General features: G+C 44.6%; 55 protein-coding genes (2 of these 55 cut by a window edge). 19 read left to right on the forward strand and 36 right to left on the reverse strand.

Annotated features, from left to right (window positions below; genetic code table 11):
• A protein-coding gene (locus BGK61_RS01650) for a translocation/assembly module TamB domain-containing protein (RefSeq protein ID WP_076011997.1) crosses the window boundary here: on the forward strand, nucleotides 1-3,323 show its 3' portion. Its footprint begins 580 nt before the window's first position; 3,323 of the gene's 3,903 nt are visible here — the last part of the coding sequence; its start codon lies beyond the left edge, outside the window; it ends in the stop codon at nucleotides 3,321-3,323.
• 42 nt (nucleotides 3,324-3,365) lie between these two features.
• Here the strand turns inward: BGK61_RS01650 and BGK61_RS01655 are convergent, their stop codons facing one another.
• Nucleotides 3,366-3,986 (reverse strand): hypothetical protein, encoded by a 621-nt coding sequence (locus BGK61_RS01655; protein ID WP_015000107.1) that lies wholly within the window; start codon nucleotides 3,984-3,986, stop codon nucleotides 3,366-3,368.
• A complete protein-coding gene (locus BGK61_RS01660; protein ID WP_015000108.1) occupies nucleotides 3,979-4,485 on the reverse strand; it encodes an RNA polymerase sigma factor in 507 nt (168 codons plus the stop codon). Before BGK61_RS01660 ends, BGK61_RS01655 begins: the two co-directional genes overlap by 8 nt.
• Nucleotides 4,486-4,695: 210 nt before the next feature.
• On the opposite strand from BGK61_RS01660, the gene BGK61_RS01665 reads away from it, so the two are divergent.
• Complete coding sequence (locus tag BGK61_RS01665; protein WP_015000109.1) at nucleotides 4,696-4,971, forward strand: hypothetical protein; 276 nt, start codon at nucleotides 4,696-4,698, stop codon at nucleotides 4,969-4,971.
• Between the two features lie 16 nt (nucleotides 4,972-4,987).
• Here BGK61_RS01665 and BGK61_RS01670 read toward each other — a convergent pair whose 3' ends face one another.
• From BGK61_RS01670 to proB, 4 genes are all read right to left on the reverse strand, one after another.
• Nucleotides 4,988-5,890 carry a DMT family transporter gene (locus BGK61_RS01670; protein ID WP_015000110.1) on the reverse strand — a complete coding sequence of 301 codons (903 nt, stop codon included), beginning with the start codon at nucleotides 5,888-5,890 and terminating at the stop codon, nucleotides 4,988-4,990.
• Between the two features lie 9 nt (nucleotides 5,891-5,899).
• Nucleotides 5,900-6,907, reverse strand: coding sequence for a D-2-hydroxyacid dehydrogenase (locus tag BGK61_RS01675; protein WP_015000111.1), 1,008 nt, complete (start codon nucleotides 6,905-6,907; stop codon nucleotides 5,900-5,902).
• A gap of 12 nt (nucleotides 6,908-6,919) precedes the next feature.
• Nucleotides 6,920-7,357 (reverse strand): acyl-CoA thioesterase, encoded by a 438-nt coding sequence (locus tag BGK61_RS01680; RefSeq protein ID WP_015000112.1) that lies wholly within the window; start codon nucleotides 7,355-7,357, stop codon nucleotides 6,920-6,922.
• A gap of 122 nt (nucleotides 7,358-7,479) precedes the next feature.
• A complete protein-coding gene (gene proB, locus BGK61_RS01685; protein ID WP_015000113.1) occupies nucleotides 7,480-8,580 on the reverse strand; it encodes a glutamate 5-kinase in 1,101 nt (366 codons plus the stop codon).
• 193 nt (nucleotides 8,581-8,773) lie between these two features.
• On the opposite strand from proB, the gene BGK61_RS01690 reads away from it, so the two are divergent.
• The 4 genes from BGK61_RS01690 (at nucleotide 8,774) to BGK61_RS01705 (ending at nucleotide 14,130) form a co-directional block, all read left to right on the forward strand.
• Nucleotides 8,774-11,236 (forward strand): M1 family metallopeptidase, encoded by a 2,463-nt coding sequence (locus tag BGK61_RS01690; protein ID WP_015000114.1) that lies wholly within the window; start codon nucleotides 8,774-8,776, stop codon nucleotides 11,234-11,236.
• Complete coding sequence (locus BGK61_RS01695) at nucleotides 11,226-11,810, forward strand: DUF6702 family protein (protein WP_015000115.1); 585 nt, start codon at nucleotides 11,226-11,228, stop codon at nucleotides 11,808-11,810. The genes BGK61_RS01690 and BGK61_RS01695 overlap by 11 nt, the downstream gene beginning before the upstream one ends.
• 176 nt (nucleotides 11,811-11,986) lie before the next feature.
• A complete protein-coding gene (locus BGK61_RS01700; RefSeq protein ID WP_015000116.1) occupies nucleotides 11,987-12,406 on the forward strand; it encodes a hypothetical protein in 420 nt (139 codons plus the stop codon).
• 356 nt (nucleotides 12,407-12,762) lie between these two features.
• Nucleotides 12,763-14,130 (forward strand): ABC1 kinase family protein, encoded by a 1,368-nt coding sequence (locus BGK61_RS01705; protein ID WP_015000117.1) that lies wholly within the window; start codon nucleotides 12,763-12,765, stop codon nucleotides 14,128-14,130.
• Nucleotides 14,131-14,158: 28 nt separating this feature from the next.
• Here BGK61_RS01705 and BGK61_RS01710 read toward each other — a convergent pair whose 3' ends face one another.
• Both BGK61_RS01710 and BGK61_RS01715 read right to left on the reverse strand, forming a co-directional pair.
• On the reverse strand, nucleotides 14,159-14,467 hold the full coding sequence (locus tag BGK61_RS01710; protein WP_015000118.1) for a DUF6482 family protein: 309 nt from the start codon (nucleotides 14,465-14,467) through the stop codon (nucleotides 14,159-14,161).
• An 85-nt stretch (nucleotides 14,468-14,552) separates the two neighbouring features.
• Nucleotides 14,553-14,945, reverse strand: a complete 393-nt coding sequence (locus BGK61_RS01715) for a hypothetical protein (protein WP_015000119.1) — start codon at nucleotides 14,943-14,945, stop codon at nucleotides 14,553-14,555.
• Nucleotides 14,946-15,328: 383 nt separating this feature from the next.
• Between BGK61_RS01715 and BGK61_RS01720 the strand changes: the two genes are divergently transcribed.
• The 7 genes from BGK61_RS01720 (at nucleotide 15,329) to BGK61_RS01750 (ending at nucleotide 20,580) form a co-directional block, all read left to right on the forward strand.
• Nucleotides 15,329-16,189: a DUF3014 domain-containing protein gene (locus tag BGK61_RS01720; RefSeq protein ID WP_015000120.1), complete on the forward strand. Its 861-nt coding sequence runs from the start codon at nucleotides 15,329-15,331 to the stop codon at nucleotides 16,187-16,189.
• Complete coding sequence (locus BGK61_RS01725; protein ID WP_015000121.1) at nucleotides 16,176-16,769, forward strand: DUF1285 domain-containing protein; 594 nt, start codon at nucleotides 16,176-16,178, stop codon at nucleotides 16,767-16,769. The genes BGK61_RS01720 and BGK61_RS01725 overlap by 14 nt, the downstream gene beginning before the upstream one ends.
• Nucleotides 16,770-16,919: 150 nt before the next feature.
• Complete coding sequence (locus BGK61_RS01730; protein WP_015000122.1) at nucleotides 16,920-18,212, forward strand: amidohydrolase family protein; 1,293 nt, start codon at nucleotides 16,920-16,922, stop codon at nucleotides 18,210-18,212.
• Nucleotides 18,213-18,236: 24 nt separating this feature from the next.
• Complete coding sequence (locus tag BGK61_RS01735) at nucleotides 18,237-18,827, forward strand: YqaA family protein (RefSeq protein WP_015000123.1); 591 nt, start codon at nucleotides 18,237-18,239, stop codon at nucleotides 18,825-18,827.
• 161 nt (nucleotides 18,828-18,988) lie between these two features.
• Nucleotides 18,989-19,450 (forward strand): hypothetical protein, encoded by a 462-nt coding sequence (locus BGK61_RS01740; protein ID WP_015000124.1) that lies wholly within the window; start codon nucleotides 18,989-18,991, stop codon nucleotides 19,448-19,450.
• A 27-nt stretch (nucleotides 19,451-19,477) separates the two neighbouring features.
• A complete protein-coding gene (locus BGK61_RS01745; protein WP_232298237.1) occupies nucleotides 19,478-19,660 on the forward strand; it encodes a hypothetical protein in 183 nt (60 codons plus the stop codon).
• Nucleotides 19,661-19,776: 116 nt separating this feature from the next.
• The gene (locus BGK61_RS01750) at nucleotides 19,777-20,580 is read left to right on the forward strand and encodes a DUF1206 domain-containing protein (protein ID WP_076011996.1); all 804 of its coding nucleotides are present in this window, start codon (nucleotides 19,777-19,779) and stop codon (nucleotides 20,578-20,580) included.
• Between the two features lie 51 nt (nucleotides 20,581-20,631).
• Here the strand turns inward: BGK61_RS01750 and tusA are convergent, their stop codons facing one another.
• Genes tusA through rph form a run of 3 tightly spaced genes read right to left on the reverse strand, consistent with a single transcriptional unit; the run spans nucleotide 20,632 to nucleotide 22,294 of the window.
• Nucleotides 20,632-20,892 (reverse strand): sulfurtransferase TusA, encoded by a 261-nt coding sequence (gene tusA, locus BGK61_RS01755; RefSeq protein WP_015000125.1) that lies wholly within the window; start codon nucleotides 20,890-20,892, stop codon nucleotides 20,632-20,634.
• A complete protein-coding gene (gene pyrE, locus BGK61_RS01760; RefSeq protein ID WP_015000126.1) occupies nucleotides 20,882-21,523 on the reverse strand; it encodes an orotate phosphoribosyltransferase in 642 nt (213 codons plus the stop codon). Before pyrE ends, tusA begins: the two co-directional genes overlap by 11 nt.
• A gap of 57 nt (nucleotides 21,524-21,580) precedes the next feature.
• The gene (gene rph, locus BGK61_RS01765) at nucleotides 21,581-22,294 is read right to left on the reverse strand and encodes a ribonuclease PH (RefSeq protein ID WP_014951432.1); all 714 of its coding nucleotides are present in this window, start codon (nucleotides 22,292-22,294) and stop codon (nucleotides 21,581-21,583) included.
• 300 nt (nucleotides 22,295-22,594) lie between these two features.
• Here rph and BGK61_RS01770 point away from each other — a divergent pair, with 300 nt between their 5' ends.
• Nucleotides 22,595-23,458, forward strand: coding sequence for a YicC/YloC family endoribonuclease (locus BGK61_RS01770; protein ID WP_076025995.1), 864 nt, complete (start codon nucleotides 22,595-22,597; stop codon nucleotides 23,456-23,458).
• Nucleotides 23,459-23,617: 159 nt separating this feature from the next.
• Here the strand turns inward: BGK61_RS01770 and BGK61_RS01775 are convergent, their stop codons facing one another.
• The 4 genes from BGK61_RS01775 to BGK61_RS01790 all read right to left on the reverse strand — a co-directional run bounded on the left by BGK61_RS01775 (nucleotide 23,618) and on the right by BGK61_RS01790 (nucleotide 31,637).
• Complete coding sequence (locus BGK61_RS01775; protein ID WP_083648666.1) at nucleotides 23,618-25,120, reverse strand: OprD family outer membrane porin; 1,503 nt, start codon at nucleotides 25,118-25,120, stop codon at nucleotides 23,618-23,620.
• A gap of 263 nt (nucleotides 25,121-25,383) precedes the next feature.
• Nucleotides 25,384-26,889, reverse strand: a complete 1,506-nt coding sequence (locus BGK61_RS01780; RefSeq protein WP_076011400.1) for a tryptophan halogenase family protein — start codon at nucleotides 26,887-26,889, stop codon at nucleotides 25,384-25,386.
• Entirely contained in the window at nucleotides 26,867-28,564 is a 1,698-nt protein-coding gene (locus BGK61_RS01785) for a tryptophan halogenase family protein (RefSeq protein WP_076011399.1), read from the reverse strand. Before BGK61_RS01785 ends, BGK61_RS01780 begins: the two co-directional genes overlap by 23 nt.
• 142 nt (nucleotides 28,565-28,706) lie before the next feature.
• Complete coding sequence (locus BGK61_RS01790; RefSeq protein ID WP_015000130.1) at nucleotides 28,707-31,637, reverse strand: TonB-dependent receptor; 2,931 nt, start codon at nucleotides 31,635-31,637, stop codon at nucleotides 28,707-28,709.
• Nucleotides 31,638-32,162: 525 nt separating this feature from the next.
• On the opposite strand from BGK61_RS01790, the gene BGK61_RS01795 reads away from it, so the two are divergent.
• From BGK61_RS01795 to BGK61_RS01805, 3 genes are read left to right on the forward strand one after another with little or no spacing between them, the layout of a single operon-like run.
• Entirely contained in the window at nucleotides 32,163-33,500 is a 1,338-nt protein-coding gene (locus BGK61_RS01795) for a GH1 family beta-glucosidase (protein ID WP_076011398.1), read from the forward strand.
• A gap of 17 nt (nucleotides 33,501-33,517) precedes the next feature.
• Nucleotides 33,518-35,125, forward strand: a complete 1,608-nt coding sequence (locus tag BGK61_RS01800; protein WP_015000132.1) for an MFS transporter — start codon at nucleotides 33,518-33,520, stop codon at nucleotides 35,123-35,125.
• A gap of 45 nt (nucleotides 35,126-35,170) precedes the next feature.
• Entirely contained in the window at nucleotides 35,171-36,172 is a 1,002-nt protein-coding gene (locus tag BGK61_RS01805; RefSeq protein WP_015000133.1) for a LacI family DNA-binding transcriptional regulator, read from the forward strand.
• Nucleotides 36,173-36,284: 112 nt separating this feature from the next.
• On the opposite strand, the gene BGK61_RS01810 is transcribed toward BGK61_RS01805, so the two are convergent.
• On the reverse strand, nucleotides 36,285-37,445 hold the full coding sequence (locus BGK61_RS01810; RefSeq protein ID WP_044556873.1) for an acetyltransferase domain-containing protein: 1,161 nt from the start codon (nucleotides 37,443-37,445) through the stop codon (nucleotides 36,285-36,287).
• Nucleotides 37,446-37,652: 207 nt separating this feature from the next.
• On the opposite strand from BGK61_RS01810, the gene BGK61_RS01815 reads away from it, so the two are divergent.
• Nucleotides 37,653-38,120, forward strand: a complete 468-nt coding sequence (locus tag BGK61_RS01815) for a nuclear transport factor 2 family protein (RefSeq protein ID WP_015000135.1) — start codon at nucleotides 37,653-37,655, stop codon at nucleotides 38,118-38,120.
• Between the two features lie 51 nt (nucleotides 38,121-38,171).
• Here the strand turns inward: BGK61_RS01815 and BGK61_RS01820 are convergent, their stop codons facing one another.
• From BGK61_RS01820 to BGK61_RS01830, 3 genes are all read right to left on the reverse strand, one after another.
• Nucleotides 38,172-38,813, reverse strand: coding sequence for a YiaD family glycine zipper/OmpA-like lipoprotein (locus tag BGK61_RS01820; protein WP_015000136.1), 642 nt, complete (start codon nucleotides 38,811-38,813; stop codon nucleotides 38,172-38,174).
• Nucleotides 38,814-39,170: 357 nt separating this feature from the next.
• Nucleotides 39,171-40,370 (reverse strand): cyclic di-GMP phosphodiesterase, encoded by a 1,200-nt coding sequence (locus BGK61_RS01825; RefSeq protein WP_015000137.1) that lies wholly within the window; start codon nucleotides 40,368-40,370, stop codon nucleotides 39,171-39,173.
• A 69-nt stretch (nucleotides 40,371-40,439) separates the two neighbouring features.
• Complete coding sequence (locus BGK61_RS01830) at nucleotides 40,440-40,778, reverse strand: MGMT family protein (protein ID WP_015000138.1); 339 nt, start codon at nucleotides 40,776-40,778, stop codon at nucleotides 40,440-40,442.
• 80 nt (nucleotides 40,779-40,858) lie between these two features.
• Here BGK61_RS01830 and BGK61_RS01835 point away from each other — a divergent pair, with 80 nt between their 5' ends.
• The gene (locus BGK61_RS01835; RefSeq protein WP_044556874.1) at nucleotides 40,859-41,440 is read left to right on the forward strand and encodes a tRNA-uridine aminocarboxypropyltransferase; all 582 of its coding nucleotides are present in this window, start codon (nucleotides 40,859-40,861) and stop codon (nucleotides 41,438-41,440) included.
• A gap of 23 nt (nucleotides 41,441-41,463) precedes the next feature.
• Here BGK61_RS01835 and BGK61_RS01840 read toward each other — a convergent pair whose 3' ends face one another.
• From BGK61_RS01840 to BGK61_RS01920, 17 genes are all read right to left on the reverse strand, one after another.
• Nucleotides 41,464-42,063, reverse strand: a complete 600-nt coding sequence (locus BGK61_RS01840; RefSeq protein WP_015000140.1) for a glutathione S-transferase family protein — start codon at nucleotides 42,061-42,063, stop codon at nucleotides 41,464-41,466.
• Between the two features lie 97 nt (nucleotides 42,064-42,160).
• Nucleotides 42,161-43,015 carry a hypothetical protein gene (locus tag BGK61_RS01845; protein ID WP_015000141.1) on the reverse strand — a complete coding sequence of 285 codons (855 nt, stop codon included), beginning with the start codon at nucleotides 43,013-43,015 and terminating at the stop codon, nucleotides 42,161-42,163.
• Between the two features lie 41 nt (nucleotides 43,016-43,056).
• Nucleotides 43,057-43,989: a hypothetical protein gene (locus tag BGK61_RS01850; RefSeq protein WP_015000142.1), complete on the reverse strand. Its 933-nt coding sequence runs from the start codon at nucleotides 43,987-43,989 to the stop codon at nucleotides 43,057-43,059.
• 214 nt (nucleotides 43,990-44,203) lie between these two features.
• On the reverse strand, nucleotides 44,204-44,617 hold the full coding sequence (locus BGK61_RS01855) for a F0F1 ATP synthase subunit epsilon (RefSeq protein ID WP_015000143.1): 414 nt from the start codon (nucleotides 44,615-44,617) through the stop codon (nucleotides 44,204-44,206).
• Between the two features lie 60 nt (nucleotides 44,618-44,677).
• On the reverse strand, nucleotides 44,678-46,063 hold the full coding sequence (gene atpD, locus BGK61_RS01860; RefSeq protein ID WP_076011396.1) for a F0F1 ATP synthase subunit beta: 1,386 nt from the start codon (nucleotides 46,061-46,063) through the stop codon (nucleotides 44,678-44,680).
• A 33-nt stretch (nucleotides 46,064-46,096) separates the two neighbouring features.
• Entirely contained in the window at nucleotides 46,097-46,957 is an 861-nt protein-coding gene (gene atpG, locus BGK61_RS01865) for a F0F1 ATP synthase subunit gamma (protein WP_012520217.1), read from the reverse strand.
• Nucleotides 46,958-47,015: 58 nt separating this feature from the next.
• The gene (gene atpA, locus BGK61_RS01870; protein WP_014951450.1) at nucleotides 47,016-48,557 is read right to left on the reverse strand and encodes a F0F1 ATP synthase subunit alpha; all 1,542 of its coding nucleotides are present in this window, start codon (nucleotides 48,555-48,557) and stop codon (nucleotides 47,016-47,018) included.
• Nucleotides 48,558-48,570: 13 nt separating this feature from the next.
• On the reverse strand, nucleotides 48,571-49,104 hold the full coding sequence (gene atpH, locus BGK61_RS01875; protein WP_015000145.1) for a F0F1 ATP synthase subunit delta: 534 nt from the start codon (nucleotides 49,102-49,104) through the stop codon (nucleotides 48,571-48,573).
• Nucleotides 49,105-49,118: 14 nt separating this feature from the next.
• A complete protein-coding gene (atpF, locus tag BGK61_RS01880; RefSeq protein ID WP_076011395.1) occupies nucleotides 49,119-49,589 on the reverse strand; it encodes a F0F1 ATP synthase subunit B in 471 nt (156 codons plus the stop codon).
• A gap of 45 nt (nucleotides 49,590-49,634) precedes the next feature.
• Nucleotides 49,635-49,856 (reverse strand): F0F1 ATP synthase subunit C, encoded by a 222-nt coding sequence (gene atpE / locus BGK61_RS01885; RefSeq protein ID WP_012520222.1) that lies wholly within the window; start codon nucleotides 49,854-49,856, stop codon nucleotides 49,635-49,637.
• A 99-nt stretch (nucleotides 49,857-49,955) separates the two neighbouring features.
• A complete protein-coding gene (gene atpB / locus BGK61_RS01890; protein ID WP_012520223.1) occupies nucleotides 49,956-50,789 on the reverse strand; it encodes a F0F1 ATP synthase subunit A in 834 nt (277 codons plus the stop codon).
• 101 nt (nucleotides 50,790-50,890) lie between these two features.
• Nucleotides 50,891-51,277, reverse strand: a complete 387-nt coding sequence (locus tag BGK61_RS01895; RefSeq protein WP_076011402.1) for an ATP synthase subunit I — start codon at nucleotides 51,275-51,277, stop codon at nucleotides 50,891-50,893.
• A gap of 206 nt (nucleotides 51,278-51,483) precedes the next feature.
• A complete protein-coding gene (locus tag BGK61_RS01900) occupies nucleotides 51,484-52,362 on the reverse strand; it encodes a ParB/RepB/Spo0J family partition protein (RefSeq protein WP_015000147.1) in 879 nt (292 codons plus the stop codon).
• 45 nt (nucleotides 52,363-52,407) lie between these two features.
• Nucleotides 52,408-53,202: a ParA family protein gene (locus BGK61_RS01905; protein ID WP_014951455.1), complete on the reverse strand. Its 795-nt coding sequence runs from the start codon at nucleotides 53,200-53,202 to the stop codon at nucleotides 52,408-52,410.
• 35 nt (nucleotides 53,203-53,237) lie between these two features.
• A complete protein-coding gene (rsmG, locus tag BGK61_RS01910; RefSeq protein WP_015000148.1) occupies nucleotides 53,238-53,873 on the reverse strand; it encodes a 16S rRNA (guanine(527)-N(7))-methyltransferase RsmG in 636 nt (211 codons plus the stop codon).
• 317 nt (nucleotides 53,874-54,190) lie between these two features.
• A complete protein-coding gene (gene mnmG / locus BGK61_RS01915) occupies nucleotides 54,191-56,092 on the reverse strand; it encodes a tRNA uridine-5-carboxymethylaminomethyl(34) synthesis enzyme MnmG (protein WP_076011394.1) in 1,902 nt (633 codons plus the stop codon).
• 898 nt (nucleotides 56,093-56,990) lie between these two features.
• Nucleotides 56,991-57,671, reverse strand: the 3' portion of a protein-coding gene (locus BGK61_RS01920) for an ATP-binding protein (protein ID WP_014951458.1). The gene runs 147 nt beyond the window's last position; 681 of the gene's 828 nt are visible here — the last part of the coding sequence; its start codon lies beyond the right edge, outside the window; it ends in the stop codon at nucleotides 56,991-56,993.

Consider the following 57,671-nt stretch of genomic DNA (forward strand, 5'->3'; position numbering starts at 1 on the left):
AATCAGACCAAGAGCTATCAGGAAACGACCCAGAACAGGAAACAGAACAAGCCGTAGAAAAAGAGACGCCAAAATCTGATCGCGCATTACCTACATCGTACTCACTCAGTTACGACGTACCTGAACTTCCTACGATCACTGCGCCTATTCCATTCTCCCTTGGTACCCTGTTAATAGAAGATTTACAGATAATTCAGGGGAACACTAAACAACGTTTTTCGCTCATTTCACTATTGGAAACTCAATTTAAAGGCAGCAATGTCGCGATTGAGGAGATGGCCATTGTGCATGAACAAGGTGAGGTGCAGGGAAAGGCAAGCGCTACGCTTGACGGTAACTTTCCGCTAAATGTGGTTATTAACGCCAAAACAATGTTTAGCGACGCACAACAAGAAGTGAACCTAACGGCTTCAGGGGCGCTGGACGAACTTACAATGTCAGTCACAGCTAAAGGTGCTGTGAGCGCAAACGCCAATCTAAATGCCGACATTTTAGATAGTAATCTTCCCATACAGTTCACAGCACACTGGCAAGACCAAGCCATACCCACTATGGACAATGCCACCCTTAAAGAAGGTCAGTTAACGCTTAACGGCACCATGGGTGACTACATACTTAAAGGGGCTGGCGCCGCGACATTACCTGATATTGGCAACGTGCCGGTATCTCTTGATGTGGTATTAAAAAAGAACAACATTTTTGTGAACCAAGCCAACATTAAAGCCTTGGAAGGTAGCTTAACCAACACGGGTACACTTTATCTCAATGAAAGCATTGCCTGGGAAGGAAAAACAAAGCTTAAGAGCGTGTCAGGAAAGCAATTCAGTATTTATGCGCCTGAAAAGATTTCGGGGGAAATCGACAGTATTTTGCAATACTCTGAACGCGGCGGATTACATATGAGCCTTAGAGACATGTCAGTCTCTGGCGTGCTTCAAAACAAACCGTTTCAAATAAAAGGGAACGCGGTTTACGCCGGCCCCAGTGATTTATTCGTGACTAACGTCAATATTATTCAAGAGCACGAGCAGGAGAAAAACACTATTCGTGCTATCGCTCAAGTGCTAAATAAGCGCCATTTAAACGCAAACATTGCAATTAACGTTAATGCTATTTCTAGCTTGTATCCAGAAGTAATGGGGGCGGTGAGCGGAAACATCACCGCAACTGGCCCTTGGCAAAATCCGAGCGCTAACGGCACAATTACTCTGTCTGATATCGTTGTATCACCGAATTTAAATGCGTCTGCCGCACAGCAAGGACCATTGAACGGCGAGATAAAAGTTAACGGTACCTATCGCGATCACACCGCAGATATCGACCTCAATGTGCCCAACAACAATATTGCACTGTCGCTAAAAGGCGCATGGACAAACAATCACTGGGTGGGCGAAATTAGCGATACCGCATTAAAGCTTGCCAATATGCAGTGGTCACTATCCAGCCCATTTAGCGTAGACATCGGTACTGAACCTGTCACGGCTAGAATAGGGCAACATTGTTGGACCTCCAGAAAAGAGGGTGAACTGTGTATATCAAACGTAAACTATCAAGGAGATAAAGCGAGCTGGGATATCAGCGCCACAGCGTTGCCCATTGGTTTATGGGCAAATGAACTTGCGCCTATCGCTATTTCGAGTCCCTCAGACGCCACGTTAACGGTCAAGACGAAAGGGAGCTACTCACCCAAAGACCCTATCGATGCCACTTTTACCGCTTCGGTAAGCGCTGCGCCATGGCAGCTTGGGGAAACAAGACCGCTAACACTCACTATCAATTCCATTGAAACTAATGGAACCATTAAACAAGGGCAGCTAACGTCAACCTCAGTCATTTCAAGCCAAGATGTGGGAGATGCAACGCTGACATTGAGTACTCGTCCCTTTGATGAACGTATTCCGCTTGATGGAAAGCTGGTAATGCAAGGACTTAACGTTGCCCCCTTTAAACCGCTTTCCCCAGCTATAAGAACACTTACCGGCATGCTAAACGGCGATGTGTCGTTAAGTGGTTATGTAGATGACCCTGCACTTAACGGCGAACTGAGTATTTCCAACGGCGCTATCGATATACAGGATACGCCTGTTACGCTTGCCGACTGGAATCAAAAAGTCATGCTTAATGGTCAAACTGCCGCGTTAGACGGCACCTTTGTATTAGGCGGTGGGAAAGGCGCACTTAAAGGCGAGCTTGACTGGTCATCTAACCCCAGCGCTACTTTCAATTTAAAAGGAAATGGTTTCGAAATTCGTCAGCCTAATATCCGACTCAAGGTGTCGCCCAATATCGATATAGCCGCCACAAAAGAAAAAGTGGATGTAAATGGTGAGGTGAATATTCCGTGGGCGCGCATCGAAATAGAATCGCTTCCTGAGAGCGCAGTTTCTCCATCGAAAGACGTACACCTTCGAGGCGAACCCGATAGAGAAGAGCCTTTAGATATTATTCATGCCTCAGTACTGGTTAACATCGACAAAAACAAAACCCAAGAGGTGAAGCTGGAAGCGTTTGGTCTTACCGCCAGTCTTTATGGCGGTATCCGTGTGAACACCCAACCTGCACTCGTGGGTTATGGTGACCTCCAAATTTTAAATGGGCGCTACAGTGCTTACGGACAACAGTTAATTATCCAAACCGGTGAGGTGCAGTTCAACGGCCCTATCGACCAGCCATTGTTACTGGTTGAAGCCATCCGCGACCCGGCTAAAACCGATGACGACGTAATTGCGGGTATTCGCATTGACGGGGCAGCCGATTCACCGAGCATCAATCTGTTTTCAGAGCCTGCAATGGATCAGCAGGGCGTGCTGTCGTACTTGCTCACTGGTTCAGGTCCGAACTCGGGAACACAAGATCCAAACTATGCTTCACTGTTATTAGGCTTTGGCTTGTCAAATACCAAGACCTTAACAGGGCAGGTGGGAAGCGCGCTGGGAATAGATGATTTTAGTTTAAGCACTAACGAAGACTTACTGTCAGTAACAGGGCAAATTAACGAACGACTATCTGTGGAATACAACGTAGATGTTGGATTAAGGCAAAACGATGCCAGTAGTACACTAAGACGCAGACAACTACCGCCTGACTTAGCGGTAAAATATCAGCTTTTACCAAGTTTATATTTAGAGGCCATTCAAACTACGCTTGAAGACCAGTCGGAGTTTGCGTTAGATCTTTATTACGAATTCTTCTTGGGCGATAACAGAACCCGTAAAGATAGTGATGAAGATGAAGACGACGGTGAATCTAACGACAGTAGTGAAAGCTCACCAAAAGCGCGGAATGATAATGTGGGCGCTTCTGACACTTCTAGTAAAAACTAAGCGCCCAAACTCAAAACGTCGCATTGGTGCACCCTTGCTTCCTTAGCGCTGCTGCGCCATCTTCTGAAGCGTTTCGAGTTGACGCTCAAAGCGCTTTTGTCTTTTGCTCGCCCATACATACCACACCAGCATCACAATGCTTATGGAAGTCATGACTATGGCCATTTTCACAATTTTCTCTGGCGTAAGCTCTCCATAGAAATAGCGTTCCAACAAAAAACCACACCCAAATAACACTGCAGTCCATGTCGAGTGTTTAGTGATAACCGCAATCTTTACGTTATTCTTAATTTGCTTTGTAAGCTGCATCAGATGGTCAGCGGTTTGAGTGTCTTTTGAGAACGCAGCCACTCTTCTTAGCCATAGCTGGTACACAAGCAGGGGAAGAGCAGTAATCAGCATAAAGATAAACATTGCCTGAGCGACAAAAGTGAATTCTTCCCAGGTAATAACTAGTACGTAGACCGCTGGGATAAACGCTAAAGAGTCTACTAACATATACCAGCGTTGCTTTGTCCGCTCACTGCTTAAACTGGCTTTTACTTCTTCAAGGTTAATAGTCGTAACTGGCTGAGCTTGCCATAGTGCAGATAGGGCATCGTTTTGCTCATCGTCTACTGATACGGGCGGGTTCGTTTGATTCTCTTTATCTGAGTTATGCATGCGGTTGCTCCTGCATGATACTTTGCTTGGCGCGTTTTAATATCACGCCAACATGGTTTTTAGTCAGACCACATACGTCTGCAATTTCATCGTAACTTAAGCCTTCAAGAGAAAGTGTAAGCACTTGTCTTGATTGAAGTGGTAGCGCCCGTACCGCGCATAATAGGCGCTCTAGCGATTGGTGCTGACTAGACATTTCTTCTGGTGAGTGGGTATTACTCGCGAACCCGTCAGAACCAAGATCATCGTGGTCATATTGATGGGTATCGAGACGCTTCACTTGACTTGCTACGTGAGTAACTGCGCGGTTGTGAGCTATCTTCAAAATATAGGTTTTCACGCTGCTATCGCCCTTAAAGCGAGACAGTCCCTGCCAGACGGCAATAGCAATTTCTTGCAATAATTCTTGCTGCATCGCCTCGTTTGCTTCATAGCTGTTGGCTACACGGCTTAGTATTGCCCCGTATTGCGCAAAAACATCTTCAAAACCCTGCCCCAACGTCACATCCCTAATCACAAAAACTATTGTTATTTTATTGTGTTACTTCTATCAGTCTGCCCATAGAAATTTTTATTACAAACTTTTTTCATCAATGCTGTAATTTTTTTAAGCAACAAATGACTAGTGAAAACAGTAAGTGCAGTAACGTGCGTTTAGGGCATTTTCCCTAAAAGCCTTCAACCTTGAAATTTGGATTAGGAAAACACTATGTCTACATTAAGTTTAGTTTTGTTAATTGGCAGCCTTACGTCGCTTGTGCTTTTGGCAAGCTACCTAGACGCAAAATTTCAGTGGCGATTAAACGACTGGATGAACGGCGAGTGCAGCAACCCTTTCGTTAAAAGCGTGACCGACAAACAGCAGCAGCGTTTAGAGGAAAAAGATGCGCAGATTAAAACTTTGATGGCGCGAATCGAAACCCTTGAAACCATTGTTACCGAGCCTGCTTATGAACTGAATAAGAAAATCAACGCGCTCAAATAAACGGTTTGACCAGACCCTAGCTCGACACCGGTGGGCGACGCATAAAGCGGGGAACTTTCCCCATTGCAATAGCGTTGCCTACCAGCACAATCACCACCCCAACTACAGATAGCACGCTCCAAGTATAGCCTTCAAAAAACGTGGAAATAACCAGTGCAACCATGGGGTATACCAAGACCACATACGCAGCCTTGTCAGCCCCCATTTGCTTTATCAGTTTCATGTACGCGCCAAACGCGAACACAGAGCCAAAGATAGCCAGATAAAGCAGCGACAGGTAGAACTCGGTGTGAGTAGGAATGACCAACTTACCCGGCATTGCCAGTGAAGTGATGAAAAGCAGCACCATGGCGTAGCTCATGGCATAGAAATTCATTTGGATAACAGGCGTACCCGAGGTCAATATACGCTCGGAGATAACGTTACCTGTTGAGGCGCAAAAAAAGCTGACAAACGCAATGGCGAGGCCGGTGGCAAGCGCCGCATCCATGGATACTTTGGAAAACTCAGGTACAAACAAACACACAATGCCCAGCAAGCCAAACGTCGCGCCTATAACCACTTCTTTTCTTATCGGCTCTTTCAGCCACCAGCGCCGAAGCACAACGTTAATGTAGATAATACAAGAGCTCATGAGGGCTAGCAGCGCACTAATAATGTGCGCTTGCGCCATATACAGCAGCGTGTAATTTAAGCTATATAAAAAGAGGCCGACTGCGGCCATTTTCACATGAACATGTACTGGTAGCTTAAGCGGCAAACGTCTAATAATACAATAAGCCCCCAAGCAAGCCGACGCCAATAAATAACGTAGCGCAATGGCAAAGGTTTCAGAGGTATGCCCTATTTGATAAGTGATCGCTATCCAGGTTGAGCCCCAAATCAAGCAGCACAGGGCAAATAAGGTCGCGTTATTCATACCGGCGCTCTAACCCTGAGGATCTGATGAACAAGAAGATAAGTGGGCAGATAAATGGGCGATAGCGCTATTGAGCAATTTTTGCCTAGCGCCATTACCAATCCACGCATTATGCGGCGTAACCAGCAAGTTAGGTAACGCCTCTTTAAGCAATATATGGTCAACAGGCGGGGGCTCGACACTTAGAACATCTAATCCCGCGCCACCAATTTGGTTGTTTTTAAGCGCATGATAGAGTGCCTCCTCATCAATCAATCCGCCGCGAGCCGTATTAATTAGAAAAGCACTTGGCTTCATCAACGACAATGTATCGGCGTTAATAAGTTTATCGGTGGCTTCAGTAAGCGGGCAATGAAGACTTATCAAATCAGCATCAGGTAATAGCGCTTCAAGGCTTGGACGAGGGTCGTCTTGTTTACCTGGGCGAGCAGCGATACTCACCTGCATACCCATAGCCTTAAACAATGCCTCTACACGCTTTCCAAGCTCTCCATGACCTACAATCACGGCATGTTTGCCCGCCAATTCCACCACGGGGTGATTGAGTAAGCAGAAATGAGAAGAAGCAGACCATGCCTGATTGCTCACATCGCGCTGATACGCCACGAAATTGGTGGCCAAATTTAGTGCCAAGGTCAAGGTATGTTGAGCGACGCTGTCTGTGCCGTAGCCCTCCACATTTTGAACGATAATACCGGCTTGTTCGCAGTAATCACGGTCGATATTGTTCATGCCGGTCGCAGTTACGCCAATATAGCGAAGCTGACTGGCCTGCTGTAAATCTTTGGCTTGTAGCACGACTTTGTTAACCAACACAGCATCGGCATTTTTAATGCGCTCGGCAACGTCTTCGGCTTGAGTTTGTTGATGAAGCGTAATCTCGGCGTCAAAATTAGTTCGTAAGTCATCTAGTGACGAGGTATCAAGACTGGGCAAATCCATGGTTTCGGCGTCTAGAAAGACAACCTGCTTTTGTTTGCCGTTGCTCATCGCTTGTGATGCATTGTGTTTTGTCATTTTTGCCACGCCCTACATCACTTCCACAATCGATTCTAACGCCGTTTTGATGTTGACTGGAATGGGAATAGCCTTGTCCGTTTTCCTATCTACAAACACATGCACAAACTGACCATGAGCCACGCGTCGCTTGTTCTCTCCGGCATAAACCGACAACCCATAAGTTACCGAGCTTCGACCTATTTTGATAACGCGTAAGCCCACAAAAATGTCTTCAGGGTAAGCCGCTGGTGCGATGTACTGACACTGACTGCTCACCACATACGCCACGGTTTGTCCGTTGTGTATATCCAGTCCACCTTCTTCAATTAAAAAGCGATTCACCGCGGTATCAAAGAAACCGTAGTACACAACATTGTTGATATGTCCGTACGCATCATTGTCTTGCCAACGGGTGGCGATAGTGACTTTGTAAGGGTAATCGGCAAGTGTCGGGGTAATATCAGTCATGATCATTCCTTGGCTTATCTAAATTCGACGGTGTAGCTAACGCAAAAAAAGTATCGATAAACGAATACTCACATAAGTGCGGCAAAGCCGTTAGTGAGTTGCAGTTCTAGTCGCCACTGCGCCTATGAATAAAGCACCATATCGTCTCGGTGAACAGCAACGTCAGTGGTTTCATAACCTAACACATTGGCTATCTCTTTCGACTTTTTCCCTTTTATAAGGCGTAAGTCTTTTGCGTTATACAAGCAAAGCCCCTTGGCAATAATTTCCCCTTGGCACACCACTTCAACAGCGTCACCTTGTTCAAACAAACCGGTAACATCAACAATACCCGAAGGCAGTAATGACGCGCCTTTTCGCACTAAGGCGTCTTTTGCACCGCTATCAACTTCTATTTGTCCGGCAGTTTTAAGCGTATGGGTAAGCCACAATCTGCGCGCACTGGCGGGAGTGCTACTTGCATTGAATAATGTTCCCGGCACTTTACCTTCAAGTAAGGTATCGAAGGTTTCGCCTTTGCGTCCGTTTACAATAAGGGTTTGAATACCGCTGCTGGTGCACTTATCTGCCGCTTCAATTTTTGTGCGCATACCCCCAGTTCCTACCGCAGTTCCCGCGCCACCTGCAAGGTTGTAAATGGTGCTGTCTATTTTATCCACCTGTGGAATGAGTGTGGCGTTGGCATCTTTTCTTGGGTCAGCGGTAAACAAGCCGTCGATATCAGAACAAATAATCAAGGTATCAGCTTGGGCAACTAATGCCGTATAGGCGCCTAAGTTGTCATTGTCTCCGACTTTAAGTTCATTAACGGCTACCGTGTCATTTTCATTCACAATAGGCAAAGCCTGATGATTCAATATTTCACGTAAGGTATTTTTGATATTTACGTAGCGGGTTCTATCACGCAAATCATCCGCGGTCAGTAAAACTTGCGCACAGGGAAAGTCGAAAAAGCGCTGCCAGTTGGCCATCATTAGATTTTGGCCAATTGCAGCCATGGCCTGCTTCTCGGCAATAGACGCATTGTGGCGCACCTTTACCTTGCTGCGGCCTGCAGCAACACTGCCTGATGAGACAAGAATAATTTCTTTTCCAGCGTCGCGGCTTGCAGTGATAAATCGTGCAAGAGACAACAGATAGCGGCCACTACATTCATTGCCTTCAGGAGCAATAAGCGCACTGCCAACTTTTATAACGGCACGTTGCCAATTAAAACGGTTCATAGGGGGAAGAAAAAAGAAAACAAGAGCTTAAGAATACGACAGTTGAGGCACGAAACAAAACGATCTGTTACAGTTTTTTTGCGTTAAAACATGGCTAGTTTACGGTCAAAAAATTGGATTGTGACAGCCATACTTATATACTAGGCGGTGTTATCTTATAACAATACTAACTTACAAGTTGCAAGGAAACTGCATGAGCACCGCAAAACGACACTTTTTCTGGCTAGCGCCAGTGTTGTCTATGCTGATTTCTCTTCCTAGTGCCGCCGCTATTAAACAAACTAAAGGCGATTTCGAAGATAAATTCCGTCAGCTGGACGAAGTTCTTCCTACTCCAAACGTTTACCGCAACGCCGCCGGTGAGCCGGGTCATCAATACTGGCAACAGCAAGTAGATTACGACATTGACGTAAAACTACTTGAAGACAAGCGCCGCATTGAAGCAAGCGAAACAATTACCTACCACAACAATTCGCCAGATACGCTTAAGTACTTGTGGATCCAGCTAGACCAAAACAAATTCCGCGACGACTCAATGTCAGCCCTTACAACTACGTTTGGCGGTATCGGTAACCGTGGGCCAGGTACGCAAGCCGCTAGCGGAGACTCTCCTGCTAAGCTAAGCATGGGTGCATTGCGCCGTCAGCAGTTTGTTGATGACAACGAACTGGGCTATACAATCTCTCGCGTTGAAGATAAAGCAGGTAATGACCTACGTCACACAGTGGTCGGTACCTTAATGCGAGTTGACTTAGCAAAGCCGTTAAAGCCGGGTAGCAAAGTTACATTCGATATCGATTTTGCATTCAATATTGTAGAAGAAGACGCCGTTTCAGCACGTGCAGGTTACGAGCACTTCCCAGATGATGAGCGTGAAGGTGGTAACGACATCTTCTTGCTAGCACAGTGGTTCCCACGTCTGGCTGCCTACACTGACTACGAAGCATGGACCAATAAAGAGTTTATTGGCCGTGGCGAGTTCACACTAGAGTTCGGTAACTACGAAGTAGATATTACCGTTCCTGCTGACCACATCGTATCGTCTACAGGTGTGCTTCAAAACCCGAAAGACGTGTTAACTAAGACACAGCGCGACCGCCTGAAGAAGGCAGAAAAAGCTGACCGCATCGTGTTCATCGTTTCACCAGAAGAAGCCATTGAGAACGAAAAAGAAGGTACCACTGAACTTAAGACCTGGACCTTTAAAGCTGATAACGTTCGTGATTTTGCTTGGGCATCTTCACGTAAGTTCGCGTGGGACGCACGTGGTTATCAGCAAGGCGGTGACACCCAGCCATTAGTTATGGCTATGTCTTTCTACCCGAAAGAAGGTGGTGAGCTTTGGCAGAAGTATTCAACAGAATCAATCATCCACACCATGGATGTTTACAGCCGCTTTAGCTTCGATTACCCCTACCCGGTAGCCCAATCAGTAAATGGCCCGGTTGGCGGCATGGAATATCCCATGATCACCTTCAACGGCCCGCGCACAGAACTTCGTGACGATGGTTCGCGCACGTACTCGCTTGCTGAAAAACGCTTCCTTATTGGCGTGGTTATTCACGAAGTAGGTCATATCTATTTCCCAATGACGGTTAACTCTGACGAGCGTCAGTGGACGTGGATGGATGAAGGTCTTAACAGCTTCCTAGATGGTGTTGCTGGCCGCGAGTGGGATCCAACGATTCCATGGGGCGTAGAGCCACGTGATATCACAGGCTATATGAAGTCTCAGACACAGGTGCCAATTATGACGCAGTCTGACTCTGTACTTCGCCTTGGCCCAAATGCTTACACTAAGCCAGCAGTAGCACTGAATATTCTTCGCGAAACTATCCTTGGACGCGAGCTTTTTGACTTCGCATTTAAAGAATACGCGCAGCGTTGGATGTTTAAGCGTCCTACACCATCAGATTTCTTCCGCACTATGGAAGAAGCGTCGGGCGTTGATCTAGACTGGTTCTGGCGTGGTTGGTTTTACACTACAGACCATGTAGACATTAGTCTGGACAGCGTATACAAGCTGCGTTTAGACACTGAAGATCCAGATATCGATTTTGCTCGCGAACGCGAAGCAGAAATGGAAAAACCAAAGTCACTTACCGATATTCGAAACAAAGAAGAAGGTAAAAAACTTTGGGTAGATCGCTTTGAAGATATCAGTGACTTCTACGACGAAAACGATCGTTACACCGTAACTAACAAAGAGCGTAACAAGTACAAGAAATTCTTGAAAGATCTTGAGCCTTGGGAGCGTAAAGCGTTCGAACGCGCGGTGAAAGAAGATAAAAACTACTACGTGCTAGATTTCAGCAACAAGGGTGGTTTGGTAATGCCGATCATTCTTGAGCTAACGTTTGAAGACGGCACAAAAGAAGAAATGCGCATTCCTGCGGAAATCTGGCGTCGTACACCTAAAGCCGTAAGCAAGCTTATTGTTACCGACAAAGACAAAGAGTTGGTAAGCGTAACGGTTGACCCGCATTGGGAAACTGCAGACGTAGATGTGGAAAATAACCACTACCCACGTCGTATCATTCCTTCGCGTATTGAAGCGTATAAGAATAAACCGCGTAACACTTACGAGTACCGCGACCTTATGCACGACTCAAAGACCGAGCTAAAAACCGACGATGAGGAAAAAGATGACGAATAAGTTATCTTTGACCCGCTTGCAGCAGAGCGCCCACGCTCTGCTTGCCAGCGTAAGTGCATTCGCTATTACGGCTGCGCTACTAGTTAGCGCAATGTCGTACAGCACTGCCGCACAGGCACATCAAATAAAAGCCGCAATTACTACAGTGCTGTTCAACCCTAGAACAGAAAATATTGAAGTGATGCACCGCTTTAATTTGCACGATGCTGAACACGCGGTTAAGGCGTTGTTCGACAAGCACGCAGATATTATGGACGACGTAGAAACGCAGCAACAATTCGCTGATTACGTCGCCCATCACTTTGCGATTTTAAATGCGGCAGGCGAGCCGCTAGAGCTTGCTGATGTAGGTTTTGAAGTTGAAGGTAAACACTTTTGGGTTTATCAGGAAACTGCAGAACCGCCTGTGCTTGAAGGCATTAAAATTCGCCACGATGCATTGCGTGACTTGTGGCCGAAACAGGTGAATACGCTAAATGTAGAAGGCAAGGGTGATATCAAAACCCTGACCTTTGCTGATAGCGTAAATTTGCTGGAAGTAAGCTTCAAAAGCCAAAATAGCGACCATCACTAATACCTAACGGTATAAGTTTATGAAAGCCCACCCGCATTCCTTGTCAAACGGCAGTGATTGCGGGTGGGCTTTTTTGCTCGTGGTGTGAGACCGAAGTCTTATAGTCATTTTTGCATGCATGCACTACTTTAACTGTGGATAGAAACGTTACTGAAAACCAGTTAATGAGGTACATCATGACCAATAGCGCTGCAACACCGTTGCCATCAAAGGTCAATAAATCACAATCAAGAAGCGAGCGTAGCGAACAAAAGATACGTGCAAGAAACGCAGCTCAGAGCGCTGAGCAAGCGGAGAATGCAGAACAATCGCAAAACGCCGATGCACCGAACATCAAGCCAAACAATGCGTTCGCTGATAAGAAGAACATCATGTGGGTGCTCTTAAGTGGCGCTATGGCTCTGACCTTTGTTGTTATGCTGTTTTTGCCAGATACAGGAATGGGCAGCGGACTTATATCCACCTACTCTGCCATGCTTTGGTGTGGATTCTTTGGTGCTGCGCTTTGGCGTTACAGAGCGGCAAGTGGTTGGGCAGGGTTTGCTTATGGAAGCGTAGTTGGGCTAGTGATTCAATTTATTTCACAACTAATATAGATTGAGCCGACTATTTTACCCAGTTAAGTTGCATAGACGGCTTAACAACAACTTGTTTAAAAATCGGTAAAGAAAGCGCCAAGATCCCTGGGATTTAACCATTTCTTTCCAGTGTTCGTAAATTACAGCCTCACCCCCCTCTTAAATCAGATCTTGTCAAGTAAGGGTCTGATTTATGGCGCTTTCTTTAGATAAATATTCCTAATGAAAAACAAGTTACTTTGCATATGCAGCCGATCCAGATGCGCTGCCTGAAAGTATAACTAGCAAAACACCAAATACTTTTTTAGGTTATTGTTTAAGCGCTAGACAACAAAGCATTGCCCCCTCGGTCGTCAATAAAACAGAGTGAGTCTATGGCAGATAAGCCCAACAAGTCAGCTGAATCACCACAGCGTTCTAGTAAAGCGGTGCCGTCATCACGCTTATCACGTATAGGGCGCTTAGGCTCCTTGGCGGGCAAAATTGCAGGAAATGTAGTGTCGCAAGGTGCGGGGCAACTGCTAAAAGGTGAAAAGCCCGTATTGTCCTCTTTGCTTTTAACACCAAAGAACATCACCAATATTGCAGATCAACTTGCCAGTATGCGTGGCGCAGCCATGAAACTTGGACAGCTTATTTCAATGGATGCGGGAGATTTTCTCCCCGAAGAGCTTGCTGCAATTTTGGGGCGCTTACGGGATGACGCAGACCCTATGCCTAAAGATCAGTTAATAGCCACGCTGAATCAGTCTTGGGGTGAAAAATGGCAAGACGATTTGCTCTACTTTTCCTTCGCGCCAATTGCCGCAGCTTCTATTGGTCAAGTACACAAAGTCATTACTATGGACGGGAGGATGTTAGCAGTCAAAGTACAATATCCCGGTGTGAAGAAAAGTATTGATAGTGATGTGGATAATGTAGGGACGCTTATCAAGATAACCGGTCTAGTACCTAAGTCATTAGCCATTGATCCGCTTTTACAGGAAGCGAAAGCGCAGCTTCACCAAGAAGCCGATTATGTCCGCGAAGCTGACATGCTTAATCGCTATCACGCATTGGTTGAAGGTACTGATATTCAATTTGAAGGGCACTCTGCATTCGTTATTCCGCAAACCTATGCGCCGCTTACCACCAGCACAGTGCTAGCGATGGACTTCATTGAAGCACAAAATTTAGATGTATTGTTGGACGAGCCTCAAGAAGTCAGAGACGCCGTGATGAGCGCGTTAATGGCCCTATTTTTCAATGAGGTTTTTAACTTCAAACTGCTGCAAAGCGATCCGAACTTAGCCAACTACAAATTCAAACCCGATACGAAAGAAATTGTACTATTAGATTTTGGTGCAACACGGGAAATACCTGACACCATTGCAACGCAGTACCAAGCGTTATTGAACAGCGCAGCAACCCGCAATAAAGAGATGATGCAACAGGCGGCATTGAAAATTGGGCTAATTGATGAAAGCCACTCTGAAATGCAAATTGAAATGGTCGTGGATATTGGTATGGAAGCCTGTGAAGCCATTCGCTGCAACGGTGCTTATGACTTTGGAGAGAGTGATCTTATTGCAAGGCTTCACGAGAAAGGGATGGCGCTTACAATGGAGCACAACTTCTGGCATACGCCGCCAGTTGATGCCTTATTTATACACAGGAAGCTAGGGGGATTGTTTCTTTTAGCAAAACGACTGAAAGCCAAAGTAGATATGCGAAAAGCAGCCGCCCCGTGGCTTACACGCTAAAAAGCTGACACTACCCACACTAGTGCCCTTAATAAGGCAAATCCATGCTAAAAGGTAACGCCATTTGCTCTTTGCTTTTCGGTGGGTTTCCAATCATTTCATCGTAAGGCGTATCGTGCTTCATCACCGCCCGGCTCACGTTACAATGTGCAAACGCCTCTCGAATATGTCCCGCACTGAAAAAGCGCATGGGCTTGTCTTTGTTATCGTAGAGCATTCCACTGTGATTACCGACGGTGAGATAAACTAAATAGACATTCATCTCGTAAGACTGAACTTCTAAGTAATCAATCGTTGTAGGCTTATCTTCAATATCCCGAAAATAAAACTTTTGCATCTTCTACCTCATGAACCTGCATACATTTCACGCCCCGCAATTTTCTTATAAACAGTAGGAGGGGCGAGAAAGTAGAATGTATACGCTAGGCGAGGTTTTCAGGTTCATTAGTTAGGGCAAGAGGCGGGCGATGATTTTTGTGTCTCACTGCATTGGCAAGAACAAACAAAGACGCAAAAGAGAAGGCGCTGTAAAAAAATGCTGCCGTACCCATGCCAGATGCTATCCAAAGTAAAGGAAATACAAGCAACCTAGGGCCTTCAACCGCAAGGGCTACTTTCGCTTTAGAAAGTATAAAACCATTTTGTATACTCATAACAACCACAGTCGCCACAGCAATGAGCTGGTGCTGGGTTGATAGAACATTAATATTTAAAAGTAGATAAAGTATTACACCTAGCATTATTGCGTGCTGCATAATGCTGTAGCGTTTAACCGCTTTGTGCAATTTGGGATGGTATTGTCTAAATTTGCTCACGCTAACTATCCTGTAAGGGTACATTCAACGAAAAGACTCGTTTGTGAAGCCCGATTTTTTTCTAATTTTTATAAATAACAACGAGCTAGTTTGTTTTTTCTGAGTCGTTGATCAACACATTAGTACACAAACCTCTAATTGTTAAACAATTGTTTATTATTATTTTTAGAATTCATGATAACTGATGGAGTGATAGTGGAAAAATAAGGGTTTTCCACTAAATTTTGGATAAAAAGAAATCGAAAAGTGGCCTTTTATCGTTAAAAAGGTGTTTTAAATAAGGAATTTACACTCAAAGGGAACATTTCTCTTGATTGATTTTCTAATATTGGGTGTTATCTCTGGTAGTATTATCTTATGGATATTTTTGTAGCGGAGTCATTATGAGCGAATCGTCGGAAAAGAAATCGTTAGGCCCACACTTCATTATTGTAGGCATTCTTCTTGTTGTTATTCTGGCTGTAGTGTTTTGGCCCAGCGACGAAGAACCCGAGCCTGTAGTTAATCCCGAAGCCGAAGTGACAGAACCAGAAGTAACGGCGCCAGAAGAACCTGAAGTATTTGAGCCTACGCAACCCGCACCGACTGTAGAGCTTGAAGAGAAGGACGATGTAGAACCGCTTCCAGAGCAAGTTGAGCCTGATCCGGAGCTACTTGATACTAGTGACCCAGCTGTAAAAGCCTCACTTATTGAAAGCTCGTCTGCAGGCGAAGAAACCGTAAACCGAATGCTGGTAGATGAAGGCCTTATCCAACGTTTTGTGGTTTCAGTTACTAATCTAGCGAATGACGAGATGGCACCTAACCATCAGTTACTTACGCCTCCAGAGCAGAGTTTCCGCGTATACTCTCAAGCGGGTAAACAGTGGATAGATGCTGCAAGTTATAAGCGCTATACACCGTATGTGGATATGCTGGAATCATTCAATAATGAAGCGCTACTTAACATCTACGGTATTTATAAAGGCGACATTCAAGCTAAATATGCAGAGATTGGAAATCCAGACCAAGACTTCAACAGCGTTTTGTTAGAAGCTATTGATCAGCTTCTTGATACACCTGAAGTACCAGTTCCTGTTGAAGTGTACACCGACTCTGTAGCGTATAAATATGCTGATGATCGTTTGGAAAACCTTAGTGAGCCACAAAAACAATTGCTTCGCACAGGTCCAGACAATATGCGCCGCATTAAAGCGAAACTTCGCGAACTAAAAGTATTGGTTGAAGAGCGTGGATCTAACTAGATTCCAACAACAGCTAAAGGGCACGTCGTCAAAAACGCGCCCTTTGCCTCCGGTTGATAAGTGGAACCCTGATTTTTGCGGCGACATAAATCTAACCATAGCTCTCGATGGCAGATGGTTTTACGAAGGTAGTCCTATTGGACGCGCAAGCCTTGTTCAGCTATTTGCCTCTGTGTTGAAGCGTGAAGACGACAAGTACTTCTTAGTCACCCCCGTTGAAAAAGTGGGAATAACTGTCGAAGACACGCCATTTATTGTTACCCAATGGCGAAAAGAAAAAGACGACACGGCGAGCGGTGATACCTATATATTCACCACCCAAACAGACGACATCGTACGATTAGAACATTCGGATCAGCTTGAGCTTCGCGTTCCCCCCAAAGCAATCCAAGATCCTCAGGCCACCGCCATTCCCTATCTACGCGTTCGCACAAACCTGTGGGCGAGGCTGCATCAAAACGCCTACTATCAACTACTTGAACAAGCCGAAGAGCAACCAAGTAAATCAGGTACGCAATTTACCATTCAATCAAACGGCGTAACGTTTGTACTAGGGGAAGTTGATCACCAGTCCAACTAGGGCTCTTTCCTTTATATTTTTAAGTATTCGGCGAATAAATGTTATTCATCACTAATAATTTGCCGTTGACGGCGCTTTATTTTGCGTTCTGTGACTGACTGCATTACATTCGATATAGTCTATAAAACAACCAACAAGAAGACCTATATCATGAACAAGCCGTTGATTACGCTGGCTATTGCCAGTGCCTTACTTTCATCACCCTTTTCTACTAAAGCCGACACGCTTATACATGCCGGGAAAGTGTTTACTGGTACATCAAAAAACCTACAGGAAAATGTCACCATTGTGGTGGAAGACAATAAAATCAAGGCGGTTAAAAAAGGGTTTGCTGAAGCCCAAGAAGGCGACACTGTCATCGATTTAAGGTCGTCAACCGTTATGCCTGGACTGATGGACATGCACGTTCATTTATCGTCGCAGCACGGTGGGCCACAAACGTATCTGGAGCGCTTTTCACTTAATGAAGCCGACTATGCATTACGTGCGGCGAACTACGCTAAGATTACGCTGGATTCAGGTTTCACCACGGTTCGTAATTTAGGGGATGGTTACAACGAAACGGTTGCGCTAAGGAATGCTATTAGTAAAGGCTATGCTACAGGTCCGCGAATCTATACCGTTGCCAAATCTATTGCCACTACAGGCGGACACGCCGATCCAAGTAATGGCTTATCTCATTTACTTCGCCCAGACGTAGGCCCTAAGCAAGGTGTGGTTAATGGCGAAGCTGAAGCCCGTGAAGCAGTAAGAACTCGCTACCAAGATGGTGCGGACTTAATCAAGATCACCGCAACCGGCGGCGTATTGAGCGTTGCTAAAAGCGGCCAAAACCCACAATTCATGACCGATGAATTAGAAGCAATTGTTGAAACTGCAAAAGACTACGGTATGACAGTGGCGGTGCACGCGCATGGGAAAGAGGGCATGAAGCGGGCTATTGAAGCCGGTGTAGATTCTATCGAACACGGTACTTATATGGATGACGAAATCCGCAAATTAATGAAGAAGCACGGCACCTACTATGTACCAACGATACTGGCAGGAAAGTTCGTAGCAGACAAAGCCAAAATTGATGGCTTCTTTCCGGAATTGGTGCGCCCGAAAGCTGCAGCCATTGGCCCGCTTATCCAAAATACCTTTGAACAAGCACATAAAGCAGGCGTAAAAATTGCTTTTGGTACAGACAGTGGTGTATCAGCCCACGGCGACAATGCGCAAGAGTTCTCATTAATGGTTGAAGCCGGTATGAAGCCTGCCGACGCGCTGCTAAGTGCCACCGTGAATAGCGCGAATTTACTAGGTATCAGCGATATTCTTGGCACGCTGGAAGAGGGTAAGTTGGCTGATATTGTCGCGGTTCAAGGCAATCCGCTTGACGATATATCGCTTATGGAAAGCGTGTCTTTTGTGATGAAAGACGGAGTCGTTTACAAGCAGTAGAGAAAATAAAGTGGTAGGGATTACATGGAACTAGGTAAAAAGGTTAAGCACAAAACCAAAAAACTTGTCGATTCTAAGCATATGTTAAAGGGCATCACTCTTGCCTCATTTTTAGAATCAACCATTGTTCCCATACCACTAGAAGCCGTAATGGTGCCACTAATGCAAGCAAGACGAGAGTCGCTTTGGCAAATTGCATTGATGGCCACCATAGGCTGCGTGATTGGCGCAGTCTTCGGCTATGCTCTTGGCTATTATCTTTTCGATATGGTTGGTCAGTGGCTTATAGATACTTTTTTCAGCCAGGAACAATTTGATAATGTTAAACAGCAAATGCAAAACCAAGGATTTTGGTTTGTAATGACTCTAGGTATTGCCCCAATTCCGTTTCAGGTTGCTATGCTTGCAGCAGGGGCTACCCAATATTCACTCCCGCTTTTTCTTTTAGCCACTGTCATCGCACGTTCAATTCGCTATTTTGGCCTTGCAGTTGTGGTCTATTACACAGGAGACAAGGCAGAACAGTTAATTAAACGCTACAAAATGAGAGCGGTTATCGCTATCACAGCTGCGGTGCTTCTAATATGGTGGCTGTCAAATTTACTCAGCCAGTAAACCTAAATTCCCTTGCTTTATATACGCTTACCAATGGGGTAGGCGGCAATTCATAATAAATGGAACCCAAATTTTAAATTAACATGATAGATTTTTTGAACTTTACATTTGATAATGATTCTTATTTGCACTAGTGTTATAAAAAAACAGGAGGTGCTTATATGAATGTTCAGCGACTGTGCCCGGTTTACAGAAAGTGGCTACAGCTAAACCCTTCAAATGCGAGACAGCATCGCTATGCTATGCAAGCGCAGACGCAGCAGGCCCATCAACAGGGTAAATTGGATTACGCTAGAGAATTAGGTTATCAGACCTTTGAAGCGGCGAAGGTTATCCTTAACGCGCTGCAGCCCACATCATCGCAAAAGGTTAGCGTGGTACAAGAGGACGTACTCGCGTTTGGCACTATGGGCATGTACTTATCTTCTTTGCTAGCTCAAGAGCACAAAAAACAAGAGTCTCATGCAATTTTGCAGGAGTGCCAACAGCAGTTAATTGCCATATTACCTTTGCATGCCACTAATCCGTCTGTATGTAAGCTGATAGCCGCCATTCAGCACACGGTTGAGCAAACCTATGAACCTCAAAATAGCAGGCAGCTCGCGTCTGCTGCCCTGCATTAAATCAAACAGTTGAAGGAGCGAATGATGATGTCGAAACAAATCTCAAACGAAGACGGCTTTGTCTCTTTAAGCGTAAGAGCATCTGTACTTCAAGAAATGCTTAAAGGTGAAGTTCTCCACATGACAGACGTTCACTGCAATTGTGCGCATAGCAAACGTACGCTTCAAAGCTTGCTTTTACAAGCCGTTGCAGACAGTTCAGAACGTTAATCTGAAACGCTAGCTTGTAAGCGCAGAATACAGACAGGCGCAAAACGGAACATAACTTGATACAGGATAAGTCACTATATCGTTTTTGTTTTGCAATTAAGCTATGAGAGGGCACCGTGGAACTTTCGTCTAAATGGAAAGAGATAACCGCTAGAGCGGGATATAGCGCCAAAACAGTCATGTACGTTATGCTTGGTGTCTTCATTCTTACATCTGTATTTACAGCGCTAAACCGTGAAAAAGCCTCTCAGTCCAATGTCTTTATTACACTTAAAGAGCAACCACTCGGGCAAATTTTTCTAGGAGTTCTTGTTTTCGGCCTAGTGTGTTATGCCTGCTGGCGTTGGCTACAGATTTTTATTGCCGACAAATCAGACGACGACAGTTTGTTCATTCACATTATAAATAAGCTGTTCTTCTTGATATCAGGCGCGTTCTATTTTGTTGCTGCTTACGCAGGGGGTAAAACCTTATTAGAAGTACAAAGTAGCTCTTCATCCCAAGGTAGTGGAAAGAAGGTGAGTGAATTTCTAATGCAATACGAATGGGGGCTATTGCTTGTGGCCGCAATCGGGCTTTGCATCATTATATTTGCCGTTGTCCAGTTCAAACATGCTTACACTGCAGACTTTTTACAGAAGTTTTCACTACACGCTTTAAATCAGCGTATTAGCAAGAGTGTGAAAATAACTGGTCGCCTGGGGTATACCGCAAGAGGGGTCGTTTATTTCTTAGTAGGTGGTTTTTTTATTCTTGCTGCCATATTAAGTAACCCATCGCAAGCAGGTGGATTACAAAAAGCACTAGAAACTCTAATGGAGCAGCCCTTCGGCCCTTATCTCATTGCCGCCGTAGGCGCAGGCTTTGTTATGTTCGGTCTTTATTGTGCGCTAGAAGCGAAATACAGAAACGTAGAGTAGAAACTTAAATGAAAGGCGCTAACAGCCTAAATTTGAAAGATAAAAAGGCGCTTAAGCGCGCCCTTTCTTAATAACGTATTGGTAAGGCATAGTCTCAGTTTGAGACGCAACCAGCGTATGCTCCATAAAGCGGCAAAAGCTAGGAATATCTCTGGCCGTGGAAGGGTCATCGGCTGTCACCGACAGAGTCTCTCCATCGGCCAGCTTTCGAATATTCAGACGCACCATCATTACAGGCTCAGGGCAACGAAGTCCTAGTGCATCTAAATGCTGACTGGCTGCGCTGAATACGCTCTCAAAATCAGATGCCATAGTTTTCACGGTAGGTGTTAATGGCGCCAATTTCGCTTTCAAAACCGCCTTTCTCAGTCAGATAAGCTACCACATCGGCAAGCGATACAATAGAGATAACCTGAGTGCCAAAATCGCGCTCCACTTCTTGAATGGCTGACAGTTCGCCATTACCGCGCTCTTGTCTGTCTAGCGCAATCAGTACGCCAGACAAGCTAGCCTGCTGCTGCTCGATTAAGGTCATCGACTCGCGAATTGCCGTACCCGCCGTGATCACGTCATCCACCAGCATAACCTTACCTTCTAGCGGGCTGCCAACCAGATTGCCGCCTTCTCCGTGGGTTTTCGCTTCTTTGCGATTGAAGCAATAAGGCACGTCTAGGTTGTGGCTATCGGCAAGCGCTACAGCGGTAGTTGTAGCAATAGGAATGCCCTTATAAGCTGGACCGAAAAGTACATCGAACTCGACGCCTGCGTCCATTAGCGCGTCAGCGTAAAAACGCCCTAACTTAGCCAAATCGCCGCCGCGATTAAACAAGCCTGCATTGAAAAAGTACGGGCTAACGCGGCCTGACTTTAAAGTAAATTCGCCAAATTTCAGTACGCCACGCTCAATGGCAAACTCGATAAAATCACGCTGAAACGCTTTCATGATGACCTCTTAATTTCTAATTTACGCGTTGCTTCTAATTACGTTTCGATGACTCGCTTACGCTAGCGCCGCTTTTTGAATGTCGAACAATTCACGTAAGCCGTGCTTACCAATTTTAAGCATTTCGTCGAGCTCTTCAAACGAGAACGGTTCGCCCTCTGCAGTACCTTGAACTTCAATCAGCTTACCGGTTTCGGTCATTACGATGTTCATGTCTGTTTCTGCCTCAGAGTCTTCGGTGTACTCAAGGTCAGCGATTGGCGTACCTTCGTAAATACCCACAGATAGGGCAGCAATCATATGCTTAAGCGGGTTAGTTTTGATAATGCCTTTTGCACGCATATAAGTAAGTGCATCAACAAGAGCCACACACGCACCGGTGATTGACGCTGTGCGCGTACCGCCATCAGCCTGAATTACGTCGCAGTCTAACGTAATGGTGTTTTCACCTAGTAGCTTCAAATCGACCGCCGCGCGTAGTGAACGAGCAATTAGACGCTGAATTTCCAGCGTGCGGCCGCCTTGTTTACCGCGCGCGGCTTCACGGCCGCTTCGCGTATGAGTAGCACGTGGCAACATGCTGTACTCAGCCGTAATCCAGCCCTTACCTTGTCCCTTCATAAAACGAGGCACACCCTCTTCTACCGTCGCATTGCATAACACCTTAGTGTTACCGAACTCTACAAGAACAGAGCCTTCTGCGTGACAAGTATATTGGCGAGTAATAGTAACAGGGCGAATTTGACTGGCGGTTCTGCCGCTTGGACGCATAGTGTTCTCCACAACGTAAGTGCTTAAAAAAGAGTAGCGTTTACAGGTTTTTCTGGCGATGTGTGAGCAAATAGCCCAATACGCTGTGAAAACCTATCGATTCGATGAAGCTACGAAATTGCGCCTAAGTATAACGCAATACCCGTAGCCGTTAAAAACGAACTTTACATGTTTGCTTATCGAATTACGTAAATGTGCGCTAATATACAAATTACAAGAAATCCTGCCGGGGATATTAACGTATACAACACGACGTTCGGGTTGTTTTTGCAGGCTTTCAGTTAAATTTAAAGGATATGTATGATTTACAGCATGACAGCGTTTGCACGCGTAGAAACGAAAAAAGAGTGGGGCTCAGCCGTATGGGAAATACGCTCGGTCAACCAACGATTTTTAGAAACCTACTTTCGCCTTCCGGAACAATTCCGGTCATTGGAACCAGTTTTACGTGAACGTTTCCGCAAGAAGCTGGCGCGAGGCAAGGTGGAATGTGCGCTACGTTTTACCGCGAACGATGCTGCTGTAACCAAGCTAAGCTTAAACGAAGAGTTGGCGAAACAAGTGCTTCACGCCGCTGACTGGGTACAATCCCATGGCCAATCCACGGGTGTAAACCCACTAGACGTTTTGCGCTGGCCTGGCGTAATTGCCGCTGAAGAAGCCGACATGGATACTATTCACGGTGATGTTATGGCGGCGTTCGACCAAGCATTAAACGACTTTATCAGTGCCCGTGCTACCGAGGGTGAAGCTCTTAAAGGTATGATTACGCAGCGCCTTGATGCCATTGAAGTTGAAGCAGAAAAAGTAGCCGCGCGTATGCCTGAAATTATGGTGTGGCAGCGAGAAAAAGTGCAGGCGCGCTTTGAAGAAGCAAAAGTAGAGCTAGATCCGGGTCGCTTCGAACAAGAAATGATCATGCTTGCGCAAAAAGTCGATGTTGCCGAAGAATTAGATCGCCTAAATGCTCACGTAAAAGAAACCCGCAACATACTTAAAAAGGGTGGGGCTGTAGGTCGTCGCTTAGACTTTATGATGCAGGAGTTCAATCGTGAGTCGAACACCTTAGGCTCAAAATCTATTAATACGGACATCACCCAATCAGCCGTTGAACTTAAGGTGTTGATTGAGCAAATGCGCGAACAAATTCAGAATATTGAATAAGTTAGCCTTTAACAGTTTTTTATCTACCTAAAAGGCTGGTGCCTTCAAATGTTGCGTGCAGCTTTTGAGAGGTAGCAAAATAGCCCCTAAGTGGTGACTGCTGTCACCACTTACTTCCTGCTTTATTCAAACCTATTTTTTGCGAATTGTTTGAAATGCTTAAAATAAGTAATTTAGCTCGAAACGATACTCGTTGTACGAGCCGTCGTACTTAACTCCACCTAAGTTCGCGCGTTGAATGTCACCTTGTGCATCAACGAATCCAAATCTAAATCGCGCGTGAAGCTTTTCAGTTAGTTGTTTTACTAAATCAATATGAATGACGTCACTGTCGGCAGGAACATAGTCTTTACTATCATCAAAGTCTTGGATTGCGTAACGCGCCAATACTTTCACATTGTTTAATGGCCCTGGTGTCGTAAACTGATAGTCAATTCTTACCATAAACGTTTTGGTGTTAGCCCACCAGTTGACCTGCCCCATAGCACGGCTGTATCCACCGGTAGGAAACCCTCTAAATGGTGCGATAATATCTGCTTCGTCTGCCACTTTAGAGAATCCCAAACGCAGTTTAAAAGCGCTTTTCTTAAAATCTACCCGTGCGTTAAACAAACCGCTGTCCAGACTAGCAGGGTTCTGGTATCCGAATCCACCAGCTCGACCTTCGCCGCTTAGGCTAGCTACGTCCATGTTGGTATTCAAATCATCATATTGATTGATATAGCGAACACCCGGAATAATCGACCATTTATTCGCAAGTTTGAAAGTATAGTTCGCCTCAGCGCCAATGGTATAAAACACATCCGGTACTGCGGTGTAGTTTAAGCGTAAATTCCAATTATCGAATGAACGGTTATCGACCTCAGCAACAATTAACTCGTTATCTGTACCCACCAAGTCTGAAGTCAAACTTCGGTTGGCGCCGGAGTCGTCGTTTTGCTTAAAGCCATCCCACGCTATAACATCATGACTGCTTGTGTGATCACGCAGTGACTGACGAGTAAAATATCCTAGCTTGAGCGTTGTATCGCTAATTCCCCAATGGGTGATACTAATGCCATCAAAAACATTAGGGATCATTTTTGTATCATTTGATGCAGTCAGCATACTCTCAAATAACTGCCTACCTGCTGAAATTGACGTGTCTGCGACATCATACTGCAAATAAGCTTCCCCAATTTTACTTATCCCGAAATCCCCCCCACCAATGACTTTGTTGCGATCGAAAGTATCCTTTCCCGCTCGAACCAAGGTTACATCATCCCTATCTTCTCTGAACAAATCAGGACTCTGAGTTGTGTAAAGACCAAGCGTTGCACTCAAGCCATTGAACGGTGCGGTCTTAAAAATAACGCTACCTCCAAAGCCATTAGCGCGGTTGTCTTGTCGAGATGCCGTCTCGTTTTTTTGGTCCCAATAAAATGTGTTCGACCGCAAACGACCATAAGCTACCCCGTTAGTGAATACTTCAGAGAAATTAGTCGCTGGTTTCGGGTTAACATGCCAATTCAACGTCATATCGCCATTTAGCGTTCGTTTTACCGGCGAGTTACTTTCAGCGTCGGCCTTAACATTTGCACTGGCGAGAACAAGAAAAAGGCATAAACTTCCTTTGCTAAGGATGAAAGGTTTGTGAACATAACTGCTATTTAGATTATCCATCGGGTAAACCTGTTTTAAATGGTCGCTTAGTGTGCAAATTAGGGGTTAGTAGTGTCGATTCTCCTTCCGAGCTTATTAATACCGGAATAACTATCTCAATTGCGCAGAGATACCAGCTTTTTATGTCAGATTCACATAAATCAAAAACACATAATACAGATAAAAATATATTAATTTGCGTGAAACCGAAAAGAAAACAGGGAAATAAGAGCTGCCAGACAAAACGTTTAAACAACAGTTTTGTATAGCAACGTCTTATGTCATTACCTTAAATACTGCGTTAAGAATGACTGGTGTGGAGGGAGATTAGCTACGTGGTTATCCACTTGTTGCTTGAGTCCTGCCATAAACTGCCTAAGAGACTGTTCACTCATTTCGTCGGCAACGCGATGATACTGTTTTGGTGTCATACCTTGACCCATTAGCACCTGGGTCCAAGAATCGACGCGAAAAATATCTCCGTCATCTAAAAATACACGGCCAGATTCAGCAAACAAATCCAGTTTATGCTTAAGAGAAGACGGGATGTCCATGCGTTGACACTGCTGCCAAAAAGGGCTGTCCTCACGCTGTGTCACTTTGTAATGCATAACAATGAAGTCGAGTATCGCCGACATTTCGCTATCAAACTTATTATTGTATTCGTCGATTGCGCTTTGGGTTATGCCATCGAAAGGGAATAGGCGCATTAAGCGTATAAGGCCTGTCATGATAAGATGAATACTGGTCGACTCTAAAGGCTCAATAAAACCACTGGATAGCCCTAGCGCCACGCAGTTTTTATTCCAACCGCGCCTGCGTTTTCCAGGAGTAAAACGAATCACTCTAGGCTCATTAATGGGGGCGCCTGTCACCTGCGATTTAAGCGTATCTATGGCGTCTTCATCGCTCATAAATCGGCTACAAAATACCAATCCATTTCCCATTCTTTCTTGAAGAGGTATTTGCCAGCGCCAACCGGCCTGATGTACCACACTTTTGGTGTATGGCACGGGCGGAGCAGTAAGCTCAGTTTGCATGGCTACAGCCCTATCGCAAAATAGATAGTGTTGCCAATCGTCGTATCCGGTGTGAAGGGCTTGCTCAATAAGCAGACCTTTAAAGCCGGTACAGTCTATAAAGAAATCACCATCTATGGCTTCACCGCTTGCTAGTTGAAGACTCTGGATATTGCCTGTTTGCGGGCAAACAACCACATTTTCTATGTCACCTTCCCTATGCATTACGCCAGCGTCGCACGCCAAAGACTTTAAAAATCGTCCATAGGCGACGGCATCAAAGTGATAGGCAAAGTTAAGCGGCATGGATTCTGATGTAGCGAACTTGCTCTGCTTAGCGGCAATAAGTTCAGGGCAATAGTCACCGAATTCACCACCAAACCCGTACTCTTTTGCCCTTAGCCAAAAATGGTGAAACTCTCCTGCCCAGCATTCTCTTCCGGTAATTCCAAAGGAATGGATATAGCTATGACCTTGTTCGCGCCAATTCTCAAACTCAATGCCAAGTTTAAACGTAGCTTGTGTAGCGCGCATAAATGCTTTTTCGTCGATGCCCAGTAACTTGTGAAATGTTCTTATAGGGGGAATAGTCGCTTCGCCTACGCCTACAATTCCAATATCTTTTGACTCGACTAGCGTAACGTTTATTGATTTACCCAGAAGTCGTGACAGCGCCGTAGCCGCCATCCACCCTGCAGTACCGCCACCAGCAATGACTACGTTTTTAACGGGCGTTTGACTATTACTGCTATCTAAACCCGATACGGTCATAAGAAGCGTCCTTTTTTTGTGAAGTGCTGTTTTTACTTACCTCGGAATCATTATTAGTTGAGGAAGATACAGGTTGATCAGTCTGGCTTTCAGAGGGCGAATGTGGATGATGTTTATGCTGATTGGTTAACTCGTTGTAACGTCTTGCAATATCGTTGAGCAATGCGTTGTTGGACGGTAGGCCGTGTAAATATTGTTGCTTTGTTTGCTGTAGCGATTCGCGAATGTGCAAGACTTTACGCTTATCTTCTTCGCTTAGGCGAAGTGCCGATGACGAAGTAGAAAAGCCCATACCGTATAGCACAAATTGATAACTGGCAGAGGGGAAAATCTCCTCATTCTCAATGAGATCTAGCCGAGAAGGGCTTTGATACTTCCACAGTTCAAGCAGCTCAGAAAGGGAGTCAGGAATTGAAGCCTCGTTTCTTTGCGCTAACCAATACGCCTCTTCCCTATCGCTTAGTACATAGTGCAGTTTTAAAAAGTCGATAACTCGCTGCCAGCGATATTCAAAGCGCTTGTTGTAGCGTTTACTGACTATTTCCATATGTGCTTTATTTTGCGGATAGGCTTCACACAGCATGCGTAAGCCAAGTTCGACCATCGCAATAGCTGATGCTTCTAGCGGCTCAACGAACCCCGAAGACATGCCTAAGCTTAAACAGTTTCTAACCCAAAACTGTGCTCTGTAGCCAGGATCAAAAGAGAGTGTACGGCATGAAAACTGTGCATCTCGTGCGCCAGGATAGCGTTCACTAACATAGTCGATAAGCGTCTGTTTTGCCTGCTCTTCACTTGCATATTCAGACGAGTAAACTAACCCAACACCACGTCGATGCTGTAACGCAATATCCCAAGTCCATCCGCAGGTTTGCGCAGTAGCCACTGTGGTGCTTTTTATTACACTGTCATTATCTGAATACGGCACCTGCAGCGCAACCGCGCGATCATTGAGCATAGTCTGCTTAACCGGTACCCAGGGAATATTAAAGTGTTCCTTGATAAGCAAGCCGCTGCTGCCAGAGCAGTCGATAAATAGGTCGCCAACTACTTTTTGCCCGTCTTCAGTTAAAACGCTCTCAATGTCGCCATTAGGGTGTGGATTAACACGGGCAATATGGCCAACAAGGTAAGCAACATTTAACTTGCTTACACAATGTTTTTTCAACAATTCGGCAAGCTTTGTAGCGTCGAAGTGATATCCGTAATTGAGCACATGAGCGTAGTCGGGCGTTGCTACTTGTTTTGGCGCTTTATCCGCTCTACACATCACAGCTTGTAATGAAAACGCATCTTCGTATGACGTATTGGGCGCGAGTTCTTGCCAACAAGTATGAGTATCAAGTTCGTTGTACCCTGTTGGAACGGTAAATGGATGGTGATAGCAGTGCCCGCCTTTACGCCAATTAACAAAGCTGGAGCCTTGCTTGAACGCGCCCTGACAAAGGGTTAAGAATTCAGTTTCACTAATGCCGATATCAAGAAGGGTGTCGCGCAGTGATGGCCAAGAGCCTTCACCAACACCTATGGAGGGAATATTAGGAGATTCGATAAGGGTAATGGTGTGTTTCGCGCTTAGTTTTGCGGCTAGCACTCCAGCTGCAAGCCATCCTGCGGTGCCGCCACCGACAATGACAACCCTGTGCATATTGCCATGACTGTCTTTATCACTCATACGCTAAAACCACGATAATTTCCAAAGCACTACCACTAAATTATTTAATCTGATTACTGTTTACTATTCACACAGCACTATGACAAAAAAACCCGCTAAAGCGCAACCCTAAGCGCTTTAGCGGGTAAACACACCCCAATCTTTAGAATGTATATCTGGCGCTTAACGCATATCTTGCGCCATATTCATCTAAGTTCCACAGCATAGCGCTGGTTCTTCCATGTCGGCGAATATTCTCTTCCGTGATATTGATACCTTCAAAGGCCACCGTTAAGTCTTCGGTTATGTCGTAGGAAATACTCAAATCAATTTGTGAGTACGCTTCGGTATAACCCGGCTCATTGATGTACTGAGAAGTAGTGTCTAAGAACTTGTCTCGCCAGTTGTATGCAATACGTGCCTGTAAGGCGTCTTTTTCGTACATTAATACAAGGTTTGCAGTATCACTTAAGCCAACCAATGCGAATTGTGTAATAGATGGGTTCGCATTGTTATCAAAACCGATATCCCCAGTAACCGTTGTATAGTTTGCCTGTACACCAAAGCCACTTTCACCAAAGAAGTGCTGTGCAGCTAGCTCGAAACCATAAATATTTGCAGCTTTATTGTTTACGGGTTTAGAGTTGATGAAAGTCAGCAACGGATCATCGCTGTTTGGCAATATATCGAATTGCTGCTCAAACTGTTCATCGGTGAGTGAATCATAGTCAATGCCATTTTCTAAGGCGGCAACCATGTTAAATAAAGATGTGTCGCTTACTGGAATACCACGAGCTTCCAATTCGGCCAACGCTTCTTGTGCTCGTGGTCCATTGGTTACATCACGCAAGCCAAATACATTTTCTTCTACCTGCTCATCACCAATGAAGTTTTTCACTCGCTTGTCATAGAAACCAATCGACACATAGCTTGTTTCTTCGAAGTAGTACTCAAACGATAGATCTAGGTTATCGGACTCAAGTGGAATAAGTGTTGGATTACCTGAACTTGCCGTCGCCGTAGTGGCAGTACCTATAAGGGTAGGGAAGCTCTGCGGCGACACGGTCGATGCAGCGCTTAACCTATTATAAGTTGGTCGAGCGATAGTTTTGCTGTAAGAGAAACGAGCAATCATGTTTTCCACAAGCTCTATGTCAAAATCGAACGCAGGTAATACGTGATCGTAACTAGATTTAACTTCCACGTCTTCCATTTCGCTACCAAAGCGCACGTTGAAATCGTTGTTACCTTCCCATGCAATACCGCTAGGCAAACTTATGTTCGCAATTGATGTAACATCTGTATTTTCATAGCGCACGCCAGTAAGAAGGTTATACTCCATGCCATTCAACTCGCCCGATAAATCGAACTCAAAGTAAACAGCGGTTATATCTTCTTCAATGGTGCGATTCGTAGCAAACGGGTTGTTAGCAACTAAGTCAAAACCATACTGCTGTGCTGCAAATGCGCCTATTTCAGCCACGCTCCCGGTGAAGCCCTGAGAGAACATCCCCTCAGTATTGAAATCGCTAAACTCACTCGCCAAATCCAGTGGTGTTAAAGAACCAGCAGGCAGCTCACCCGGGTTCTCTATTCCCCAGTTGCCCATGGTGTGACGGGTTAGGGATTGGAGCGATGTACTCTCCATTGAACGTGACTCAATACCAAAGTTTATGGTTCCAGTATCCATAACGTAAGACCCATCAAGACGAGCTTGGGTAATCTCGGTATCTTGCGACGAAAAATTCATGTCTAGTATTGACGTACCTACATCATCTTGGTCAAGTACGCCATTACCGTTTAGGTTGTCTCGAGCGGCATCGTCGAAATCGACGAACATAATAGGGAAGTCGCCTCTAAAATCGACACCTTGCCCTCTGACCACGTTTGCACCTAAACCAAGGTTTGTCCACGTTCCATAGGGCGCATCGGGACGGCCTTCCGCCGTAGAGTTGTGAAGGTCAAAGATTAACGTCAATTCATCGTTAACTAAGTATTCTAAATTCAAACCAATCGATTTATTTTCATTAACTTGGTTTAGTTCCTGAAGTGCTAAACCTAGGTCACGAGGCAGTAAATCTCTACGTTCCTGAGTGATTAATACCGGTGTCTTTACTGCTTCGTCGTCAAAGGTCAGTTCCGCAAAGTACCGGTCATCCATCCAAATTGACTGTTCAGCTCGCGCTTCAAACAGGTCCTGCCTTGAATACGTGTAATCTAGCGTGGCCGTCATCTTTTCCGACGGGGCAAACTGGAATGTTAGCTGTGCATTGGTTCTATCACGCTCGCGGTCTGCCATGTAGTAACGTAAATCAGATGGAATGCCGTAAAGCTGCCCAATAGCGGGTGCGTTGTTCAACACAACAGGGTCGCCACTATTTGGATTCGACGGATCAGGAGATTGCGGTACCGTGCCATCAAATGGATTGACTCTCCACTGGTTAACAAACGCACCTTGCGCAGCACTATCCCGTTGTTGGAATGAACCAGTAAACGTGACACCAAAGGTATTGTCGTCATTGAGGTAATTGATAAAGCCCGATACTTCTGGCGTTACGTCATCACCCACGCGGTTAGTAGTATCATGCAGTGCCTTAGCGCCAACGCTTGCAGTAAAACCGTTGTCTGCTGAATCGAAGGGTCTGGCTGTTTTAATATTAATTGAAGCGCCAATCCCGCCTGTCGCGATGCTCGCTCTGCCAGTCTTGTAGACTTCTACTGCTCTTACACTTTCAGAAGCTAGATCAGAAAAGTCGTAAGCTCTAGAGTTCGCGACACCGCCACCACCAGGTAATGCGGAGCCAGGCATCGTACGACCATTTAAGGTAACCATATTGTAATCAGGACCGAATCCACGAGCGGTAACCTGGTTACCTTCACCATTGTTTCGGTTTATCGAAATACCAGTGATACGCTGGAGCGATTCCGCTAAGTTGGTATCTGGAAATTTACCTATATCTTCCGCTGAAATGGCATCGACAACACCTGCTGAGTCTCGCTTAATCCCCATCGACTTTTGCACACTGCTTCGAATGCCTGATACCTGAATAACTTCTATGTCTTTTTCTGCTTCCTGTGCCGCCGCAGGTGACATAACGCCACTGCTTAATGCGGTCCCGAGTATTAATGACAAGCTTGCTGCGATTTTGCTTTTACGTGGTGTTGTCTGTGTCACGGTCTATCTCTCTTTATTAGTGGCTTTTATGTGTGTTGTGAACCTTAGGCGCCATCAGAAAGGGCTTTCCCAAAGAGAAGCTAGAAAACCCGCACAAAAGAAAGCGCTTTCCGAACATTAATTCAACAAAAGTTTAATATCAACACATTTTTTACAATTAATTCACAGCACTTTATTTTAAGAACGGAATGAATCGCGTCAAAAAATACATTTTATTTATTAATTTCATAAAGATATGAATATAAGAGTAAAAGGATAACTTTTTATTCGAATGCCTAAAGAATTGATCAACCTCTATTTTCATTAACGATAAAATGACATTTATTTGAGAAAGCGCTTTCTAATTGTTTTTTATTTGTGCTATAACCGCTCTGTTATTTCAGATTTCACATGCGACACGACAAACACGGAAACTACGCACAGTTAGAAAAAAGGTTATCTACTATGAACAGCATTTCGCTACCTGCTGGCAGTCCCTTGCTTAAGAAGTCATTCCTTTATGGAACTGCCACATCAAGTTTTCAAATAGAAGGGGATGTGGATAACCGTCTCGAATGTATTTGGGATAGGTTTTGTAAACAGCCTTCTGCTATTGCAGATCACTCAAATGGCGATATTGCTTGTGAGCATATTGTTCGGTGGAAAGAAGATTTCGACATATTGTTAGATTTAGATGTGGATGCCTATCGCTTCTCAATTTCTTGGCCGCGGGTCATGACACAAGAGGGTGAGTTGAATCCGCAAGGCGTTGCCTTTTATAAGACGTTAGTTAAAGCTTTAAATGAAAAAGGGATTAAGGCGTTTGCAACGCTTTATCATTGGGATCTCCCTCAACACCTAGAAGATAAAGGTGGATGGCTTAACCGACAAACCGCTTATGCATTTGAAGACTATGTAGACAAAATCAGTCAGGCGCTCGGAGAAGACGTATATTCTTACGCGACATTCAATGAGCCTTTCTGCAGCGCTTATCTTGGGTATGAAATAGGCGTACATGCCCCTGGCAAAACGGGTAGAAAATATGGGCGTACTGCAGCTCATCACATACTGCTAGCGCATGGACTGGGTATGCAGGTGCTCAGAAAAAATGTACCAAACAGTGAAGCGGGCATAGTGTTGAATTTTACGCCATGCTACTCCGCGACGCAGAAAACAGATGACCTGTTAGCCACCCGCAAAGCAGACGAATATATAAATCAATGGTATATACAGCCGGTAATGGAAGGGCGCTACCCTGAAGTATTATTTGATCTAGACGAAGCAGACAGGCCGCCAGTCGAAGATGGAGATATGGAGATAATATGCCAGCCGCTCGACTATCTGGGTGTTAATTTCTACACTCGGTTACATTATTCAGCCCCTCGAGAGAAAAACGCACTGTATTATGAGCATTCCCATCAAGGGCCACTTACTGATATTGGCTGGGAAATTTATCCCAAGGCGCTTTACGATTTGCTTACGTCGCTGAATGAGCGCTATACGTTACCACCCATTTTTATTACTGAAAATGGCGCAGCGATGGCGGATAAGCTTATCGATGGTGAAGTTAACGACGTCGACCGCGTTTCTTACTACCATACCCATTTAAACATGGTGCATGACGCCGTATTAGCCGGCGTGAAAGTGAGCGGTTACTTCGCTTGGAGCCTTCTTGATAACTTTGAATGGGCTGAAGGTTATGCAAAACGTTTCGGATTAGTTTATGTGGATTTTGATACGCAAGAGCGTACCCTTAAACTCAGCGCCAATGCCTATAAGGCACTTATAGCAAGTCGAAAATAACAATGGTAGGACGAGCAATGAACCATAAGCTGACATTAAAAGAAAAAGTAGGTTATGGGATGGGTGACGCAGCGGCCAATTTAGTGTGGCGGGGCGCACTGGCCTATTTGGCGGTATTTTACACCGATACATTTGGGATAACAGCCGCTGCCGCAGCCATGTTGTTTCTTGTAGTGCGCCTTTCAGACGGAGTCACCGATATCATCATGGGGATGATTGCGGATAGAACTCAAACCAAAATGGGTAAGTTTCGCCCTTGGATTTTAGGCTCTACACCGTTTCTAGGGCTATTTATGGTCCTTTGCTTCACTACACCAGAGCTCTCATATTCAGGCAAGCTCATTTACGCCTATCTAACCTATATTGGGTTAACCTTGGCGTATACGGTTAACAATGTGCCTTATTCCGCGTTAATGGGTGTGATGACCAGTGATGACAGAGAGCGTACAAGCCTGTCAGGATTTCGCTTTGCGGGAGCATTCTTTGGAGGACTTCTGGTTATGGGATGCTTGCCTATGCTGGTGGACTCGCTAGGTCAGGGAAATAATGCCGTTGGATACCAGTACACTATGTGGCTTTTTGCCACACTACTTGTCGTGTTGATGTGCGTTACCGTATTTACTACGAAAGAGCGCGTGACATTCCAACAAATACCCCAGTCTTGTAACACGTTAAATGGTATAACGCACAACGGATCAGAGAATCAGCAATTAACTGGACGTCGTTCGTTGTCATCTGAGCTTATCGATTTAGGAAAACAGCTACCGTTAATACTGGTACCTCTGTCAGCGATAACCGCCTTTTTTTACTATCGAGACCTACTAACAGGGGCAATCTTCATTGCTGTTATGGTATTTACTACGTTAGCAATAAGGCGGCTAACGCGCCGACCAGAATCCCAAAATTCTCGCTCCCAGCAGGATATTATCGACCTGCTTTCAAACAAGCCCTGGCTTATTTTATTAGGAATGGGCTTTTTAACTATGATGTTTAACGGTATTAAATATGGCGTTATTGCTTATTATTTTAAGTATTACATGGGAAATGAGTTGCTCACAGGCTACTTTTTCATAGCTCTGCTGGTGGTCTCCATTTTTGGGGCACTAGCCACGTCGAAATTAGCAAGTATGTTTGGCCGCAAGAGGCTCTTTATCATCGCACTGCTAGCAAGTAGCGTGTTGACGTCTGGTATTTACTTTGTTCCTCAAGGAAATATAAGTGGGATATTCATATTAGGATGTAGCGCCGAATTTTTTGCAGCTATTTTACCTACGTTGTTTTTCTCTATGCTTGGTGACTCGGCGGATTACAGCGAATATAAAACAGGTCGAAGAGCAACAGGGCTTGTCTATTCTGCAGGCTCGTTTGTTCAGAAAACCGGAGGCGGCTTTGCAGGGGCGTTAGTGCTATTGGTCTTAGGAAGTTATGGCTACAATGGCCTTGATCTCAATACCATTAACCAGACCCTTCCCGGTATGAAATCCTTAATGAGTTGGATTCCTGCGTTATTTGGCTTTGCGGGTGCGGCGCTTATCTGTCTGTACCCTTTAAATGACGAAAAACAAAGAGAAGTCACGCAAGCATTGCTCACTCGACGTAGCGCACAGGCGCCGATAACGGCATAATACAATCAGTTAGAGTGATTGTTTTAAAAAACGAGGTTTTATCACGTGCCTACTATTTACCAAGTTGCCGAACGTGCAGGTGTTTCTTTATCCACAGTTTCCCGCGTATTAAACGGTAAGGCTTCGGTAAACAAAGTATTAAAGGAGCGAGTAGAGAAAGCGGTTAAGGAACTAAATTACCGCCCAAACTCAGTTGCGCGCTCACTTGCAAATAATCGCACCGACAGTGTTGGGGTGCTTGTACCCGAACTAAATGCGCCGTTTTTTGGCGATTTGATGCAAGCAGTAGAGTCAACACTAAGGGCTGCTGATAAGCACGTTATTATCACCGTAGGAAGGAACTGTCTTGAGACGGAAAAAGATGCAGTCGAGTTTCTAATAAGCCGAAACTGCGATGCGCTTATAATGCACGCAGAAGCCTTGTCTGATGAATATTTGCTAGAGCTAAATCAGTCAAAACTCCCTGTTGCTTTGGTCAATAGACAGGTAGAAGGTTTACCCGATGCGTGTACCAGCCTAGACAATGAAAAAGGCGGTTATCTCGCCACCCGCCATTTACTTGAATTAGGTCATAAGGATATTGCATATATTTCAGGGCCTACTGATAAACGCGATGCTAGCTTGCGCCTTGAAGGCCACAAACGCGCCCTATCAGAAGCGGGGATACTTGCAAATCCACAACTTATTTTCAACGGTGATTATTCTGAAGAAGATGGGAAAGTGGGTCTATTAGAGTTGTTGGCTCGCGATGTGCCTTTTACCGCGTTGGTATGTGCTAATGACTGGATGGCATCAGGAGCAATAAGCTGCGCGAGAGATTTAGGAATGAGTCTTCCCCATGATTTATCTGTCGTGGGCTTCGATGATGTAGTATTTGCCCACCATGTTTTTCCCCGCCTTACCACGGTAAGCAACCCAATTGCAGAAATGGCCGAAATGTCAGCCAAGTACATATTAAACAAAGTGTATGGTCAGACGAATGACGTACAACTTTATTTTGAGCCTTCTTTGGTTCTGCGAGAATCGACTGAGAAGCACGAAGGCTGATAGATACAAACGCAAATCGCCCCATTATCTAAACTCAGGGCGATTATGGTTATATATTCAGCGAACAATGTTTACTTCATAACACGACAAACAATTGCTACTAAAGTTAAACCTACAGGTACTTTAGCCATGGAGAATGGTGTTTCGCCTTATAGGTACTAAACCACTTAACAGGGAAGTAAAGCACCAAACTAAGACCAGCAGAAATCGCCCAAATCTGAAAGATATTATCTACACCCACATATTTCCCTTTGTTCGCTCCCCACGTAATGAACGCAATACCGTACATCAAAAGAAGCGTGTACAGATGAAGGATATAGAAAAACATTGGCACCGAGCCGAATGTGTCTAAGAATCTAAGTTGATTGTCTTTCACTCTCTCGAAAGCAAAAAGCAATATAAACATGCCTGCCAAAGTAAGGAGCAGGAATGCCAGGGATGGGGGATATTTTGTTAAGTTAAATATCGACATAAATGTGGCAATCACCTTGTCCTGAAACGTCCAAGGTAAAGTTTCGCCGTAAATATTTAAACCACGTAACACAAGGAATAAAACAAGCGAAACTCCGCATAAGCCAATTAACCATCGACCTCGAACTTCCATATCAATGCGCGGGTTATAAAGAGGCCCACAAGCATAACCAAGCAGGATTACGCCAATCCAGGGAAGCACGGGATAGCTTACTTTAATATTTAGTGAGGCCGACTGGAGTATATACCCCCTGTCGTGCAACATCGTCCACAGTGTGTAGCCTGTTTCATGTGGAACATAGGTAATTGACGTTAGCGCATTATGACCAAACACGATGATAAGACCGATTACAAGTAACACTGGTCTAGGCAGGTAACTTAATATAGCCAGTGAGATCATACTGACGCCGATAGCCCACATTACTTGGAGATAAATGGTCTGAAAACTCGCTCCCCAACTAAAGGAAATTAGCGTGATCTCTAAAAATAAAATAAACAACCCACGTTTAATCAGAAATTCTCTAACGTTGCGTTTTGGCTTGGGACTATTAGCGTTATCTACTGGATTGGCGTATAGCCACGCTGATAGGCCTGTCAAAAACACGAAAGTGGGTGCGCAATAGTGTGCGGCCAGCCGCGTGAAAAATAGCGCAGGTGACGTTGTATCAATATCCATAGGATCCGTTACCTGCATATGCAGAAAAAAGCGTTCTCGCACGTGGTCAACTAGCATTATGAGCATGACTAAACCACGCATCATATCGATACTTCGAATACGGTTTCGTTGAATATTTGAAGGCATTGTATTTACTATTTTTGGCAGAAATAATTGTTATAAGCGTAACGGCAATGAAAATGCTAAATAGCTACCAACGCTAGTCTGAGTATGGGCTACACAACCAAACTTATGATATAACATAACACGTAAAAATAACAAAGCTTTGGTTAGAATGTACTAATAACTCGTCAGATAGCATATGGTATAGCTTAAGAACAAATTGGAGCCCCTATGAAACAGCTAATAATAGTTTTAATCTTAATGTCCGCTGCCTCATTCACCTATGCTAACGACAATCGCGAACGAGTTAATCAAACGCTAGATGCCTTGCATCACAATGCATCTATTGCCGACATGGACGAGTATTTCAATTTGTACCATGATACCGCTGTTTTCATTGGCACCGACGCATCTGAGGTATGGAATAAAGAAGCGTTTAAAGCCTATGCTAAACCTCATTTTGACAAGGGCAAAGGATGGACATATCACCCGAAAACCAGAAACGTTTATTTCTCTCCTAATCAAGACGTAGCTTGGTTCGATGAGTTGCTTGATAACGAAAGCCTGGGCGAAACCCGCGGTACTGGGGTATTAATAAAAGAAGAAGGGCGGTGGAAGATAACCCAATACCATCTAACTATCCCTATTCCCAATGCACTGGCAGATAGCGTTGCAAAACAAATCAAGGCTGCGCAATAAAAAAAGCCCCGATAAAACGGGGCTTCTCTGCTCTTACAGCCTTATCAACGTTTAGGTATTAGACTGAGTAAGAGGCTGTATTTCCATTTCAACACGACGGTTCATCGAGCGGTTCGCAGCACTGTTATTAGGTACTTTAGGTGCATATTCACCCATGCCTACCGTAGTGATACGCGTAGGGTTAACTGAGTAGTTAATAAGCAAGTTCTTAACCGCACCTGCACGACGCTCAGATAGCGACTGATTGTACTGCTCTGAACCAGTATCATCAGTGTGACCTTTAATCATCAGTACGGTTTTTTCGTAATTGTTTACGACTTTAGCGACGTCTTGAAGCACCGGATTAAAGTTGGGGCTGATACTAGAGCTGTCGGTAGCAAAAGTAATGTCGCCAGGCATAATTAAGCGTAGGTTATCTCCCTCACGAACCACTTGAACACCTGTGTCAGAAAGTTCATTTCGAAGCTCTTCTTCCTGTTTGTCCATGTAATTACCAATCGCACCACCTGCGATTGCGCCTACCGCTGCGCCCCACGCATATCGACTTTTATCGTGATCGCCCGTTGCCTTACCCAGCAATGCACCTACCACAGCACCTATTGCGGCACCTTTTTGCGTATTGTTCGGATCAGTTGCGCAACCTGCTACCGTTAATGACGCAGCAATTAAACTTACAGCAAGAGTCTTTTTCATAACTTCCTCTTATTTAAATTAAAAGCTCAATATTGACGAGTTGCATTTTTCCATTGCCACCCTCAACAAGCTTTGTGTTAATTTTTATTGAACAATTACAGTGATAGCAATTAACGTTCCATCAGTAAATATCTTCTGTTTAGGTAATGGTCGCTCTCTGATGAGAGCCCAGCTACCTCTAACCTACCTCGCCGGCAAGGCCAATAGTAGAGGCGCGGACACCACGCTAAGCTTAATATAGTGTAGGAGATCAAAACTGAACGTAAGCTAAATCAGTGAGGAAAAGATACTAGGCAGTAGAAAAAAGACGCTGTTATACAGTGTAAATAATACACTGTGTTGCTAAAAAGTAACATTTTAGCCAATAGAAACGGAGCGTTCAAAAAATGTATTTACATCTATTTTGTAATCAGAGGCAACCACAGCCTTAGTAATATTAACGGTTTTATCCGAAGATAGGTCAATATCCTTGGGTGTCAGGTAATGGTTGTTGCGGACCGAATAAAAGACTTTCACAAGGGGTGTGAGGGGCGAGTCTTTCTGCTCAAGTACCATAGCTAGTCTATCATTCGACAGTAGAACCAGGCTCCCTACCGGATAAACACCTAAGCACTTAATAAACTGTTGGACGAGAGACTGGTCTAGACGCGTTGGCGCATCACTCATTAAAATAGAGAACGCCCTCTGACTCGACATACCCGGTTTGTATACCCGATCTGCAGTTAGTGCGTCGTACATATCTGCAATGGCCAGCATTCGGCCAGCTTGGCTTATATCGTCCCCTTTGGTTCCGGCAGGATAACCTAGGCCGTCTAGTCGCTCGTGGTGCTCGCTTATTGCCTGAATGAGTGGGGGCGCAATTTCAGTACTTTTTAAGTAGTCTACACCGTGTTTTACATGTCCCTTCATGACCTCCATCTCACTATCTGTAAGGCGGCCGGGCTTATGGAGAATCTCATCTGGGATCTTTATTTTGCCTAAGTCATGAAGAAAACCAGCATAAGAGAGGTCTTGTACCTCGTCTTCTGACATCCCTAGATAGTTAGCAAAGTTTGCCAGCAGAATAGCGACATTGAGTGAGTGCTCTAGTAAATAGTCGTCTTTTTCACGAATTTTGGTCAAACAAAGTAATGCATCGGGGTTTCTATCTACCGAGGCGACTAGTTTGCTTGAAAATGCTTTAGGAATACTTGCATCAAACGGCATCTCTTTTTGAACACTGGCAAGCAGCAGCTTCTGGATAGCTTTCCCTTGTTTATGCAGTTTTTCAGCTCTAACAAGCTCATTTTCAAGCGACACTTTTTTTGATTTTACTGAATCAGTAGAAGTCGGAGTAGGGCACGTTTCAGCCGCAGAAGAAGACTCTCGTTCTCCAACGTTAAATGCTTTATCCGTATCAATTGCCAGCGTTTTTACACCGCGTTTTTTAAGTGCAGTTATCACATCATCTGACGTAACACGTCCTTGGCTTTTTACCTTAAGAGCACCTTTCTGCTCTAATATTTGATGAACAAACATTCCTGGCACTAGCTGATCAATAGTAATCTTTTTTATCATGTTATTCGCACTGCACTATTTTAATCGCCATTTATTCGCTAACTACTCTCAATTTAGATAAGAGAGGCTTCAGTACTCTAACTCTATAAGCAAAGTGTGTAAATCTGGCTTCCAACCAAACTGTGTCATATTAACACGGTAGTTTTTTACTACGACACCTTCTTCTATTAAACGCTCTCGCTGCTCGTTTGCCTTGTCAGAGCCTGCGGGAAATGCAATCTTACCATCTGAACGCAATACGCGGTGCCAATTGCAATTGCTATTAATTTCTCTAAGACACTTACCCATCATTCTAGCTCTGCCAGGTAATCCGCATAGATCTGCGAGCAGGGCGTAACTTACCACACACCCTTCAGGCACAAAAGAAAGCGTTTTCTCAACTCTAAATTGTACTGCGACCTCTGGCATATTGTATATTATCCTATCTGTTAAGTTACTTATTCAGTAAGTGATATAAACGCTAAAGAAAAGAATTGAGAAGTTGGGTAATGCGCCTTTATTGTGACCACTGTGGATACCCTCAAAAAACGTGTATATGTTCGGACATTAATGCCGTGAGCACATCGTTAGAGATCGTGATTATCCAACATGAAAAGGAGGCTAGTCATGCAAAAAATACTGCCCGCCTGATCACTTTGTGTATACCGACCACACGAATAGTTCTCGCTAATGATAGCATTGCTATGCAATCACTATCTGAACAATGCTTGCTTAAGCGCACCGCGTTAATTTATCCAAGTGAAGAAAGTACTCCTATTGAAAAAACTGCCCCCACCGTGCTCAGTCAAATCGATACGTTAATACTTCTGGATGGCAGTTGGAAACAAGCGTTTGGATTAGTTAAACAAAACCCATGGCTTACAGAATTGCAGAACTTTCACTTCACTTCTGCGCCACCTTCTAACTACTCGATTCGTCACACCACATTAAATAAGGCGCTTTCTACCCTCGAAGCAACCGCTTATGCAATACAGTGCATAGAAAAAACCGATGTTTCAGGGCTCCATAACGCACAGAGAGCCTTGCAGAATCTATGGCAGGGGCCAACGTCTCATAGAAGACAATTATAGCGCTAAGCCCTACCTAGAACCCGCTACGCCTTCATCGGAATATAACCATTCTGGTTTTTAATTAAATTAATCCAATTTCGTATCGAAGGATAAGCTGACAGGTCAAATCCACCTTCATGCGCAACGTGGGTATAAGCAAACAGAGAGATATCTGCAAGGGTAATGGTATCACCCGTTAGAAATGGCATTTTTTTAAGTTGTTGCTCCATCACCGCCAGCGCGCGATAGCCACCCGCTTGTTTTGATTCATATTCTGCTTTTCTGTCATCTGGCAGCCCTAAATACACGTTAATATAACGAGCAACGGCAATATAGGGTTCGTGGCTGTACTGTTCGAAAAACTGCCATTGTAAAAGCTGTGCAAAATGATAAGGCGAAGAAGGCACGAAAGGCGTATTTGATGCGAGGTAGTGCATGATGGCATTGGACTCTGAAAGTACTCTTCCATCGTCTAACTCAAGTAGCGGTATTTTCCCGTTCGGAGATTTCTCAAGAAAAGAAGGACTTCTTGTTTCTCCTTTCATTATATCTACATCAACCCATTCGCAAGTCTTACCCAGTAATGAAAGGAGTAACTGAAGCTTGTAGCAATTTCCAGAACGCTTGTCGCCGTATATTCGCATAAGGTAAGTTCCTTAAATGTAGAAATTTAAACAGCCATAGCCTTTCACCACGTTGGTGTAATACAAACTAGCAAAACAGCAAAATTCATTACACTTATTATAATTTCCATGAAGACTTTGGGTCGCAGAGCGTTTCTTTTACATGCAATAAGTGCTCTATTTCTTTACTTTTCTCTTCAACCAAGCTTTGTTTTATTAGCTGCGCTATTGTCTTATCAATTTCTTTCGCCACAGCTAGTTTTATCTTTTTAACTTGATGGTGAAAATATATAAGAGGAGTGAACAGAAATACTACAAAAAACGCAAACAAGCAGGAAATAAAAATTGCATCAAAGAGGTGAATTGGCTGATTTATCCAAAAAACGGGAATGACCAAAAATACCATCGACGTCGTTATTACTGTTGTTACGGTAAGGCTTATTACGTACTTATAAAGCTTTAATTTCCCCATAGCATCAACAGTATCATCGGACAAAAACTTCCATAAGTACCTGTTAACTGTTGTCAGTTGCATAATAAAAAGAGACAGAAGCAACCAAAAGGGTATCGCGCTCATTGCAACAATAAACACTTCCTTTTCGTGTATTCGCTCTATAACACCTTCCGATATCATGTATAGCAGAGGCATTATAAAACCTATTGATATCGCCCATATGAGTTGCTTTTTAAATCGTTCTGATAATATTCTTCGGTGTAACCCAAAATCATTGTGCTTTTTAATAACATGCAAAGCTAAAAGAAGGTTATTAGCCACTTTTTGTTGAAGTATTCTGATTGATAACAGGAACACTCCACTGAGCAGTGATGTTCCCATAGCTGTATTAAAGTCTCGTTGTGCATCACTTGATTCCACTGGAAATTTAATAGTTCCAGAAATGTAATGCAAACCAACCATAAATAGGATTAGCAGTATTGGGTACATTAGGTTGTCGAATAAAACAGTGCGTTTCATATGCTTAATCGTATTAGCTGGCTCGTTGTTACCTATCAAACTTAGGAAACAAAGAGCGCTAAACTCCACATTATTGTTATGAAAGACAGGCAAGCGATTAACCTTACCTTATCCCTTCTCTCGAATAGTCTCATTGAAAGAACACTTAACCTTTCCAACTCTTGCTCACATCTTTCATATTGCTTTAGCTTGTCAGACGAAATCTTACATTCCATTTCCTCTACAAGTTTACCGCTTACGTTCGACTTCTCCTTTACCCATTGAGACTTTAACCTCACAACAGGAAAAAAGAGATAAACACCGATTACTACCGAAAATAAAAGCGTCATCAAAATGTCGTAGATTGGAATATTTTTTCCTAACCAAAAAATGGGGAACAGTGAAATAGCGCCTAACGAGAGGGTAGCATTCACAAAGGAAAGTCTTGCTAAAGAAGAAAGTGAGTTTAAGTGATCGTAATAGTTCTCGGTTTGGCTAAGTACGTGATCTTTTAGGTAGCTAACATTCGATGAAGATTGCGCTAGAAAAAGAAAGAACAAAAACCAAAATAAAACGGCGCAGATCGTTATTACATATTGGTAAAACTTTACATCGTTAAGAAGAAGGTTCTCTACAAGGACATATACAACAGTATTTAAGATGGCGATAAATAGGCAATTAGCGGATTGTAGTTGGAACTTGCTTGATAACTTTTGCCTGTGCTGATTCAAATGACTCAACTGACTTGTTTTTACAAGGATTGAGATCAAAGTACTTACTACATTTTTGTGATTTAGCTGAATACAAAACCAAAAATAGCCTGATAGTAAACTCATACCTATTGCTGTGTTGAAGTCTCTTAGGCCGCTCTCTTTAATAGGTAAAGCTAATGCTCCCGAGAAGTAATGCACCATAAGGAGCGCAGCAACCAACAATGCTGGATACAGTCCTATAAATGCACCGTTGTGTACATTAGCGTAGGGATTGAGCTTCATTAATAATATTTTTTTACTAGCAGATAAAGTAACGCACCTAAGCCGTATTTCTAACTCAGTGTACTAGTGTACTTTTGATCAAAGATAACCTCACAACCTTAAGCGCTAATAACAATGTAAGCAATAAAAATAAACGCAATGGAACGTGAACGACCACTTTTCGTTCGGCAATAAAAAACCCGCCAAAAGGCGGGTTTTTTCAAAGCTGTGCTTTTTACTTGCGTAACTTCTGAATAAGACGAAGTTGAGCAATAGCTTCTGCAAGCTCGTGAGCTGCTTCAGCATAATTAAAGTCAGCGCCTGGGTTGGCGATGTGCTCTTCTGCACGTCGTTTGGCTTCTTCTGCTGCCTGCTCGTCAAGATCTTCAGCTCGAACCGCGGTATCAGCCAGTACGGTAACGTTGCCAGGCTGTACTTCTAGTACACCACCAGCAACATAAATTACTTCTTCTTCACCGTGCTGTTTAACCAAACGCACCATACCAGGTTTAATAGCAGAGATAAGTGGCGCGTGCCCTGGGTGAATACCCAGCTCACCTTCGCTACCTGTCACCTGAATCGTTTCAACGCGACCTGAGAAAATCGCTTTCTCGGCGCTTACTACGTCCAAATGTACTGTCATTGCCATGTGAACCTCCTGATTAGGTACGTTAGCATGATGCTAGGCTAGCTGTTGCTAGCCCCGTCATTATGCTTTCTTGGCTTTCTCTAACGCTTCTTCGATAGAACCAACCATGTAGAAGGCTTGCTCTGGTAGGTGATCGTATTCACCTTCTAGAATGCCTTTAAAGCCACTGATTGTGTCTTTTAGCGATACATATTTACCAGGTGCACCAGTAAATACTTCTGCTACGAAGAACGGCTGAGATAGGAAACGCTGAATCTTACGAGCACGTGATACCACTTGCTTGTCTTCTTCAGATAGTTCGTCCATACCTAGGATCGCGATGATGTCTTTCAGCTCTTTGTAGCGCTGAAGAACAGTCTGTACGCCACGTGCTACGTCATAGTGCTCTTGACCAATTACTAGCGGGTCTAGCTGACGAGACGTTGAATCTAGTGGGTCTACCGCAGGGTAGATACCAAGAGACGCGATATCACGAGAAAGTACTACCGTTGCATCCAAGTGAGCAAAGGTTGTCGCTGGAGATGGGTCAGTCAAGTCATCCGCAGGTACGTATACCGCTTGGATTGAAGTGATTGAACCAGTCTTCGTTGACGTAATACGTTCCTGAAGTACACCCATCTCTTCTGCAAGAGTAGGCTGGTAACCTACCGCAGATGGCATACGACCTAGAAGTGCTGATACTTCAGTACCTGCTAGGGTATAACGATAGATGTTATCTACGAAGAATAGAACGTCACGGCCTTCGTCACGGAACTTCTCAGCCATTGTTAGACCGGTAAGTGCAACACGTAGACGGTTGCCCGGTGGCTCGTTCATCTGACCGTATACAAGCGATACTTTATCAAGTACGTTTGATTCGTTCATTTCGTGATAGAAGTCGTTACCCTCACGCGTACGCTCACCAACACCAGCGAATACTGAGAAACCGCTGTGCTCGATTGCGATGTTACGGATAAGTTCCATCATGTTTACGGTTTTACCTACACCCGCACCACCGAATAGACCAACTTTACCACCCTTAGCGAATGGACAAACCAAGTCGATTACTTTGATACCAGTTTCTAGTAGTTCTACCGAGCTAGACTGATCTTCGTAGCTAGGCGCTTCACGGTGAATAGACATACGCTCTTCTTCACCAATTGGGCCTGCTTCGTCGATTGGATTACCCAATACGTCCATGATACGACCAAGTGTCTTCGTACCAACTGGAACCATGATTGGGTTACCGGTATTTTCTACTGCAAGACCACGTTTTAGTCCATCAGTAGTACCTAGTGCGATGCCACGAACAACACCACCACCTAATTGCTGTTGCACTTCCAGGGTTAGACCTGACAAGTCACCTTCGGTAACTTGTAGTGCGTCATAAACTCTTGGTACCGCATCTTGTGGAAATTCAATATCCACAACGGCGCCAATGATTTGGACGACCTTACCTTGACTCATAATTTGTCCTCGTTATCTCTTTTAAACCTTTGCCTACACCGCTGCGGCACCGCTCACAATCTCACTGATTTCTTGTGTGATTGCAGCCTGACGCGCTTTGTTATATACCAGTTGTAACTCATCAATGAGGTTACCGGCGTTGTCGGTTGCTGCCTTCATGGCAACCATTCGCGCAGCTTGTTCTGACGCCGCGTTTTCTACAACACCCTGATACACCTGAGACTCAATGTAACGAACCATTAGTGCTTCCAAAATTTCTTTTGGATCTGGCTCGTAGATGTAGTCCCAACGATGTTGATATTCTTCGTCTTCTGACTTTGGCAAAGGCAATAACTGATTGATCACAGGTTTCTGTGTCATGGTGTTAACGAAGTCATTGAATACCAAGAATACTCGGTCAATTTGTCCTTCGTCGTACGCTTTAAGCATAACGCGTACAACACCCACTACATCGCTCACAGACGGCTTGTCACCTAAACCAGATTCAGCAGCAAGCAACTTGCCACCAAAGCGGTTGAAGAAACTGCACGCTTTAGAACCTAATGCAGCGAAATCCACTTCTACACCCTGTTCACGCCATTTTTTGACGTCTTGAGTGACGAGCTTAAATTCATTGGTGTTCAAGCCACCACATAAGCCTCGGTCAGTGGAAATCACAATGTAACCGACTCGCTTGACTTCACGCTCTTCCAAATAAGGATGGCGATATTCAAGGTTACCGTTTGCAATGTGACCAATCACTTTAAGCATATTTTGTGCATATGGACGGCCAGAAGCCATGCGTTCCTGCGCCTTTTTCATTTTAGACGCAGCAACCATTTCCATCGCACTGGTAATCTTCTGAGTATTTTTGATACTCCCAATCTTACCTTTTATTTCTTTACCGCTGGCCATGACTATCTCTCCGATTACTCAACGAATTGCGCTGGTGGTTAAACACCAGCACCATTGATTACCAAGTTTGTGTCGCTTTAAAGTTTGTTAAAGCGTCGTTCAACTTAGAGGCAATCTCGTCGTTGTAGTTACCTGATTCGTTGATAGTCTTCATAAGGTCAGCGTGTTCGCTGTTCATGTAAGAGTGAAGAGCAGCTTCAAAATCTAGGATTTTGTTAAGCTCGATACCCTTAAGGAAACCTTTTTCTACCGCGAACAGTGATACACCCATATCAGCAATTGAAAGTGGTGCGTACTGCTTCTGCTTCATTAGCTCAGTTACGCGCTCACCGTGCTCAAGTTGCTCACGAGTTGCGTCATCAAGGTCAGAAGCAAACTGCGAGAATGCCGCAAGTTCACGATACTGAGCTAGGGCTAGACGGATACCGCCACCCAACTTCTTGATGATTTTAGTCTGTGCAGCACCACCAACACGAGATACCGAGATACCAGCGTTAACCGCTGGACGGATACCTGCGTTAAACAAGTCAGTTTCTAGGAAGATCTGACCGTCGGTAATTGAGATTACGTTAGTTGGTACGAATGCAGATACGTCACCAGCTTGCGTTTCGATAATTGGAAGCGCAGTCAATGAACCTGTCTTACCTTTCACTTCGCCGTTTGTGTAACGCTCAACGTATTGTTCGTTTACACGTGCAGCACGTTCTAGTAGACGTGAGTGAAGGTAGAATACGTCACCTGGGTAAGCTTCACGGCCTGGTGGACGCTTAAGTAGTAGTGAGATTTGACGGTAAGCAACAGCTTGCTTAGACAAATCATCATATACGATTAGCGCGTCTTCACCGCGGTCACGGAAGAATTCACCCATAGTACAACCAGAGTAAGGCGCTAGGTATTGAAGCGCAGCAGACTCAGATGCAGATGCTGCAACCACGATAGTGTGGTCAAGTGCACCGTGCTCTTCTAGTTTACGTACTACGTTAGCGATAGTAGATGCTTTCTGACCAACCGCTACGTACACACACTTAATGCCTGTACCTTTTTGGTTGATGATAGCGTCAACAGCCATTGCTGTTTTACCACACTGACGGTCACCGATGATAAGCTCACGCTGACCACGACCTACTGGGATCATGGCATCAACTGACTTATAACCAGTTTGTACTGGCTGGTCTACCGATTGACGCTCGATTACGCCAGGTGCAATTTTTTCAACTGGTTCGAAACCAGCTGCATCGATTGCGCCTTTACCATCGATAGGCTCACCTAGTGTGTTTACAACACGACCTAGTAGTGCGTTACCTACTGGTACTTCAAGAATACGACCAGTAGATTGTACTTTATCGCCTTCTTTAAGGTCCGCATAAGGACCCATAACAACTGCACCTACAGAGTCTCGCTCAAGGTTTAGTGCAATTGCGTAACGGCTTCCAGGAAGCTCGATCATTTCACCTTGCATTACATCGGCAAGGCCATGAATGCGGATAATACCGTCTGTTACTGCGACGATAGTACCTTCATTACGTGCTTCACTGCTTACATTGAACTGTTCAATTCTTTTCTTGATCAGTTCAGCAATTTCAGTGGAATTAAGTTGCATGCTCTTATCCCCGTTATGCTTGCAACGCGTCTGCTAGACGGTTCAATTTCGACTTTACGGAACCATCAATAACTGTATCGCCGGCATTAATTACCATTCCAGCGATCAGGGCAGGGTCCACGTTACAATTAAGCTTCACTTTACGTGCCAAACGTTTTTCCAAAGATGCAACCAACTCATTTTGTTGTGCATCGGTCAGCGTAGTTGCTGAGGTTACGTCCACTTCTATTTCTTTGTCGTAATCTGCTTTAAATGCATCAAACAAAGTAGAAATTTCAGGCAACGCGGCTAAACGTTTATTTTCAGCCAAAACCTTAACTAGGTTTTGGCCGTGTTCGTCGAGTTGCTCACCACAAACATTGTTAAAAATGTCGGCAAGCGTGTCAGCGGCAACCGCACCAGACAAAAGCTGGTGCATGTCATCGTTCGCTGCTACAGCGCCTGCAAAGGCGAGCATTTCTTGCCATTTTGCAACGGCATCTTTCTCGACAGCAAAATCGAAAGCAGCTTTAGCATAAGGACGAGCAACGGTTGTCAATTCAGACATGGCTCATCTCCCTATTAAAGCTCAGCGACAAGTTTTTCAACAATGTCGTTTTGTGCGTTTGCATCGATTTCACGTTGTAAGATTTGCTGTGCGCCAGCTACTGCAAGTGCAGAAACCTGCTTGCGCAAATCTTCTTTGGCACGATTGCGTTCAGCTTCAATCTCGGCATAACCAGAAGCGATAATCTTCTCGCGTTCCGCATGGCCTTTTTGCGTTTCTTCGTCAACCAATTGGTTGGCACGCTTTTTAGCCTGCTCGATAATTTCAGCTGCTTGCGCTTTCGCATCTTTCAATTGCTCAGTAGCTTTCACTTGAGCAAGCTCTAGGTCTTTCTCTGCACGCTCAGAAGCTTCAAGCCCATCGGCAATCTTCTTCTGACGTTCTTCAATCGCTGCCATTAGTGGAGGCCATACATATTTCATGCAGAACACCACGAACACAGCGAAGGCGATTAATTGACCAATAAAAGTGGCGTTAAAATTCACAATCGCCCCTCCTCTTAAAGTTCGCTAAAAAAGTGTTTAGTAGAATTAGGCACCAACAGCGAACAATAGGTATAGAGCGATACCAACACCGATCATCGCGATGGCGTCGATAAGACCCGCTACGATGAACATCTTAACTTGTAGTTGAGGTGCTAGTTCAGGTTGACGAGCAGCAGATTCAAGGAATTTACCACCTAGTAGACCGAAACCAATAGCGGTACCTAGGGCACCAAGACCAATCAGTAGTGCAACAGCGATGTATAACATTTACGTCTCCGATTTAAGTTAAATTTAAAGTTAATGTTTAAAAGTCAAACTCTGTAAAAACGGTGTCGATTAAAAATCAAAACCGACACCCGTTAATGCTTAGTGGTCTTCACACGCCAGGCTTAAGTACACGATGGTAAGCATCATGAAAATAAACGCTTGAAGCGGAAGTACCAGAATATGGAACACAGCCCACATGAAGTGCAGTGGAAGCTGGAAATAACCAATTGTAGCAATCAAAATGAAGATTAGCTCACTGGCATACAAGTTACCGAACAAACGCAGTGCTAGTGAAAGCGGACGCGCAAGCAAAGTAACGGTTTCAAGAATAAAGTTCACCGGAATAAAGATAGGGTGACCGAAAGGCTGCATAGTCAGTTCTTTTGCAAAACCGCCAATGCCTTTCATCTTGATTGAATAGAAAAGAATAAGAATAAACACGCCTGAAGCCAGTGCGAACGTTAAGTTAAGGTCAGTGGTTGGAACTGCCTTATTGTAAACGTCGTGTGGATCCATGCCAAAAGCCGCTTGGCCGATAAGACCAGACACCCATGGAATTAGATCAACTGGCACCAAGTCCATAAGGTTCATTAGCAATACCCATACAAAGATAGTTAGCGCTAATGGCGCAATAAGTGCGCTCTTACCATGGAAAGTGCTTTTAACGTTGTCGTCAACGAATTCAACAACTAGCTCAACAAACGCCTGCATTTTGCCAGGTACGCCGGTTGTCGCTTTTGAAGCAACGCTTCTAAAGATGATTAGGAAAAGAAGACCAAGACCGATAGACCATGCCAGTGTATCAACATGCCATGCCCAAAAACCGGCGTCAGAACACGCTTTGTTAAAAGCAATTCCGTTGTCAGTTGAGCACATGGTGGCATTGGTCAAGTGGTGCTTGATGTATTCTGAGGTAGTGTATTCAGATGCCATTGTTTAACCCAAGTTGTAAAGTGTAAAAATTTGGTGACTGGTTCTTTAGTCTCAATCGGTCGATTACGTTGTTTTCGTTATCGCAACGCCTCGCGTTGTCTTTATTCTTTCGTACCGTAGTGAAACATGGCTAGCCCGTGGCTAGCGGTTGTAATCACGAATGCCATGAAAATTTCTAATGGCGCGGCATTTAAGCCTTTAAAAGCAATTACAAATAAAATGATTGTCAGTGCCAGCTTCAATTTTAAGCCTTGGCTAAAACTCCGTGCAACAAGGTCGTTTTTACTGGCACCTGCGTAGCGAAACGCGAAAGCCATAAAAACACTGTTAGGCAGTATACTAATTAAAGCACCTGCCGCTGCCGACATGGCGGAATGACTTCCTCCTGCGGCAGCTGCGAAAGCGGTAACGAATAGGGCCGTGACTGCCTGAAAAAGTAGCCCTTTCTTGGCGAGTTCTAACCCGCGTTTTGCTAACTTGTTCGTCACTTTTACTCGCAGCTTGTTCACGTCTTACAAAAAGCGTCAGAAGTATACTGTTTTACCGACAATTTTCAACAGTACAACGCTTTTTGAAAGTTATTCTGAAAATTTTCTATTGCTATAACCGGAAAGGAGAGTGTCCGGTGTTAGCACCGAACAGCGTATCAATTGCGGGTAGGCAAAGGAACCACCTTAATTCTTTTTGTTATAACCTATTGAATTTTAGAGATAATTCCATCTAATTGTTCAAGGTCGCTAAAGCTAATCGTCAGCTTGCCTTTGCCTTTCGCATTGTGGTCAATGCTCACAGGAGTGCCTAAATTTTCTGAAAGTCGTGTCATAAGGTTTTGCACATCGGGATCAACTTTCTTCTCAGGCTTAGGTTTAGCTGGCTCCAAAAGCTTTTTAACAAGCTTTTCTGTATCGCGCACGGTAAGACCCTTGCCCGATACTACTTGCGCAGTTTCTGACTGAGTTTCACCTTCTAGCGCTAACAGCGCTCTAGCGTGACCCATTTCAATATCGCCATGCTCGACTAACAGTTTTACGTCGTCGTTCAAATTATTCAGACGAAGTAAATTTGTCACCGTGGTGCGTGATTTGCCCACAGCTTCGGCCACTTCTTGATGGGTAAGCGCGAACTCATTCATTAAACGGTCAAGGGCTTGTGCCTCTTCCATAGCATTTAAATCTTCACGCTGGATATTTTCGATAAGGGCAATGGCCACTGCCGCTTCGTCAGGCACGTTCTTAACCAAACAAGGCACTTCGTCTAGCTGTGCTAGTTGTGAAGCTCGCCAGCGACGTTCACCAGCAATGATTTCATAGCGGTGCTCGTCGACTTTTCTCACTACGATAGGCTGAATGATACCTTGCGCACGAATAGACGATGCCAATTCTTCTAATGCCTCAGGTGACATGTCTTTTCGAGGCTGATACTTGCCCGGCACTAAGTATTCAATAGGGAGCTTGCTTAACTCACCGTTAGTTGAATTTACCTCGGCGGCATCTTGTTCTTTTTGAGCAGATGATTGGCTGGTTGCGAGTAGCGCATCTAAACCGCGGCCAAGGCCTCTTTTACGTGCTGACATAGTGTCCTCTATGGCATGTGCTGATAGTGTTCAGCTTATTGTCGTTTAACTTGCTTTTGCCTGTGCAGGCGTTGTTTTATCCCTACGACGCAGTATTTCACCCGCCAGTGCCAGGTAGGCTTTAGCCCCTGTAGATGACTTATCATAGTACATCGCTGGCGTACCGAAGCTTGGTGCTTCAGCTAGGCGAACATTGCGCGGAATAACCGTGCGATAAACCTGCTCACCAAAATGGCGCTTCAACTGTTCTGAAACGTCGTTAGCAAGGCGGTTGCGCGGGTCGTACATAGTACGCAATACGCCTTCAATCTTCAATTCTGGATTCACTACAGATGCCAACTTTTGAATGGTATCCATCAGGGCAGTAAGGCCTTCTAGCGCATAATATTCGCACTGCATAGGCACCATTACCGAATCGGCAGCCGCCAAGGCGTTTACAGTTAACTGGTTGAGTGAAGGCGGGCAGTCGATAAAGACAAAATCGTAGTAATCCATAACGGGCTTCAGCGCGTTGCGAAGCCTTACTTCACGGGCAAACATTTCCATCAGCTTAATTTCTGCTGCGGTTACGTCACCGTTCGCTGCGATGAGGTCATACTTGCCGCTTGTCGCTTTAACGATAACATCGTTAATTGGCTTTTCTTCAATCAACAATTCAAATGCCGTAGATTCAACGTCGTATTTATCAACGCCGCTTCCCATGGTCGCATTACCTTGTGGATCGAGATCAATGAGCAACACCTTACGTTTGGTTGCTGCCATTGACGCTGCCACGTTAACTGCAGTGGTTGTCTTTCCAACACCACCTTTTTGATTCGCGATCGCGATTACCTTAGCCACGTTTGATCCTGTTCTCGTCTATTTCTATTTTCCGGCTATTTCTTTTTTAGCCAAACCAGATGTCGTTCGCCTACCAAATTTGGCACAGTGAGGTTTTCCGTTTTGCTCACATGGAAGTGATCACTCACTTCGTCTATCTCATCTTGTGGAAACTGACCTTTAAGCGCCAAAAATTGACCTTCTGAATCTACCAGATGCTGACACCAGTGCAACATATCTTTTAGCGAAGCGAAAGCTCGGCTTAGCACAATATCGTAAGGCGTATCGCCATTGTGCTCTTCAACGCGGCTTTGCACAGGAGTAACGTTTGTTAATCCAAGTGTGTGCACACATTGGGTCATAAACCGTACACGCTTGCCCAATGAGTCAAGCAATGTGAATGATTTATCTGGAAACGCGATAGCTAACGGCATACCAGGAAGGCCAGGGCCCGTACCAACATCAATGATATTGTCACCATCAAGAAAGGGCACAATAGCCAGCGAGTCTAGAATGTGTTTGACCATCATTTGCTTAGGATCGCGCACAGAAGTCAGGTTGTACGCCTTATTCCATTTGTCCATAAGCAGCACATAGTCAACCAACTGCTGCTGTTGCTTATCACTTAAATCTAGTGAAAGGGCATCGAGTCCAGACACCAAAATGGTGTGCAATTCTTGCTGTATCGTCATCGAAAAATCTGTCTGTTCGCTTTAATGTTTTTTGCTCTACACAGTCCATACCATAAACACGCGCGGCGAATCGTGATTTGCCGCTCATTTGCAGCCGTTTGTTACTGCAGCTCTTTAACTCGATACAAGTGCGCTTGAAAAATGCACCTGAATTCATCAAAGCCGCACAACGAACGTAAATTGGTGTATTGGGACGGTGTGAAAAGCGCCGAGTTTTTCTAGTTTTCGCATAGTTTAAGCGATTATGATTATCATAATACGCGAATAAATAGGAAAAACTAAGCGCTGCGAGTAATGCGTTGAGTTAAGCGCGTGTTTTACGCACTAATTTTCTCTTGCTTGCGCAACATGCCGTGTTTTTTAAGGTAGACCAGCAGTAAAGAGATGGCCGCCGGGGTAATGCCCGAAATACGCGATGCTTTACCGATTGTTTCCGGTCTGGCTTCGGTTAATTTAGCAACAACCTCGTTCGATAGTCCAGAAATCTTGCTGAAGTCCATATCAACTGGCAACAGGGTATTTTCGTGTCGCTGCGTTTTCGCGATTTCATCCATTTGACGAGCAATGTAGCCGGCGTACTTAATTTGAATTTCCACTTGCTCTGCAGCAATAGGATCTTCAAGACCTGGGCCAACACTTTCAATTTCCATTAACTGACCGTAAGTCATTTCAGGTCGACGGATCAGCTCTTCAAGAGAATGTTCACGACTCACCGGATTTTTCAGCATGGTATTGAGTTCTGGCGTTGCCGCGTGATCAGGGTGGATCCACTGACCGCGTAAACGCTGTAGCTCACTTTCTACCGCTTCCATCTTGTCGTTAAATTTCGCCCAGCGCGCATCATCAACAAGACCAACCTCTCGGCCCATCGCAGTTAAACGGCTATCGGCATTGTCTTCACGAAGCAGTAGTCTGTATTCTGCACGGCTAGTGAACATGCGGTACGGCTCTTTCGTACCCATGGTAGCCAAGTCGTCGATAAGTACACCCATGTATGCCTGATCGCGGCGTAAAATCATCGGGTCTTTTTCTTGAACTTGTAGCGCTGCGTTTGCGCCTGCTACTAACCCTTGCGCACCCGCTTCTTCATAGCCAGTGGTACCGTTTATTTGGCCAGCAAAGAACAAACCTCGAATAAACTTCGTTTCCAGTGTTTGTTTCAGATCGCGTGGGTCAAAGAAATCATATTCAATCGCATAGCCCGGGCGAACAATGTGCGCATTTTCAAAACCTTTGATCGAGCGGACAAGGTTCATCTGTACGTCAAATGGCAAACTGGTTGAAATACCATTTGGATAAACTTCAATGCTGTTTAAACCTTCTGGCTCAACAAAAATTTGATGCGATGTCTTGTCTGCAAAACGGGTGATCTTATCTTCGATACTTGGGCAATAGCGCGGTCCGATACCTTCGATAACCCCAGTAAACATGGGTGAGCGATCTAATCCCCCGCGAATGATATCGTGGGTTTTTTCGTTAGTGTGGGTGATATAGCACGGAATCTGGGTAGGGTGCATGGTTCTATCACCCATGAATGAAAATACCGGCGTAGGATTGTCACCAGGTTGAGGCTGCATTACAGAAAAATCTAACGAGCGAGCATCAAGTCTTGCTGGTGTCCCAGTTTTTAAACGGTCAACACGAAACGGAAGGGCACGTAGTCTATCTGCAAGTGCGATAGACGGTGGATCGCCGGCACGACCGCCGCGATAGTTTTCAAGGCCAATGTGTATGGTTCCGCCAAGGAAAGTACCCACTGTCAGTACCACTGACTTGGCTTTAAACTTCAAGCCCATTTGCGTAACAACACCGCATACCTGATCGTTTTCAACAATCAGATCGTCAACGCTCTGTTGGAACAAGGTTAGGTTTTCTTGATTTTCAACAATGTCGCGAATAGCGTTTTTGTAAAGCGTACGGTCCGCTTGCGCACGCGTTGCACGAACAGCTGGGCCTTTAGAAGAATTCAATGTTCTAAACTGAATACCCCCTTTGTCGATAGCCAGTGCCATTGCACCACCTAACGCATCGATCTCTTTTACAAGATGGCCTTTACCGATCCCACCAATTGCAGGGTTACACGACATCTGGCCTATCGTCTCAATATTGTGAGTGAGCAACAGCGTATTTGCACCCATGCGAGCAGCTGCAAGTGCCGCTTCTGTACCTGCATGTCCACCACCTACAACGATGACATCAAATGCTTCAGCATAAAACATGGTTAAACCTCACTTTTAACTTACGATAAGCCGATTAAAAACTAATTTTTCTCACGCAGAGACTGCTGAAAAAAGGGCGCGTATTTTATCTGACTTATTGGATAAAGAAAATGATTAAATTTTCCTCAAAACCTGTTTTTGAAAAGGTGTGATCGAATTATAAGATCTTAAGATCTCTTTTAGATCTGTTTATTTTTACTTTTATTAGGATCATCAAGATCTGTGGGTAACCGATCAAAGCACATAAAGATCATCAAGTTACGCGATCAATAACATTGGGAAACCCCGATCCATAACCCTACCTCAAACTTGTGTATAAATGGCCTTTTTATCCACACCCCGAATCGTTTGAAAAGTTATTCTTTTTTCGATCAAAGCTTATGCACAGTGGTTTGTAGGATCCTATCCACAGGGGTGATCAAGATGTGATCCAGCTGGGGATAAAATGTTTGCTATTTATGTATCGCGATCAAAAGATCGTGTAGTTACGTGCGTTATAGCGTGATCTCATTGTGGAGGAGATCTTTTCTAAAAGCTGTGATTAGATCGCCCGATCGCATTTATCAACATCTTCAAAAAAAGTGCAGGCTTTTATGAACGACAAGATTATTTTTTCAAAACAGCCCATTTTTCAGGAGAAAAACATAGGAGCTGACCAAAATACAGTCACTTTTATAAGGAAGAAGTGGGTCTGAAAGAATGGTTATTTGTTTAACTGAAGGAGATCGTTGAGTGTATCTATGAATTGAAACCGTATCGTTTTGGTAAAAAGCGGGATCAACAGGCTAAGTAATTCGCTATTACTTAACACAACAGGAACATGCAATAAGATTTAATTAAGGAAAAGACCTAGCAGAGTAAGGGCAAGGTTTTGAGAGAGATAGGAAACCAGGTGCTATTAGCGCACCTGGTTGGGTTGATAGCGTGGCTGTGAAACAGAGCCTTGCATGTCTTCTTGTTCAATGGTTAAGCCTTCACGGCGGCTTGGGCCTTGGAACCTAACCTTATAGGTATCGTACTCTTTAATCGACTCAAAACAGTAAGGACCAAGGGCATTTTCAAGTTCGGCTAAATTGTGATTGGTGATCAAAATACAGTTTTTCTTGTTTACTAAGCGCTGTCTTAGCAGGTTACCAAACCAGCTCTGCGCATTTTTCTTTAACACGCTTTCGTTTACACACACCTCATCAAGAATAAGCAGATCAACGTCTAGCAGTTCCTGATTGATCTCCCTGAAGCGCTGCCCCGCGTTGTCCGAAGCCCCAAAATCAAACGAGAAATTGCGCATTTCAAGCAGTGTAGACAGTTGACGATAAAGCACTGAAATTTCGTACTGCTCTATAAGTTGATGGGCTATGGCGCCGGCGATATGTGATTTACCACGTCCGTAATCGCCGTAAAACAGCATCATATGCGAGCCGCTTTGACGCCATGCAGGGTCGTCATGGGCAGCAATGAAAGACTGAGCTATAGATACGGCTTCAATCACATCGTCACTGTCTTCAACTAAGTTGGCGAAGGTCCATTTAGGATTTAGATCAGAACGGCCATGAATAGCCTCTACACGCGCTTTTTTACT

Source organism: Alteromonas abrolhosensis, assembly GCF_001953635.1.
Lineage (GTDB): Bacteria > Pseudomonadota > Gammaproteobacteria > Enterobacterales > Alteromonadaceae > Alteromonas > Alteromonas abrolhosensis.

Excerpts from the sequence above, each read along its gene's own strand:
- atpH (WP_015000145.1), bottom strand. The coding sequence starts at position 49,104 with ATGTCTGAATTGACAACCGTTGCTCGTCCTTATGCTAAAGCTGCTTTC.
- BGK61_RS01810 (WP_044556873.1), bottom strand. The coding sequence starts at position 37,445 with ATGCCTTCAAATATTCAACGAAACCGTATTCGAAGTATCGATATGATG.
- atpD (WP_076011396.1), bottom strand. The coding sequence starts at position 46,063 with ATGAGTCAAGGTAAGGTCGTCCAAATCATTGGCGCCGTTGTGGATATT.
- BGK61_RS01705 (WP_015000117.1), top strand. The coding sequence starts at position 12,763 with ATGGCAGATAAGCCCAACAAGTCAGCTGAATCACCACAGCGTTCTAGT.
- BGK61_RS01795 (WP_076011398.1), top strand. The coding sequence starts at position 32,163 with ATGAACAGCATTTCGCTACCTGCTGGCAGTCCCTTGCTTAAGAAGTCA.
- BGK61_RS01680 (WP_015000112.1), bottom strand. The coding sequence starts at position 7,357 with ATGACTGATATTACCCCGACACTTGCCGATTACCCTTACAAAGTCACT.
- BGK61_RS01840 (WP_015000140.1), bottom strand. The coding sequence starts at position 42,063 with ATGCGAATATACGGCGACAAGCGTTCTGGAAATTGCTACAAGCTTCAG.
- BGK61_RS01730 (WP_015000122.1), top strand. The coding sequence starts at position 16,920 with ATGAACAAGCCGTTGATTACGCTGGCTATTGCCAGTGCCTTACTTTCA.
- BGK61_RS01775 (WP_083648666.1), bottom strand. The coding sequence starts at position 25,120 with ATGGATAATCTAAATAGCAGTTATGTTCACAAACCTTTCATCCTTAGC.
- BGK61_RS01740 (WP_015000124.1), top strand. The coding sequence starts at position 18,989 with ATGAATGTTCAGCGACTGTGCCCGGTTTACAGAAAGTGGCTACAGCTA.
- BGK61_RS01800 (WP_015000132.1), top strand. The coding sequence starts at position 33,518 with ATGAACCATAAGCTGACATTAAAAGAAAAAGTAGGTTATGGGATGGGT.
- BGK61_RS01830 (WP_015000138.1), bottom strand. The coding sequence starts at position 40,778 with ATGCCAGAGGTCGCAGTACAATTTAGAGTTGAGAAAACGCTTTCTTTT.
- BGK61_RS01835 (WP_044556874.1), top strand. The coding sequence starts at position 40,859 with ATGCGCCTTTATTGTGACCACTGTGGATACCCTCAAAAAACGTGTATA.
- rsmG (WP_015000148.1), bottom strand. The coding sequence starts at position 53,873 with ATGACGATACAGCAAGAATTGCACACCATTTTGGTGTCTGGACTCGAT.
- BGK61_RS01695 (WP_015000115.1), top strand. The coding sequence starts at position 11,226 with ATGACGAATAAGTTATCTTTGACCCGCTTGCAGCAGAGCGCCCACGCT.
- atpB (WP_012520223.1), bottom strand. The coding sequence starts at position 50,789 with ATGGCATCTGAATACACTACCTCAGAATACATCAAGCACCACTTGACC.
- BGK61_RS01790 (WP_015000130.1), bottom strand. The coding sequence starts at position 31,637 with ATGTCACCTGCGGCGGCACAGGAAGCAGAAAAAGACATAGAAGTTATT.
- BGK61_RS01825 (WP_015000137.1), bottom strand. The coding sequence starts at position 40,370 with ATGATAAAAAAGATTACTATTGATCAGCTAGTGCCAGGAATGTTTGTT.
- BGK61_RS01735 (WP_015000123.1), top strand. The coding sequence starts at position 18,237 with ATGGAACTAGGTAAAAAGGTTAAGCACAAAACCAAAAAACTTGTCGAT.
- atpG (WP_012520217.1), bottom strand. The coding sequence starts at position 46,957 with ATGGCCAGCGGTAAAGAAATAAAAGGTAAGATTGGGAGTATCAAAAAT.
- BGK61_RS01675 (WP_015000111.1), bottom strand. The coding sequence starts at position 6,907 with ATGACAAAACACAATGCATCACAAGCGATGAGCAACGGCAAACAAAAG.
- BGK61_RS01770 (WP_076025995.1), top strand. The coding sequence starts at position 22,595 with ATGATTTACAGCATGACAGCGTTTGCACGCGTAGAAACGAAAAAAGAG.
- BGK61_RS01690 (WP_015000114.1), top strand. The coding sequence starts at position 8,774 with ATGAGCACCGCAAAACGACACTTTTTCTGGCTAGCGCCAGTGTTGTCT.
- BGK61_RS01670 (WP_015000110.1), bottom strand. The coding sequence starts at position 5,890 with ATGAATAACGCGACCTTATTTGCCCTGTGCTGCTTGATTTGGGGCTCA.
- BGK61_RS01785 (WP_076011399.1), bottom strand. The coding sequence starts at position 28,564 with ATGAGTGATAAAGACAGTCATGGCAATATGCACAGGGTTGTCATTGTC.
- BGK61_RS01745 (WP_232298237.1), top strand. The coding sequence starts at position 19,478 with ATGTCGAAACAAATCTCAAACGAAGACGGCTTTGTCTCTTTAAGCGTA.
- BGK61_RS01665 (WP_015000109.1), top strand. The coding sequence starts at position 4,696 with ATGTCTACATTAAGTTTAGTTTTGTTAATTGGCAGCCTTACGTCGCTT.
- atpE (WP_012520222.1), bottom strand. The coding sequence starts at position 49,856 with ATGTTATACATCGCTGTTGCACTACTGATTGGTCTTGGTGCCCTAGGT.
- BGK61_RS01700 (WP_015000116.1), top strand. The coding sequence starts at position 11,987 with ATGACCAATAGCGCTGCAACACCGTTGCCATCAAAGGTCAATAAATCA.
- BGK61_RS01710 (WP_015000118.1), bottom strand. The coding sequence starts at position 14,467 with ATGCAAAAGTTTTATTTTCGGGATATTGAAGATAAGCCTACAACGATT.
- tusA (WP_015000125.1), bottom strand. The coding sequence starts at position 20,892 with ATGGCATCTGATTTTGAGAGCGTATTCAGCGCAGCCAGTCAGCATTTA.
- BGK61_RS01855 (WP_015000143.1), bottom strand. The coding sequence starts at position 44,617 with ATGGCAATGACAGTACATTTGGACGTAGTAAGCGCCGAGAAAGCGATT.
- rph (WP_014951432.1), bottom strand. The coding sequence starts at position 22,294 with ATGCGTCCAAGCGGCAGAACCGCCAGTCAAATTCGCCCTGTTACTATT.
- BGK61_RS01845 (WP_015000141.1), bottom strand. The coding sequence starts at position 43,015 with ATGAAACGCACTGTTTTATTCGACAACCTAATGTACCCAATACTGCTA.
- BGK61_RS01720 (WP_015000120.1), top strand. The coding sequence starts at position 15,329 with ATGAGCGAATCGTCGGAAAAGAAATCGTTAGGCCCACACTTCATTATT.
- BGK61_RS01900 (WP_015000147.1), bottom strand. The coding sequence starts at position 52,362 with ATGTCAGCACGTAAAAGAGGCCTTGGCCGCGGTTTAGATGCGCTACTC.
- BGK61_RS01780 (WP_076011400.1), bottom strand. The coding sequence starts at position 26,889 with ATGACCGTATCGGGTTTAGATAGCAGTAATAGTCAAACGCCCGTTAAA.
- BGK61_RS01815 (WP_015000135.1), top strand. The coding sequence starts at position 37,653 with ATGAAACAGCTAATAATAGTTTTAATCTTAATGTCCGCTGCCTCATTC.
- pyrE (WP_015000126.1), bottom strand. The coding sequence starts at position 21,523 with ATGAAAGCGTTTCAGCGTGATTTTATCGAGTTTGCCATTGAGCGTGGC.
- BGK61_RS01655 (WP_015000107.1), bottom strand. The coding sequence starts at position 3,986 with ATGCATAACTCAGATAAAGAGAATCAAACGAACCCGCCCGTATCAGTA.
- BGK61_RS01820 (WP_015000136.1), bottom strand. The coding sequence starts at position 38,813 with ATGAAAAAGACTCTTGCTGTAAGTTTAATTGCTGCGTCATTAACGGTA.
- atpA (WP_014951450.1), bottom strand. The coding sequence starts at position 48,557 with ATGCAACTTAATTCCACTGAAATTGCTGAACTGATCAAGAAAAGAATT.
- mnmG (WP_076011394.1), bottom strand. The coding sequence starts at position 56,092 with ATGTTTTATGCTGAAGCATTTGATGTCATCGTTGTAGGTGGTGGACAT.
- proB (WP_015000113.1), bottom strand. The coding sequence starts at position 8,580 with ATGAACCGTTTTAATTGGCAACGTGCCGTTATAAAAGTTGGCAGTGCG.
- BGK61_RS01850 (WP_015000142.1), bottom strand. The coding sequence starts at position 43,989 with ATGAAGCTCAATCCCTACGCTAATGTACACAACGGTGCATTTATAGGA.